The sequence below is a fragment of the Streptomyces sp. NPDC050997 genome (genome assembly GCF_040660135.1).
In the GTDB taxonomy this organism is placed as follows: Bacteria; Actinomycetota; Actinomycetes; order Streptomycetales; family Streptomycetaceae; genus Streptomyces.
Genome location: NZ_JBFAGK010000015.1, coordinates 169,604 through 216,242, shown reverse-complemented (window position 1 = coordinate 216,242; position 46,639 = coordinate 169,604). Strand labels below are relative to the sequence as shown.

At 72.1% G+C, this 46,639-nt stretch carries 41 protein-coding genes, 1 tRNA gene and 3 pseudogenes (1 of these 45 only partly in view); 17 read left to right on the top strand and 28 right to left on the bottom strand.

Annotated elements, in window-relative coordinates:
* From AB0H86_RS30185 to AB0H86_RS30170, 4 genes and pseudogenes are all read left to right on the top strand, one after another.
* Positions 1–756 (top strand): annotated as a pseudogene (locus AB0H86_RS30185) (glucose-6-phosphate isomerase); the annotation flags it as partial.
* 1 nt (position 757) lies between these two features.
* Complete coding sequence (gnd, locus tag AB0H86_RS30180; RefSeq protein WP_362445619.1) at positions 758–1,648, top strand: phosphogluconate dehydrogenase (NAD(+)-dependent, decarboxylating); 891 nt, start codon at positions 758–760, stop codon at positions 1,646–1,648.
* 7 nt (positions 1,649–1,655) lie between these two features.
* Positions 1,656–2,243, top strand: coding sequence for a histidine phosphatase family protein (locus AB0H86_RS30175; protein WP_362445616.1), 588 nt, complete (start codon positions 1,656–1,658; stop codon positions 2,241–2,243).
* Between the two features lie 158 nt (positions 2,244–2,401).
* The gene (locus AB0H86_RS30170) at positions 2,402–3,865 is read left to right on the top strand and encodes a membrane-associated oxidoreductase (protein ID WP_362445613.1); all 1,464 of its coding nucleotides are present in this window, start codon (positions 2,402–2,404) and stop codon (positions 3,863–3,865) included.
* Here AB0H86_RS30170 and AB0H86_RS30165 read toward each other — a convergent pair.
* Positions 3,852–5,657: a TIM barrel protein gene (locus AB0H86_RS30165; RefSeq protein ID WP_362445610.1), complete on the bottom strand. Its 1,806-nt coding sequence runs from the start codon at positions 5,655–5,657 to the stop codon at positions 3,852–3,854. The two genes, AB0H86_RS30170 and AB0H86_RS30165, sit on opposite strands and share 14 nt — an antisense overlap.
* Before the next feature lie 26 nt (positions 5,658–5,683).
* Positions 5,684–6,568, bottom strand: a complete 885-nt coding sequence (locus tag AB0H86_RS30160; RefSeq protein WP_362445607.1) for a shikimate dehydrogenase — start codon at positions 6,566–6,568, stop codon at positions 5,684–5,686.
* A 162-nt stretch (positions 6,569–6,730) separates the two neighbouring features.
* Between AB0H86_RS30160 and AB0H86_RS30155 the strand changes: the two genes are divergently transcribed.
* Complete coding sequence (locus AB0H86_RS30155; protein WP_362445604.1) at positions 6,731–7,396, top strand: TetR/AcrR family transcriptional regulator; 666 nt, start codon at positions 6,731–6,733, stop codon at positions 7,394–7,396.
* Positions 7,397–7,549: 153 nt separating this feature from the next.
* A complete protein-coding gene (locus AB0H86_RS30150) occupies positions 7,550–8,899 on the top strand; it encodes an MFS transporter (RefSeq protein ID WP_362445601.1) in 1,350 nt (449 codons plus the stop codon).
* Between the two features lie 95 nt (positions 8,900–8,994).
* Here AB0H86_RS30150 and AB0H86_RS30145 read toward each other — a convergent pair whose 3' ends face one another.
* On the bottom strand, positions 8,995–10,062 hold the full coding sequence (locus AB0H86_RS30145) for an N-acetylmuramoyl-L-alanine amidase (RefSeq protein WP_362445598.1): 1,068 nt from the start codon (positions 10,060–10,062) through the stop codon (positions 8,995–8,997).
* 137 nt (positions 10,063–10,199) lie between these two features.
* The gene (locus tag AB0H86_RS30140) at positions 10,200–10,646 is read right to left on the bottom strand and encodes a PPOX class F420-dependent oxidoreductase (RefSeq protein WP_362445595.1); all 447 of its coding nucleotides are present in this window, start codon (positions 10,644–10,646) and stop codon (positions 10,200–10,202) included.
* An 80-nt stretch (positions 10,647–10,726) separates the two neighbouring features.
* On the opposite strand from AB0H86_RS30140, the gene AB0H86_RS30135 reads away from it, so the two are divergent.
* The 3 genes from AB0H86_RS30135 to AB0H86_RS30125 all read left to right on the top strand — a co-directional run bounded on the left by AB0H86_RS30135 (position 10,727) and on the right by AB0H86_RS30125 (position 14,047).
* Positions 10,727–11,314: a TetR/AcrR family transcriptional regulator gene (locus AB0H86_RS30135; protein ID WP_362445593.1), complete on the top strand. Its 588-nt coding sequence runs from the start codon at positions 10,727–10,729 to the stop codon at positions 11,312–11,314.
* The gene (locus AB0H86_RS30130; RefSeq protein ID WP_362445590.1) at positions 11,311–12,753 is read left to right on the top strand and encodes an MFS transporter; all 1,443 of its coding nucleotides are present in this window, start codon (positions 11,311–11,313) and stop codon (positions 12,751–12,753) included. Before AB0H86_RS30135 ends, AB0H86_RS30130 begins: the two co-directional genes overlap by 4 nt.
* 64 nt (positions 12,754–12,817) lie before the next feature.
* Positions 12,818–14,047 (top strand): serine hydrolase domain-containing protein, encoded by a 1,230-nt coding sequence (locus tag AB0H86_RS30125; RefSeq protein ID WP_362445587.1) that lies wholly within the window; start codon positions 12,818–12,820, stop codon positions 14,045–14,047.
* 50 nt (positions 14,048–14,097) lie between these two features.
* Here the strand turns inward: AB0H86_RS30125 and AB0H86_RS30120 are convergent, their stop codons facing one another.
* From AB0H86_RS30120 to ribA, 5 genes and pseudogenes are all read right to left on the bottom strand, one after another.
* Positions 14,098–15,252, bottom strand: a complete 1,155-nt coding sequence (locus AB0H86_RS30120) for a saccharopine dehydrogenase family protein (RefSeq protein ID WP_362445584.1) — start codon at positions 15,250–15,252, stop codon at positions 14,098–14,100.
* A gap of 13 nt (positions 15,253–15,265) precedes the next feature.
* Positions 15,266–16,306, bottom strand: coding sequence for a saccharopine dehydrogenase (locus AB0H86_RS30115; RefSeq protein ID WP_362445581.1), 1,041 nt, complete (start codon positions 16,304–16,306; stop codon positions 15,266–15,268).
* Positions 16,303–17,449 (bottom strand): annotated as a pseudogene (locus tag AB0H86_RS30110) (FAD-binding oxidoreductase). Before AB0H86_RS30110 ends, AB0H86_RS30115 begins: the two are co-directional and overlap by 4 nt.
* Positions 17,446–18,426: an ornithine cyclodeaminase family protein gene (locus AB0H86_RS30105; protein ID WP_362445578.1), complete on the bottom strand. Its 981-nt coding sequence runs from the start codon at positions 18,424–18,426 to the stop codon at positions 17,446–17,448. The pseudogene AB0H86_RS30110 and the gene AB0H86_RS30105 overlap by 4 nt, the downstream one beginning before the upstream one ends.
* Positions 18,427–18,589: 163 nt before the next feature.
* Positions 18,590–19,249, bottom strand: a complete 660-nt coding sequence (gene ribA, locus AB0H86_RS30100; RefSeq protein WP_362445575.1) for a GTP cyclohydrolase II — start codon at positions 19,247–19,249, stop codon at positions 18,590–18,592.
* 38 nt (positions 19,250–19,287) lie between these two features.
* On the opposite strand from ribA, the gene AB0H86_RS30095 reads away from it, so the two are divergent.
* A complete protein-coding gene (locus AB0H86_RS30095) occupies positions 19,288–20,076 on the top strand; it encodes a creatininase family protein (RefSeq protein WP_362445572.1) in 789 nt (262 codons plus the stop codon).
* A 149-nt stretch (positions 20,077–20,225) separates the two neighbouring features.
* Here AB0H86_RS30095 and AB0H86_RS30090 read toward each other — a convergent pair.
* From AB0H86_RS30090 to AB0H86_RS30070, 5 genes and pseudogenes are all read right to left on the bottom strand, one after another.
* Positions 20,226–21,596 (bottom strand): annotated as a pseudogene (locus AB0H86_RS30090) (lysylphosphatidylglycerol synthase transmembrane domain-containing protein); the annotation flags it as partial.
* Positions 21,593–22,606, bottom strand: a complete 1,014-nt coding sequence (locus AB0H86_RS30085) for a class I SAM-dependent methyltransferase (protein ID WP_362445569.1) — start codon at positions 22,604–22,606, stop codon at positions 21,593–21,595. The pseudogene AB0H86_RS30090 and the gene AB0H86_RS30085, both read right to left, overlap by 4 nt.
* A complete protein-coding gene (locus AB0H86_RS30080; RefSeq protein ID WP_362445566.1) occupies positions 22,603–23,787 on the bottom strand; it encodes a glycosyltransferase family 4 protein in 1,185 nt (394 codons plus the stop codon). The genes AB0H86_RS30085 and AB0H86_RS30080 overlap by 4 nt, the downstream gene beginning before the upstream one ends.
* The gene (locus AB0H86_RS30075) at positions 23,784–24,182 is read right to left on the bottom strand and encodes a 6-carboxytetrahydropterin synthase (RefSeq protein ID WP_362445563.1); all 399 of its coding nucleotides are present in this window, start codon (positions 24,180–24,182) and stop codon (positions 23,784–23,786) included. The genes AB0H86_RS30080 and AB0H86_RS30075 overlap by 4 nt, the downstream gene beginning before the upstream one ends.
* A gap of 153 nt (positions 24,183–24,335) precedes the next feature.
* Positions 24,336–25,319 (bottom strand): zinc-binding alcohol dehydrogenase, encoded by a 984-nt coding sequence (locus AB0H86_RS30070; RefSeq protein WP_362445560.1) that lies wholly within the window; start codon positions 25,317–25,319, stop codon positions 24,336–24,338.
* Positions 25,320–25,427: 108 nt separating this feature from the next.
* Between AB0H86_RS30070 and AB0H86_RS30065 the strand changes: the two genes are divergently transcribed.
* Positions 25,428–26,210 (top strand): CDP-alcohol phosphatidyltransferase family protein, encoded by a 783-nt coding sequence (locus tag AB0H86_RS30065; RefSeq protein ID WP_362445556.1) that lies wholly within the window; start codon positions 25,428–25,430, stop codon positions 26,208–26,210.
* Positions 26,211–26,293: 83 nt separating this feature from the next.
* Here AB0H86_RS30065 and AB0H86_RS30060 read toward each other — a convergent pair whose 3' ends face one another.
* The 5 genes from AB0H86_RS30060 to AB0H86_RS30040 are packed head-to-tail and all read right to left on the bottom strand — an operon-like array spanning position 26,294 to position 31,603.
* Entirely contained in the window at positions 26,294–26,506 is a 213-nt protein-coding gene (locus tag AB0H86_RS30060; RefSeq protein WP_362445553.1) for a hypothetical protein, read from the bottom strand.
* Between the two features lie 32 nt (positions 26,507–26,538).
* Positions 26,539–27,777 (bottom strand): MFS transporter, encoded by a 1,239-nt coding sequence (locus tag AB0H86_RS30055; RefSeq protein WP_362445652.1) that lies wholly within the window; start codon positions 27,775–27,777, stop codon positions 26,539–26,541.
* Between the two features lie 5 nt (positions 27,778–27,782).
* Positions 27,783–29,576 (bottom strand): ABC transporter permease subunit, encoded by a 1,794-nt coding sequence (locus tag AB0H86_RS30050; RefSeq protein ID WP_362445550.1) that lies wholly within the window; start codon positions 29,574–29,576, stop codon positions 27,783–27,785.
* 3 nt (positions 29,577–29,579) lie between these two features.
* Positions 29,580–31,073: an ABC transporter substrate-binding protein gene (locus AB0H86_RS30045; RefSeq protein WP_362445547.1), complete on the bottom strand. Its 1,494-nt coding sequence runs from the start codon at positions 31,071–31,073 to the stop codon at positions 29,580–29,582.
* On the bottom strand, positions 31,070–31,603 hold the full coding sequence (locus AB0H86_RS30040) for a GNAT family N-acetyltransferase (protein ID WP_362445544.1): 534 nt from the start codon (positions 31,601–31,603) through the stop codon (positions 31,070–31,072). The genes AB0H86_RS30045 and AB0H86_RS30040 overlap by 4 nt, the downstream gene beginning before the upstream one ends.
* Before the next feature lie 157 nt (positions 31,604–31,760).
* Here AB0H86_RS30040 and AB0H86_RS30035 point away from each other — a divergent pair, with 157 nt between their 5' ends.
* On the top strand, positions 31,761–32,720 hold the full coding sequence (locus tag AB0H86_RS30035) for an ATP-binding protein (RefSeq protein WP_362445541.1): 960 nt from the start codon (positions 31,761–31,763) through the stop codon (positions 32,718–32,720).
* A gap of 58 nt (positions 32,721–32,778) precedes the next feature.
* Complete coding sequence (locus AB0H86_RS30030) at positions 32,779–33,171, top strand: SCO5389 family protein (protein ID WP_362445538.1); 393 nt, start codon at positions 32,779–32,781, stop codon at positions 33,169–33,171.
* A gap of 111 nt (positions 33,172–33,282) precedes the next feature.
* Here AB0H86_RS30030 and fusA read toward each other — a convergent pair whose 3' ends face one another.
* Positions 33,283–35,331 (bottom strand): elongation factor G, encoded by a 2,049-nt coding sequence (gene fusA, locus AB0H86_RS30025; protein WP_362445535.1) that lies wholly within the window; start codon positions 35,329–35,331, stop codon positions 33,283–33,285.
* A 402-nt stretch (positions 35,332–35,733) separates the two neighbouring features.
* Positions 35,734–36,360, bottom strand: coding sequence for an AAA family ATPase (locus AB0H86_RS30020; RefSeq protein WP_362445532.1), 627 nt, complete (start codon positions 36,358–36,360; stop codon positions 35,734–35,736).
* Between the two features lie 112 nt (positions 36,361–36,472).
* Between AB0H86_RS30020 and AB0H86_RS30015 the strand changes: the two genes are divergently transcribed.
* Positions 36,473–37,426, top strand: a complete 954-nt coding sequence (locus AB0H86_RS30015; protein ID WP_362445530.1) for a virginiamycin B lyase — start codon at positions 36,473–36,475, stop codon at positions 37,424–37,426.
* Between the two features lie 16 nt (positions 37,427–37,442).
* On the opposite strand, the gene AB0H86_RS30010 is transcribed toward AB0H86_RS30015, so the two are convergent.
* The 3 genes from AB0H86_RS30010 to AB0H86_RS30000 all read right to left on the bottom strand — a co-directional run bounded on the left by AB0H86_RS30010 (position 37,443) and on the right by AB0H86_RS30000 (position 39,463).
* Positions 37,443–38,552 (bottom strand): serine hydrolase domain-containing protein, encoded by a 1,110-nt coding sequence (locus tag AB0H86_RS30010; RefSeq protein ID WP_362445527.1) that lies wholly within the window; start codon positions 38,550–38,552, stop codon positions 37,443–37,445.
* 103 nt (positions 38,553–38,655) lie between these two features.
* Entirely contained in the window at positions 38,656–39,045 is a 390-nt protein-coding gene (locus AB0H86_RS30005) for a signal peptidase I (RefSeq protein WP_362445524.1), read from the bottom strand.
* A gap of 34 nt (positions 39,046–39,079) precedes the next feature.
* Entirely contained in the window at positions 39,080–39,463 is a 384-nt protein-coding gene (locus AB0H86_RS30000; protein WP_362445521.1) for a hypothetical protein, read from the bottom strand.
* A 383-nt stretch (positions 39,464–39,846) separates the two neighbouring features.
* Between AB0H86_RS30000 and AB0H86_RS29995 the strand changes: the two genes are divergently transcribed.
* A complete protein-coding gene (locus AB0H86_RS29995; protein WP_362445517.1) occupies positions 39,847–40,329 on the top strand; it encodes a helix-turn-helix transcriptional regulator in 483 nt (160 codons plus the stop codon).
* Between the two features lie 22 nt (positions 40,330–40,351).
* Here AB0H86_RS29995 and AB0H86_RS29990 read toward each other — a convergent pair.
* Positions 40,352–40,436, bottom strand: a tRNA-Leu gene (locus AB0H86_RS29990).
* Positions 40,437–40,578: 142 nt separating this feature from the next.
* Between AB0H86_RS29990 and AB0H86_RS29985 the strand changes: the two genes are divergently transcribed.
* Complete coding sequence (locus AB0H86_RS29985; RefSeq protein ID WP_362445514.1) at positions 40,579–41,907, top strand: DUF2254 domain-containing protein; 1,329 nt, start codon at positions 40,579–40,581, stop codon at positions 41,905–41,907.
* Between the two features lie 188 nt (positions 41,908–42,095).
* Here AB0H86_RS29985 and AB0H86_RS29980 read toward each other — a convergent pair whose 3' ends face one another.
* From AB0H86_RS29980 to sucC, 3 genes are all read right to left on the bottom strand, one after another.
* Positions 42,096–43,676 carry an aldehyde dehydrogenase family protein gene (locus AB0H86_RS29980; RefSeq protein ID WP_362445511.1) on the bottom strand — a complete coding sequence of 527 codons (1,581 nt, stop codon included), beginning with the start codon at positions 43,674–43,676 and terminating at the stop codon, positions 42,096–42,098.
* Positions 43,677–43,838: 162 nt separating this feature from the next.
* Positions 43,839–44,738, bottom strand: coding sequence for a succinate--CoA ligase subunit alpha (gene sucD, locus AB0H86_RS29975; RefSeq protein WP_362445508.1), 900 nt, complete (start codon positions 44,736–44,738; stop codon positions 43,839–43,841).
* Positions 44,739–44,749: 11 nt separating this feature from the next.
* On the bottom strand, positions 44,750–45,880 hold the full coding sequence (gene sucC / locus AB0H86_RS29970) for an ADP-forming succinate--CoA ligase subunit beta (protein ID WP_362445505.1): 1,131 nt from the start codon (positions 45,878–45,880) through the stop codon (positions 44,750–44,752).
* 144 nt (positions 45,881–46,024) lie between these two features.
* On the opposite strand from sucC, the gene AB0H86_RS29965 reads away from it, so the two are divergent.
* A protein-coding gene (locus tag AB0H86_RS29965; RefSeq protein ID WP_362445502.1) for a thiamine pyrophosphate-binding protein crosses the window boundary here: on the top strand, positions 46,025–46,639 show its beginning. Its footprint extends 1,083 nt past the window's final position; the window shows 615 of its 1,698 coding nt (coding positions 1–615); its start codon is at positions 46,025–46,027; the stop codon falls past the right edge of the window.

The following is a 46,639-nucleotide window of genomic DNA, read 5'->3' as shown; positions in this document are numbered from 1 at the left end:
TTCCGGATCGTCGACGAGCACTTCCGTAACGCGCCCGCCGAGTCCAACGTGCCGCTGCTGCTGGGTCTGCTGGGTATCTGGTACGGCAACTTCCACGACGCGCAGTCGCATGCGGTGCTGCCCTACAGCCATTATCTGTCGAAGTTCACGGCGTATCTGCAGCAGCTGGACATGGAGTCCAACGGCAAGTCGGTGGACCGGCAGGGCCGCCCGGTCCAGTGGCAGACCGGGCCGGTGGTGTGGGGTACACCAGGAACCAACGGGCAGCACGCCTACTACCAGCTGATCCACCAGGGGACCAAGCTGATCCCGGCGGACTTCATCGGTTTCGCCCGCCCGGTCGAGGAGCTGAGCGAGGGGCTGCGGGCGCAGCACGATCTGCTGATGGCCAACTTCTTCGCGCAGACGCAGGCGCTGGCCTTCGGTAAGACCCCCGACGAGGTACGCGCGGAGGGCGTGGCCGAGGAGCTGGTGGCGCACCGGACGTTCCAGGGCAACCACCCCACCACCACGATCCTGGCCAGGGAACTGACCCCGTCGGTGCTGGGCCAGCTGATCGCGCTGTACGAGCACAAGGTGTTCGTCCAGGGCGCCGTCTGGAACATCGACTCCTTCGACCAGTGGGGCGTCGAACTCGGCAAGGTCCTCGCCAAGCGCGTCGAACCCGCCCTCACCCAAGGCACCGACGTACCCGGTCTCGACTCCTCCACCGCCGCTCTCGTCGCCGCCTACCGCGGCCTCAAGGAAGTGAACTGACATGGCAGCGAAGCAACTTGGCCTCATCGGCCTCGGCAAGATGGGCGGCAACATGCGCGAGCGGGTCCGCCGCGCCGGCCACACCGTCATCGGCTACGACCGCAATCCCGAAGTCTCCGACGTGAGCGACCTGGCCGAACTGGTCGACAAGCTCGAAGCCCCGCGCATCGTATGGGTGATGGTGCCGGCCGGCGCGGCCACCCAGTCCGTGGTCGACGAACTCGGCGACCTGCTGTCCGCCGGCGACACCGTGGTCGACGGCGGCAACTCCCGCTGGACCGACGACGAGAAGCACGCCGAGGAGCTCGGCGCCAAGGGCATCGGCTTCGTCGACGCCGGCGTCTCCGGCGGTGTGTGGGGCCTCAAGAACGGCTACGCCCTGATGGTCGGCGGCGAGAAGGAGCACGTCGACCGGCTCCAGCCGATCCTCGAGGCGCTGAAGCCGGAGGGTCCGTACGGGTATGTCCACGCGGGCAAGGTCGGCGCCGGGCACTTCTCCAAGATGGTTCACAACGGCATCGAGTACGCCATGATGCAGGCGTACGCCGAGGGTTGGGAGCTCCTGGAGTCGGTGGACTCGGTCACCGACGTGCGCGAGGTCTTCCGCTCCTGGCAGCAGGGCACGGTCATCCGTTCCTGGCTGCTCGACCTGGCCGTCGACGCCCTCGACGAGGACGAGCACCTGCAGAACCTGAAGGGCTTCGCGCAGGACTCCGGCGAGGGCCGCTGGACCGTCGAGGCCGCCATCGACAACGCGGTGCCGCTCCCGGCGATCACGGCCTCCCTCTTCGCGCGGTTCGCGTCCCGTCAGGACGACTCGCCGCAGATGAAGATGATCGCGGCGCTGCGCAACCAGTTCGGCGGCCACGCCGTCGAATCGGCGAAGAAGTAGGCGCGCCGTGGGGGACCTTCTGCTGGTCCGCCACGGTGAGACGGAGTGGAGCAGATCGGGACAGCACACCAGCTGGACCGACCTGCCCCTCACCGAGCGCGGCGAGGAACAGGCCAAGTCCCTCGCTCCGCTCCTCTCGTCGCGGACCTTCGCCCGCGCGCTGGCCAGCCCGCTGGACCGCGCGATACGCACCGCCGAACTGGCGGGCGTCACCGGGGCCGTAACCGACCCCGACCTGCAGGAATGGGACTACGGCGGCTATGAGGGCATCACCACCGTCGAGATCCACCGCACCCGCCCCGACTGGTATCTGTGGACCGACGGCGTGCCGCCGGGCCCGGAGGGCCGCCCCGGGGAGTCGCCCGAGGAAGTGGGCCGGCGCGCCGACCGGGTGCTCGCCCGGGTGGACGAGGCCCTCCCCGACGGCGACGTGATCCTGGTGGCCCACGGTCACTTCCTGCGGGTCGTGACGGCCCGTCGGCTGGGTCTGCCTCCGGCCGACGGACGACTGTTCCAGCTCGCCACCGGCACCGTCAGCCGGTTGTCGAGGGAGCACGACCGGCCGGTCATCGCGGAGTGGAACACCCGCCCGTAGGAACACGGCCGTGGTGACGCGGCCGTGGGACCCCGGCCCCGTAGGACGAACGGGCCCATCACCCGGACGGCTCACCCTGAGCGGCGAGCGGGTCGGAGTGGTGGGCCCGTTCGTCTGCCGGTTGACAGAGCGGGTGGGGCGCGTCAGAGTCCCCGCTGATGGAGATCGACGACCTGACCCCGGCCGAACTGCGGGTGTGGCGTGCCTTTCCGCGCGGCGAGTCCGTGAACTTCCGCGAGGCGGACGACGAGAACACCGCGCACGGCCACGCATGGGGTCCCGAACGGACCGTCCGGGCGGCCGTGTTGCGGGCCCTGCTGCTCAACGGGCCGCGGGAGGACGGGGAGATACCCGCCCTGAAACTGGCGGGCGCCCGGATCACCGGCGTACTCGCCCTGCACTACGGGACGTTCGATCATGCCATCCGCTTGAGCCACTGCTACTTCGAGGACGTCCCCCTGCTCTACGGCGCCCGGCTGCGGCAGCTGAACCTGAGCGACTCCGTCCTGCCGGGGCTGACCGCCGCCACCCTGAAGGTGGAGGGTGTGCTGCGGATGACGGACTGCCGGTTCCTCGGGCCGGTGCGCCTCGGCGGGGCGCAGATCTCCGGGGCGCTGTTCCTGGACCGGGCCGCGTGCGGCGCGCCGGACGCCGAGGAGCCGGCACTCCAGCTCAACCACATGTCCATCGGCGACGACCTGTGGGCGCCCGGACTGGGAGCGGAGGGCGAGGTGCGTCTGACCGGCGCCTCGGTCGCCGGGGCGGTCAACCTCAACGAGGCCCGGCTCGTGCATCCCGGCCGGCCCGCCCTCGACGCCGAGACCCTCACCGTGGAGGGTGACGTCCTCATGCGGCACGCGCGTGTGCGGGGCTGGATCGGTTTGCGGGGCGCCCGGATCGCCGGCCGCCTGGACCTGTCGTACGCGCACCTGGTGAACCCCGGCGACGCGGCGCTGCGGGCGAGCAGCTGCACGATCGGGGAACTGTGGCTGCGCAAAGGCACACCCATGGAGGGCACCCTCAACCTGCGCCGCACCCAGACGGAGGTCCTCTTCCTGGAACCGGAGGTCGTGCCGCACGAGGTTCTGCTCAGCAACCTCGGCTACACGACCCTCACGCCGCACGAGCCCGCCGAGCGTCGCCTGCCGATGCTGGAGCGGGACGGCGACGGCTATGTCCCGCACGCCTACGAGCAGTTGACCGCTTCCTATCTGCGCATCGGGGACGACCGCGCGGCCCGGGTGGTCCAGCTCGCGAAGCAGCGCCGCCATCGCAGGACGCTGCCCTGGTACGGCCGGCTGTGGGGCCATGTCCAGGACGCCACCGTCGGCTACGGCTTCCGTCCGCTGCGCGCCTGCGGCTGGCTGCTGTCGCTGCTCGCGGTCGGCTCGCTCGCGTACGCCCTGCACCACCCGCGTGCGCTCAAGCCGTCCGAGGCACCTCACTTCGACGCGGTGTTCTACACCCTCGACCTGCTGCTCCCGGTCATCTCCTTCGGTCAGGAGGGCGCGTTCGCCCCGGAAGGCTGGTACCAGACGCTGTCGTACGCCCTCGTCATCGCCGGCTGGATCCTGGCCACGACGGTCTTCGCCGGCGTGACCCGGACCGTCAGCCGCCAGTGAGCCGCTTGACCGCGTGCTGGGCGGCCAGTCGTACGGGGGCGTTCTGGGCGCCGTAGCCCCGGTGGCCGTCGTCGCGCTGGACGAGTTCGAAGAAGACCCGGCCGACGGTGCGGGTGTAGCAGTGGCGGAACTCGCCGTGCGCGTCCCGGTCGTAGAGGATGCCGAGTTCGCGGTACGTCTCCAGCTCCCCGTCGGTGAACTCGTACCGGGCCGCCAGGTCGTCGTAGTAGTTCGCGGGGATCGGCAGCAGTCGGCCACCGGCGTCGACGAAGCGGCGGGCCGCGGCGATCACGTCGTCGGTGGCGAGCGCGATGTGCTGGGCATGGACGGTGTCGTCGGTGGGTGCCGCGCCGACCGACAGGGCGATGCGCACGCTGCCGTCGGGGGTGGTGACGGCGCGGCTGCGCAGCAGCCCGTAGGGGTCGGCGACATCGACGCTCTCCTGGGGCCGGAGCCCGAGCACGCTGCGGTGGAAGAGAGCCGCCTCGTCGAAGTGGTGCCAGGGCTGGGTGAGGGCGAGGTGGTCGACGCCTGACACGTCCGTGGCGGCTTGTGGGTGCTCGAGGCTCTCGAAGTCGGCCCGCCAGTCGGGGAGTTCGGGGCGGCCGGTGGCGCAGAAGAACAGTTCCGTGCCGTCGGGCGCGGCCACCGCGTCGAGCGGGGCGTCCGCGGGGACGCGACGGCGGGGCAGCACGGGGGCGAGCAGTGCCTCGGCGCGGCGGGCGGCGGCCGCGGGGTCCGGTGACTCCAGTCCGATCGCGGCGAGGTGGGTGCCGTCACGGCGTACGGCCGTGCCGGTGTTGACCAGGACGCGGGCCTCGCCCTGCCGCCACAGGTCGACGGGTTTGCTGCGATGCCGTGCGGTGCGGGCGAAGCCGAGCGCGCCCAGCAGGGCGGACACGGGTTCGGCGTCCGGGGTGACCAGTTCGACGAAGGCCACTCCCGTGGGCACGACCGGGGCGGGCGGTGCGGCGACGCCCACCGTCTCCTGGAGGACCAGCAGCGAGCGCCGGGCGTCCACGGCCGTGGGGCCGGCCTCGGCCTGCCGGAAGACGTCGTTGAAGATCTCCAGGGAGAGCGGGCCGTCGTAGCCGGTGCGCAGGACGTGGCGCATGAGCCCGGCGACGTCGAAGCCGCCCTGGCCGGGGAAACAGCGGTAGTGGCGGCTCCACTGGAGGACGTCCATCGCGAGCAGCGGGGCGTCCGCGAGCTGGAGGAAGAAGATCTTCTCCCCGGGGATGTCCGCGATGCCTTCGAGGTCCTTGGGTTCGGAGCATCGGGACAGGATGTGGAAGCTGTCCAGACAGGTGCCGAGCGCCGGGTGGCCGGCGGTGTCGACGATGTCCCAGGCGTGGTCGTAGGTGCTGACGTGCCGTCCCCAGGCCAGCGCCTCGTAGGCGACCCGGATGCCGAAGTCCTGTGCCAGGTCCGCCAGTTCGCTCAGCTGCCCGGCGGCGAGCGCGTCGTCGTCCACGGCGAGCGGGGAGACGCTGGAACAGACCAGGACGGTGTCGGCGCCGAGGCGGCCCATCAGCTCGAACTTGTGCCGGGCGCGCCGCAGGTTACGGGCGAACTCGTCCCGGGGCACGGCCTCGATGTCGCGCATCGGCTGGTAGAGGTCGACGGTGAGGCCGAGGTCGGCGCAGCGGGCGCGGATCTCCTCCGGGGTGAGGGGGCTGGCGAGCAGGTCGTTCTCGAAGATCTCGACGCCGTCGAAGCCGGCCCGGGAGGCCGCGGTGAGCTTCTCTGTGAGGGATCCGCTCAGCGAGACGGTGGCGATGGATGTACGCACCTCGGTACCTCTCTCTCCTCGGGTCTCTACTTGGGTGTCTTCACGGCCCCGGCCAGCTCGGCGAACGCGGCGAGCATCCGCGCGCTGTCGGGTTCCCGTCCGGCGAACAGACGGAACGCGTCGACGGCCTGGAAGACGGCCATGCCGCCGCCGTCGAGGGTGGCGCAGCCCAGCGCGCGGGCGGTGCGCAGCAGCTCCGTCTCGAGTGGGCGGTAGACCACCTCGGCGACCCACAGCCGGGGGTGCAGCAGCTCGGCGGACAGGGGCAGCCCGGGGTGGGCGGCCATTCCGGTGGGGGTCGCGTTGATGAGGCCGCCGATGCCGTCGGCGTCGGCGAGCAGGCCGGGCAGGTGGTCGAGGCCCGCGGCGGCCGCCCGGCCGTCCCCGAAGCTCCTGCTCAGGGACGCGGCGAGGGCGGCGGCCCGCTCGGGCAGCGCGTCGACGACGGTGACCCGCTCGGCGCCGAGGGTGAGTGTGGCGTGCGCGACGGCCGCGCCCGCGCCGCCGGCGCCCAGCTGCACGACCCGCTCCAGCGGAACGTCGGGCAGGCCGCGCGCGAAGGAGGCGGCGAAGCCGGTGACGTCGGTGTTGTGACCGACCGCGCGGCCGCCGTCGAAGACCACGGTGTTGACCGCGCCGAGCGCCTCGGCCTGCGGGGAGAGGGCGTCGAGGTGCGGGATGACCAGCTGCTTGCAGGGGTGGGTGATGTTCAGCCCGTCGAAGCCCAGGTCCCGGGCGGCCCGCACCAGGTCGCCCACCGCCTCGGGCGAAACGCCCAGGGTGTCGATGTCGATCAGCCGGTAGAGGTAGCGCAGGCCCTGGTGGTCGGCCTCCCGCTGATGCAGCGCCGGGCTCAGCGAGGGGCCGATTCCGGCACCGATCAGCCCCACGAGATACGAGTCCTTGGGCACGTGGCCTCCCGAGCCGCTCAGCAATGTACTAACTAGTGAGTTAGTCATAGCAGCAGGCACCGGCCTCTGGGAAGCCCCCGCCGGGCAACGAACGCGCCCGGACGTCCGTACGCCCGGGCTTCTACAATCACGGGCACAGGCCCTACCGCCCGAAGGAACCCGATGACCAGCGTCGACGAACCGGCAGCACCGAACGGGCGCATCCGTGACGCCGCACGCACCCAGGCCGAGATCCTCGACGTGGCCACGCAGGAGTTCGCCCGGGCCGGCTACGACGGGGCCCGCGTGGACGAGATCGCCGCCCGCACCCGCACCACCAAGCGGATGATCTACTACTACTTCGGCGGCAAGGAACAGCTGTTCACGACCGTCCTGGAGCGGGCGTACGGCGTGATCCGCGAGGCCGAGCAGCAACTCGACGTCGAACACCTCGACCCTGTCGCGGCCATCCGGCACCTGGCCGAGCTCACCTTCGACCACCACGAGCGGCACCCCGACTTCATCCGCCTGGTCAGCATCGAGAACATCCACGGCGCGGAGCACATCGCGGCCTCCGAGAAGCTCGGCAGGATCGGCTCACCCGCCCTTGAGGTGATCCGCCGGATCCTGGCGACGGGTCAGGAGTCCGGCCTGTTCACGGCCGATGTCGACGCCGTCGACCTGCACGCGATGATCAGCTCGTTCTGCTTCTTCCGGGTGGCCAACCGGCACACCTTCCGGGTGCTGTTCGACCGCGACCTGGTGGACCCGGCCGAGCGTGAGCGCTACCGCACCATGCTGGGCGACATGGTGATCGCGTACCTGACGGCGGAGCGCGCGGCGCAGTAGGCGCCCTGCGCGCGACCCCTTGACACCCGGGGAAACATCGGCGCAACATCCCACCCACCGCGACTAACTACCCAGTGGGTTAATTAGCCGAGATCCGGCCCTCCACCCCTCCGCTCACTCCGCCTGTGGCGGAGCCCCCTGAAGGAGCACGCCGTGTCCGTCCCCGCCGCCTCCCCACCCACGGGCCAGCCGAAGAAGGCCGCCACTGCGGCCTGGATCGGCAGCGCCCTGGAGTACTACGACTTCTTCATCTACGGCAGTGCCGCCGCGCTGATCTTCCCCGAGGTCTTCTTCGACGAGTCCGACCCGGCGACCGCCACCCTGCTGTCGCTGGCCACCTTCGGTGTCGCGTACGCCGCCCGCCCCGTCGGCGCCCTGTTCCTCGGGCACTTCGGCGACCGGGTCGGCCGTAAGAAGATCATGGTCTTCACGCTGATCCTCATGGGCCTGTCGACGTTCCTCATCGGCTGCCTCCCCTCCCGTGCCCAGGTCGGCGGCCTCGCTCCCGTCCTGCTGGTCCTGTGCCGTGTGCTTCAGGGCATCTCGGCGGCGGGCGAGCAGGCCAGCGCCAACTCGATGACCCTGGAACACGCGCCACCGCACCGGCGCGGCTTCTTCACCAGCTTCACCCTCAGCGGCACCCAGGGCGGGCAGCTCCTCGCCACGCTGGTCTTCATCCCGGTCGCCGCGCTTCCCGACGACCAACTGCTGTCCTGGGGCTGGCGGATCCCGTTCTTCCTGAGCGTCGGGGTCGCGGTCGTGGGCTACGTCATCCGGCGCAAGCTGGAGGAGACGCCGGTCTTCGCCCAGCAGCAGGCCTCGGGGGAGGGCGTCGCCAAGCTTCCGCTGGCGGTGCTGCTGCGCGAGCACTGGGCGGATGTGCTGCGGGTGATCGCGGGCGCGCTCGTCGCCTCGGTCAGCACGATCTTCACGGTGTGGGCGCTGGCGTACGCGACGAGCGACTCCGTCGGGATGAGCCGCTCCTCGATGCTGTGGGTGGGCGCGCTGGCCAACCTGGTGGCGCTGGCCGCGATCCCGCTGTGGGCCACGCTGTCGGACCGTGTCGGCCGCCGCCCGGTGTACCTGATCGGCGCCGCGGGCAGCGCGGTGGCGATGTTCGCCTACCTCTGGGCGATCTCCACGGGCTCCTACCCCCTGACCCTCGTCCTCGGCGTCGTCGCCTTCGGTGTCCTCTACAGCGCCGCGAACGGCGTGTGGCCCTCCTTCTACGGCGAGATGTTCCCGACCCGCGTCCGCCTGTCCGGCATGGCCGTCGGGACGCAGATCGGCTTCGCCGTCGCCGGCTTCGCGGTCACCTTCGCCGCGCAGATCGCCGGCCCGGACGGCGCCGACTGGTCGGCGGTGGCCCTGTTCACCGCGGCCCTGTGCGTCCCGCCGGTCGTCGCCGCCCTGACGGCCCGCGAGACCGCGAAGGTGCCGACGGAGGAACTCGGCGAGCGGTCGCGACGGGAGGCGTCCCAGCCGGAGACGGTGACGGCCTGACGGCCGGCCGTGCGGCGCCGGGGGCTGCGCCCCGCCCCCGGCCCGGCCCTACGGTCGGAGCAACCCCGGCCCCGCTCCCGGCTCGGCCCGATGCGTCAACTCTCCTTCCACACCAGCACCTTCAGCACAGCACTGGTGATCCGCACCGGCGTCGTCTCGAAGGACTTCAGCCGGATGCGCATCTGGCGGCCGGATCCGATGCGGCCCGTGAGGGGTAACTTGCCGAACGTGTCGCCGGAGGTGCCGATGAGTTCACCGATGGGGTGGTCGGTGACGTAGGCGCCGGTGGAGTCGACCTCGGACTGGCGGATCTGGAGGGCGTGGCCCGTGGGGAGGCCGGAGACGCGCAGGCTGAGTTCGCCGGTGAAGCGGGCCGGGCCACGCACGAAGACGGAGCCGTCATTGGCGTGGCCACCGGGCTCGTCGGCCCACTCGGCGGTGAACTCGATGGCGTCCCAGTCTCCGCCGGGCCTGAGCGCGAAGGGCGCGTCGATGCCGAGGTTGACGTAAAGGGGCATGGGGTCCTCTTTCTCCCAGTGGCCCGCCGGCAGCGCCAGGCAGTCGGCCAGATCACCGCGGAAGTCCTTCATGTCGAAGCCGCGCGGATCGGGCTTCCAGTCGCTCCACTCCAGGTGGCCGATCGCGCTCTTGCGGCTCCAGCCGTGGGCGCGGCAGATCGCGGCGTTGGCCTTGACCATCGCCACGTACTGGACAAGCGGCCACGGGTCCTTGCCGGTGCCGAGGTTCTCGCACTCGAAGCCGTAGAAGTGGGTGTTGCCGTCGACCGCGCCGGCGGAGCCCTCGTGCTGATGGGTGGCGGGCGGGCGGTCGCCGTACGACTCGTCGCGCACGGCGGCGAGTACGTTCCCGTCGCCGCCGCCGGCGTGGTTGGCGCGGCCGTTGCCGACGAGGTGGACGACGCCGTCCTTGGTGATGCAGCCGGTGGCGAGCGGGCCGGGCAGGTCGCTGCGTCCGTCGTAGATGAGGTCGACGACGTCGGCTCCGGATCCGGTCGCGGTGTGGTGGTTCATCACGCCGTACACCGGGCCCCAGGCGCCCACACCGTTGCGGTTGTGGGTCCGCCAGCTGCGGACCTCGCGAACGGTGCAGCCTTCGGCGCGCAGAGCGGCGAGCAGTTTGGCAGCGGTGAGCGGTGTGGCCATCTGGCCTCCGTTTTCCTCTCGTTGTCCCCGTCGTCCCCGTCGTCTCGCCGTACGCAGCGTAGATCGTCCGGGCGGGAGCCGCTGGAGGAATCCAAGCCATCGCATGAATTCACAGGAACCGCTTGCCCCGCTGTCACTCAGGCCTGGGCGCCCTTGGGGATGCCGTACGCCCGTTCCACGCGCAGCCGCACCACCAGGCGGCGGTCCCTGACCATGGCGGCCCGGTAGTCGTCCCAGTCGGGGTGCTCGCCGATGACGTCGCGGTAGAGGCGGATCAGTTCCTCGACGGTCTCGTCGTACGGATCCTCGGCGACGGGCGAGAGCTCGGCCATGCCCTCGACGACCGTGTAGGCGCGATGGTCCGAAGAGGTCACGTGGTACGAGGCTCTCGGATCCCGGCGCAGGTTGCGGGTCTTGGCACGGTCGTCGGTGACCGAGATCCGGATGACCCCCTCCTGCGGGTAGTAGTGGTGGCTCACGTTCGAGAGTTGGGGGCGGCCGTCGCGTTTGAGGGTGATCAGCACCCCGCCGCGGCCGTCGGAGAGCAGCGCGAGCAGTGCGTTCTGATGCGCGTCCTGAGTCATATCCGCGACAACCCGTGCCGCCGACGTGCGCATTCCCCTTGACGGTAGACACTGTCTACGACCACTGGTAGACAGTGTCTATGACCTCATCCGAGACAGGACCGGATCTGCGCTCCCGCCTCATCGACGTAGGTGTGGACCTGGTGACCCGCGAAGGCGCCCACGCACTGACCTTGCGGGAGATCGCCCGGCGGGCCGGTGTCTCGCACGGCGCGCCCCGCCGGTACTTCCCCACCCATCTGGAACTGCTGTCGGCCATCGCGCGCCGCGGCTTCGCCGACCTGGGCGACCGGGCCGTGGCGGCGATCGGCGACGGTACGGCGAGCCCCCGAGCGCAGCTGGCGACGCTGGGTCGGGTGTACCTGGAGTTCGCGCTGGGCAACCCCGGGATGTATGAACTGATGTTCCGTCACGACCTGCTGGAAAGCGGCCACTTGGGGCTACGGGACACCAGTCTTCCGCTCTTCGGTGTGCTGGTGGAGCTGGTCGGGCGGGCCCGCCCCGACGCGGACGCCCGGACCGTCGCGGGCGCGTTGTGGGCGAACCTGCACGGCGTCGCCCAGCTGTGGGGCTGGGGCAGCCTCCAACTCGCCACCGGCGCCGACGACTTCGGCCCGTTGCTGCGCACCGTTCTGGACGCCCACCTCGGTCCGGCGGCGGCCCGATGACCGTCCACCGTCGTCTCGCGGCGACGGGCAGCGTGGTCGGGGCGGTGATCGTCGCCCTGGACGGTACGGTCCTCACCGTCGCGCGGCCCACCCTGCAACGCGATCTGGGCGCGTCGTTCACGCAGGCGCAGTGGACCAGCACCGGCTATCTGATCGCGGTGGCGAGCCTGTTGGTGTTCGCGGGCCGGCTCGGCGACCGGTACGGGCACCAGCGGCTCTTCGCGATCGGGATGCTCGGCTTCGGCGCCGCGTCGGCGGGAATCGGCCTCGCGTCCGGAATCGGCTGGATGATCGCACTGCGGGTCGTACAGGGCGTGTTCGGGGCGTTGTTGCAGCCCGCGACGCTCGGGATGCTGCGTGCCGCCTACCCGCCCGACCGGCTGCGGACGCCGATCGCCGTACGGACCGCCGCCATCGGGGTGGCGGCCGCCGTCGGTCCGGTGGTCGGCGGTGCGCTGGTGGCGGGCCCGGGCTGGCGGGTGGTGTTCTTCCTCAACGTGGCGCCCGCCGTCGTCCTCGGCGGGCTCGCCCTGGCCGGGCCGGGGTCCCGGCGGGCTCCGGCCGGACAAGGGGCGCGTCAACTCCCGGCCGGGCAGGCACCGAAGCAGGCCCTTGCCGCCGGCCTCGACGTGCCCGGCGCGCTGCTGCTCGCGGTGACCCTGGCGGGCCTCGTCCACACCCTCGTCGCGCTGCCGGACGCCGGCTGGACGACGGCGGGCGAGGCCGGTGCCGTGCTGGTCGCGGCCGCAGCGTTCGTCCGGCACGAGCGGCGGACCGCGAGCCCGCTGATCCCGCCGGACGTGGTCGGTTCGGCGGCCGTCGGCTCGGCGCTCGGCGTTCTCGTCGCCGCCTCCGCGGCCCTCCAGGGCACACTGTTCGTCGGCGCGTACGTCCTGCAGTACACCCTCGGCCTCGACCCCTTCCAGAGCGCGCTGCGGAGCCTGCCGCTGGCGGCCATGATGGTGGCCGCCGCGCCATGCGGAGCTGTCCTGCTGCGCCGCGCCGGCGCCCGTCGTACGAGCGTGACGGCGATGGTCGTCCTCGCCCTCGGGATCCTGCTGCTGACCCGGGCCTCGGGCACCCTCGCGCTGTGTGTCGGCTTCGGGCTGCTGGGGGCCGGGTTCGGCGCGGTGATGGTGGCGGCGTCCCATGTCGTCGTAGCGCACAGTGCAGTCGAGTCGGCCGGAGTGGCGGGCGGGGCGAAGCAGACCGCGATGAACGTGGGACCGACGCTCGGGGTGGCCGCCGCGACCGTGCTCATGGGGTCCGGCGGCGGGCGCGCACTGCCGCTCGTGGTCCTGGCCTCGGTGGCCGTGGCCGGTGCGGTGGGGGGCGGCCCGCTGCCGGGACGTGCCGCCGCGGAGGCCGACGATCATTGTGACACTGCTGACGATCATGGGGGTGCGGGGGCCCGTTCATCTGTTCCTGCGCGACGATGAGGTCTGAGGCCGTTCCGGCGGGGTATTCCGGATCGCACCTCGACGAACGCGACGGAGGAGAACGATGGCACAGCTGCGGCAAGAGGCGGACCCGCACGAGGTCGGGCTGGACGCGAAGGCACTGGACCGCCTCGACCAGCAGGTCGCCCACTACGTGGACGAGGGACGCCTGCCCGGCTTCCTCGTGGCCGTCGCCCGCGGCGGCCGTGTCGCCCACCTCACGACGCACGGCCACCGGGACATCGCGGCCGGTCTGCCGGTCGAGCCGGACACGCTCTGGCGGATCTACTCCATGACCAAGCCGGTCACCGCGGTCGCCGCGCTGCTCCTGGTCGAGGAGGGTCGGCTGTCGCTGGACGACCCGGTCGAGCGGCATCTTCCGGCCTTCGCCGAGCCCCGGGTGTACGTGAGCGGCTCCGGCGCCGACATGGTGACCCGCCCGGCCGACGGGCCGATACGGGTACGGCATCTGATGACCCACACCGCGGGCCTGACCTTCGCCTTCTACCACTCCCACCCGGTCGACGCCCTCTACCGCCAGGCAGGCCTGGAGTCGTCGGTGGTGCCGGGCTCGAACCTGGCTCAGACGGTCGACGTGTACGCGAGTCTGCCGCTGCAGTACGAGCCGGGCACTCAGTGGAACTACTCCGTCGCCTCCAACGTGCTGGGCCGGATCATCGAGGTGGTGTCCGGACAGCCGCTCGACACGTTCTTCGCCGAGCGGGTCCTCGGCCCGCTCGGGATGACCGATGCCGGCTTCCACGTCGCCCCCGAACAGGCCGGCCGACTGGCCGAGTTGTACGGGGACGCCGACGGCGGCGGCATCGAGCCGATCCCCGGACTCCCGCTGCGCGGCCGGCCCCGCTTCCTGTCCGGCAGCGGCGGCCTGGCGGCCTCCGCGCACGACGTGCACCGCTTCATGGAGCTGCTGCGTCGCCGCGGCGAACTCGACGGCGTCCGTCTCCTGGCCCCCGAGACGGTCGACCTGATGACCTCCAACCACCTTCCGGGCGGCGCCGACCTGCGCGCCGTCGGCAGCAAACCCGCGCACGACGAACCCGGCAACGACGGCGTCGGCTTCGGCCTGGGCGTCTCCGTGGTCACCGACCCGTCCCGCACCGTGGCGCCCACCGGCCTGGGCACGTTCGGCTGGAGCGGTGTGGCGACGACGACGTTCTGGGTGGACCCGAGCCGCGACCTGACCGTGCAGTTCATGACGCAGCTACGGCCAAAGAAGTCCCTCGCGCTCTTCCCGGACCTCAAACGCCTGGTGCACGAGGCGGTCATCGACTAGAGGCCGGCGCCTCCTCCCCACCGTCCGGGCCGGGCCGGGTCCGCGTCGGCCTACTGGTCGATCCGGAGGGTGAAGTGGACGCCGTCGCGGGCGAGTTCGTCCAGCAACTGTTCGGATCGTTCGGCCGTCTCGGCCGCCCGGTGGAGACCCGGCGGCAGAGAGCCGTCCAGGACGTGACCGACGCCCAGGGCGAGGGTGCGGGAGACACAGCGGGCCATCGCGCTCTCCTCCGCGTCCCCCACCAGGTCCAGCAGACAGGTGCCCGACCAGGTCTGTCCTGCCTCGCCGCGCACATCCAGCGATACGGCGAGGACGACCCGGTCGCGGTCGGCGTCGGTGGTGGGGTAGGTCGCCGCCAACTCCCGGGCGAGGGCGGCGATACGGGCGTCATCACCGGCCCGGAGTTCGGCGAAGACGCCGTCCCAGGCGTTCAGCCAGCCCTCCAGGCGGAGGGTGCCTCGCACGAAGGTGCGCGGTGTCCAGGCGGACGGCAGGCCGTACTGCTCGACGAAGGGCACACTGTCGCGGTTGGGGTAGACCTCGAAGGTCTCCCCGTCGACGATGTGCCGCCGGGTCGCCTCCCAGGGCCGTTCGGCGATGGTCTCGGCGCCGTCCTCGATGTAACGGGCGGGCGAGCGCAGGGCGTTGAGAACTCCGGCGGGGGCCCAGCTGAAGCGGTACCGGAATGCGTTCGGCTCGGCGGGGACCCCGCCGCAGTAGGAGGTGAGTCGGTACGAGGCCGTCGTACCGTCGCCGATCGCGCGACGGGCCCGGCCGATGAGGCTGTGCGCGAAGAGGTGGTCGATGCCGGGGTCCAGGCCGGCCTCGGTGAGGACGACGATCCCGGACCGCACGGCCTGAGGCACCTGTTCCAGCACCGCGTCGGACACATAGCTGGAGCAGGCGAAGTGGGCCCGCTCCCGGACGCACAGGGCGAGCAGTTCGGGGTGTTCCGGCGCGGGCAGCATCGACACGACCACGTCGCCGGGCGCCAGTTCGGCCGTGAGCGCGTCCAGGGTGAAGGCGCCCGGTTCGGCGCGGCCGGTGAGACCCAGCCGGTCGAGGGCCTCGGCCGCGCGTTCCTCGGTGCGGTGCCACAGCCGCACTCGCCCGGCCGTCTCGCACAGCGCGGCGAGTCCGCTGCCGGTGGACAGCCCGGCCCCGATCCAGTGGACGGTACCGCTCGCGGGAACGATCTCAGACATCACCGAACTCCCTTCATAGGAGGCCCAGTTCGCGGCAGGCCTGATGGAATCGGTCCAGGCAGCGCCCCCACGCCCCGCTCACCTCGAAGTCGAGCAGCTGGGGCAGCAGAGCGGCCGAGAAGTCGGTGCTGGCCTCCTTCGGCAGGAGGGACGGCAGGTTGCCGATGGCGATGAGATCCAGCGGGGGCTCCTCACACAGCCGCCGTGCGGGCTCCTGCCAGTCGGTGGTGCGGTCGTAGACCGGCAGGACGTTCAGGGGTGAGCCGACGTCGCAGGTGACGTCGCACAGGGTGCGCAGACGGCGGGCCGGGGCATCGAGGTCCGCGTCGCGGAGGAAGGGCGGGACGGGGGTGGTGGCGAGGACCGCGTTCACCATCACGTCGTGGGCGAGCAGGGCCGGCCGGTCCAGGTCGCGGGTCTCTTCCAGGTCCCAGCAGGTGGGTTCGACCCCGGCCTCGCGAAGGGCCACCCGCGCGCCCCGTCCGCTGCGGCCGAGCGCGCCGATCACCAGGGCGGTGAACTCCTCGTCCCCGGCGACCGGACGCAGTGTCCGGTCCAGCGCGTCCTTGTCGGTGGGCGTCAGGGGTGCGACGAGACGGCCCCGGTGCTGGAGCACGGCGAGGGCGGCGCCCAGGTAACCGGCCCAGAAGCCGAAGGCGGCGAGCCGCCGGCCGGTGTCGTCCACCAGGTATTCGAGGTCGAGCAGCGCCCCTTTTCCGGCGGTGAACCGGCCGAGCAGGTCGGCGGCTGACGGCTGCCGTTTGTAGGCGTGCCCGAAGAAGATGTGCCGGTGCCTCAACTCCGTTGGCTCGTCGGGGAGTTCCTTCAGCCCGAGGACGACGGCGTCGGTCGGCGCCGACGTCCACGACCCGGCCGGGACGACCCGACCGCCGACCGCCTCGTACCGCTCGACGGAAAAAATCCGCTGCGGGGACTCCTCGACGGTGAGCGTCACTCCGTTCTCGACCAGCCGGCGGGCGTCGGACGGCACGATCGGCGTGCGCCGCTCGGTGGTGCGGACCTCGTGGCGCAGCCACAGATGGAGCTCGGTCATACCAGGTTGGCCTCCGGACGAGGTGCGTCGGCCGCGAACCGGTCGGCGCTGAGCGGGCTGACGTCCACGAAGGGTACGCGGCCCAGGTACAGGTCGCGGACGACCTCGCCGACGGCTGGCCCCTGCAGGAAGCCGTGGCCGGAGAACCCGGTGGCGTACAGGAAACGGGAGACCGAAGTGGCCTCGCCGATCAGCGCGTTGTGGTCCGGGGTGATCTCGTACAGGCCGGCCCAGCCGCCGGTGCGACGCAGGTCGAGCAGGGCGGGGCGCCCGGTGTTCCATGGCCGCGCACAGGCCGGGGATCCAGCGGTCGTGGGTGTCGGTGGCGAAGCCGGGCCGCTCGTCGGGGTCGGACATGCCCACGAGGAGGCCGGGGCCCTCGGCGTGGAAGTAGAGGCTGGTGTGGAAGTCGATGGTCATGGGCAGGTCCGGCGGCAGTCCCCCGAGCGGCTCGGTGACCGCGATCTGCCGGCGCAGCGGCTCCACGGGCAGGTCCACGCCGGCCATCGCGCCGACCGCCTTCGACCAGGCGCCGGCCGCGCAGACCACCGTGTCGGTGGCGAGCGGGCCCCTGGTCGTCAGCACCCCCGTGATGGTGTCGCCGCGCGTTTCGATGCCGGTGACCTCGGTGTGCCGCAGGATCCGGGCGCCGTGCCGGCGGGCGGCGGCCGCGTAGCCGTGGACGACGGACTCGGGCGTGCAGTGGCCGTCGTCGGGCGAGAACGCGGCGGCGAGCAGCCCGTCGGTGCTGATCAGCGGGGAGACTGCCTGGGCCTCGGCCGGGTCGATCATGCGGCTGGGCACGCCGAGGGAGTTCTGGAGCCGTACGCCCGCCTCGAACGCGGCGACCTCCTCGGGTGTGGAGAGCAGGAACAGGTAGCCGACCCGGTGCAGCCCGATGTCGTACCCCGTGTCCTGCTCGAAGCGGGCGAAGGCCTCCAGGCTGCGCGCCCCGAGCCGGACGTTGAGCTCGTCGGAGAACTGCGCCCGTACCCCGCCCGCCGCCTTCGAGGTGGACCCGGACGCCAGTTCGTCCCGCTCGACCAGCACCACGTCCGGTACGCCCGCACGGGCCAGGTGGCAGGCGATGCTGGTGCCCATCACCCCGCCGCCGATCACCACGACACCGGCGCGCGAGGTCACCGGCGATCCTCCCGTGCCGCCTCGACGACGGCCCAGGCCGCGGCGGCGTCCTGGATGCCGAGGCCGACGCTGTTGTAGTAGACGATGTCCTCGGGGCCGGTGCGGGCGGTGCGCCGTCCGGTGAGCACCGCGCCCAGGGGAACCAGGTTCTCGGGGGTCAGCAGGCCCTCCCGTAGGGCCTCCACTACCGGTCCCGCGTGCTCGGCCGCGGTCGCCGGCTCGTCCACGACGACGGCACCGCCCGCCAGGGCCCGTCGTACCACCTCCGCGTCCACCTCGCGGCGGGTGGGCTCGAAGGACCCCACGCTGACGACCGTGCACCCGGGGGCCAGCCACTCGCCGCGCACCACGGGTGTGGTGCTGAGCGTGCAGGCCGCGACCAGCGACGCCCCGGTCACGGCCGTCTCGGCGGTGTCGACCGGCTCGACGGGGAGGTCCAGTTCGGCGGCGAGCGTGTCGGCGGCGCGGGCGCGATGTCGTGGGGTGGGGCTCCACAGCCGTACCGACTTCAGGTCCCGCACCCGGGCGATCGCCCGGGTGTGCGCGAGGGCCTGGGTGCCCGAACCGAGAACGGCCAGGTCGGCCGCGTCGAGGCCGGCCAGGACGTCGAAGGCTACGGCGCTCGCCGCGGCCGTACGCAGGGTCGTCACCGTGGTGCCGTCCATGACGGCGGTGAGGCGGCCCGTCACCGGGTCGAGCACGGTGACGACGGCGTGCACGGTCGGCAGTCCGGCAGCCGCGTTGCCCGGGTTGACGCTGCCGAACTTCGCGACGGCCCCGGAGTCCGCGGACAGGCGGGAGACGTACGAGAAGACCACGCTGTCGTCGAAGCGGCTCGGGTGCATGATCTTGCCGGGCAGGTCGGCGACGCCGTCGCCGAGCGCGGTGAACGCGGCCCGCTGGGACCGGATCGCCGTGTCGGGATCCAGCAGTTCGGCGACCCGCTCGGCTGCGAGGAAGTGGATGTCGTCGCTCACAGCGTGTTCCCTTCGTCGCCGCCGCGTGTGCTCCGCTCCCTCATGCTTCCCGCAAGGACCGTCGCTCGCACCCGCTCGGCGGCCCGGGCCCGGTGCGACGCGCACCGCGGGCGCGGCGGGCGGCGCCGGAGTGGCACCGGCCGGCCGCCGCCGGGCCCGCGGTTCAGGAGGAGCTGACGACCGCGTCCAGATGGGGCAGGTGGTGGTCCAGGCGCTCCCGCTTCGTCCGCAGATAGGTGATGTTGTTCTCGCACGGCGGTATCAGCAGCGGCACCGTCTCGGCGACGTGGATGCCGTGCCGCAGCAGCGCCTCGCGCTTGCGCGGGTTGTTGGACATCAGACGGACCGAGTTCACGCCCAGGTCGTGCAGGATGCCGGCGGCGACGCCGTAGTCGCGGGCGTCCACCGGCAGGCCGAGTGCCAGGTTCGCCTCCACGGTGTCCAGGCCCTCCGCCTGCAGCGCCATCGCCCGCAGCTTGGCGAGCAGGCCGATGCCCCGGCCCTCGTGCCCCCTGAGGTAGACGACGATGCCGCGGCCCTCCGCGGCGACCGCGCGCAGCGCGGAGGCCAACTGGTCGCCGCACTCGCAGTGCTGGGAACCGAAGGCGTCACCGGTCAGGCATTCGGAATGCAGCCGGGTGAGGACATCGTCTGTGCCGATCTCGCCGTAGACCAGGGCCACTTGTTCCTCGCCACGATCGTGATCGAGGTAGCCGACCGCCTGGAATTTCCCGTAGACGGTGGGCAGCGGGGCATTCACGACGCGTTCCACACCCGTGCGCTGCGGCGACTTCTTGCCGAGCACGCCAATTTTATCTGTCATGATCTGGTTCCTAAGCAGAGACGAAAGGCCGTGAAAAGATGAGCGGTTCGGGAATACGGTCGGCGGCGTACGGTCTGGTGCCGACGGACACTACGGAAGACGTACGGACGCGAGGCGCCAACGTCTCAACCCAGGTGGCCGTCCTTCCCGTCGGTAGCTTCGAACAGCACGGTGCGTACCTTCCGTTGGCGACCGACACGCTCGTCGCCTGCGCCATAGCCCGGGAGATCGCCACCGTGTACCCGGTGCACCTTCTCCCGCCGGTGACCATCGGCTGTTCGCACGAGCACGCGGCCTGGCCGGGAACCGTCAGCATCTCCTCGGTGACCCTTCACGCGGTGGTACGGGACATCGCGGCGTCGCTGCGCCGCTCGGGCGTCGAGGCCCTGGTGCTGGTCAACGGGCACGGTGGGAACTACGTCCTGGGCAATGTCGTCCAGGAGTCCTCCGCGCGCGGTGAGCGGATGGCCCTCTTCCCGGCCCCGGAGGACTGGGAGGCGGCCAGGGAGCGGGCCGGGGTGGCGACCTCGCTGCTCACCGACATGCACGCGGGGGAAATCGAGACCTCCATCCTGCTGCACGCCCATCCTGAAATGGTCCGACCCGGTTACGAGTCCGCCGATTTCGTCGCGGACGACCGCCGTCATCTGCTCACCGTCGGAATGTCCGCCTATACCGATTCGGGCGTCATAGGCCGTCCTTCCCTTGGTTCCGCGGAAAAGGGGAAGGAACTGCTGGCGGGCTTCGCCGATTCCTTCGGGACGTATTTCTCGCTGCTCACGTCCGCGGACGGCACCACGAGGGCCGCCGTGGACGAGCGCGGGTAGTCGCCGTCCGGCGAGCGGCGGGGCTCCGGAATCACCACGACCGCCCCGACCGCCGCGGCTGGTTCCCGCGCGACGTCCGCGGTTCCGGCGTCCGCACCGCGCAGGCCGGTGTACCACCGGGCGACCAGGACGAGGGCGCCCGGCAGAGCGGCCACGAAGCTGAGCACCCCGTACACCACCGCGACCGCCAGCCCGCTGCTCGCACCGAGGCCGGCCGCGCCGAACGCCCAGGCGGTGACGCCCTCGCGGGGGCCGAAGCCGCCGATGTTCAGCGGCAGCCCCATCGCGAGCAGGGCGAGGACCGCGAGGGGCAGCAGTACGGCGACGGAGGCGCCGGACCCGGCGACGCGGGCGGCGACGACGAACATCGCGAGGTGGCCCGAGAGCACCACGGCCGAGGACAGTGCGACGCCGGGCCAGTTACGGCGGGACAGCAGTCCCTCGCGGGCCTCGGCCAGGCCGGCGCGCAGGGCGCGTCCGCGACGGGAGGGGGCGCGGTTCATGCGCAGGGCCACGACGACCGCCAGGGCGCCGAGTGCGGCGAGGCCGGCCAGCGGGGCGACGTGCCGGGCGTCGGCCAGCACGGGCGACGGCATGGTCAGCAGCACGGCGCCGCCCACGACGGTCAGCACGGCCTGTCCGGCGGCCCGTTCGAGGACGACCGCGCGAACCCCGCGGCCGAGGTCACCGGTGCTCTGCCCGTGCCGGACCGCCCGGTGGACGTCCCCGAGGACACCGCCGGGCAGGGCCGCGTTCAGGAACAGCGCGCGGTAGTAGTCGGCCACGGCCGGTACCAGCGGCAGCCTGATTCCGAGGCCACGGGCCACCAGGGCCCAGCGCCAGGCACTGAACACGGTGGTGAGCAGCCCGATGCCGACGGCCACCAGCAGGGTCGGCCCGTCGATGCGGCGCAGTCCGTCCAGGAAGACGCCGGTGCCCATGCGCCACAGGAGGGCGGCGAGGATGACGACGCCGGCGACGGTGCCGAAGTGGGTGCGGACGGCAGGGGAGTTGAGGCGGCCCAGCGTGCCGCGCAGGGCGGTCCGCCAGCGGGGCGCGCCCGGAGCGCCTGCTTCGGGCCTGGCACTGGCCACGATCACGCCGATCCGGGTCCCGGAGACGGCAGGGCCCGAGCGCACGGCCTGGGGCCCACCGGCGGAGGCGAGCGCCTCCGTCCGGGCCGCGAGCAGCTCGTCGCGGGCGGCGAGGGCCTCGGTGCGGGCGGCGAGGGCCTTGGTCCGGGCGGCGAGGTCCTCGGGCGAGAGCCCGCGCGGGACAGCGGGGAGCGCGAAGACCTCGACCGAGCCCCCGTGCCGCTGGGCCGACGGCCCCTGCCGCTCGGTCCGCTCGGCGTCCGACCCGCCCGGTGTGGTGTCCCGCTCGCACGACGAGACGTTTCCCTCGCGCGGTTCGGCGGCGCCTTCGCGCCGATCGGCGGTCCCTACGCACGGCTCGGCGCTCTTCGCACGCGGCCCGACAGTGAGCCGGGCCGCCCGCGCCCCCACCGTCTCCACGCTCATGACTCCGAGCCGGTCGTCGGCCGGGACAGCGCCAGCAGGTCGCTGTGGTGCACGACGACCCGCAACTCCCCTGCCTCACAAGCCGCGAGACGTTCGCGCAGATACCGTTCCGCGCGCGGTGCCAACTCGGGCCGTTCCTCGACGGCCGCGCCGACCCAGCCGCGCAGCCATTGCGCGGTCAGCGCGGACTCGGAGGGGCCGAGCCGCCAGGGGCTCGGGTGCAGCCGTACCGTGGCGCCGCGTTCCGAGAACGCCTCGCACGCCGCGTTGATCGCGTCCGGTCCGAGCAGGCCGTCGCGGCGCTGGTGGGCGTTGAACGCCTCGGCGATCTCCGCGTCCAGCGGGTCGGACGGGGTGAGGTCGACCCGGCCGGCCACCGACAGGGTCAGCAGGGCCGGGCAGCCGGCGCCGGTGCAGGCGGCGGCGAGGGCTTCGACCTCCTCGCGGGTGAGGACGTCGAGCAGCGCGGAGGCCGTCACCAGGGACGCGCCGGCGAGGACGTCCGTGGTCAGCCGGGCGACGTCGCCGCGCCGTGTCTCCACGGTGACCCGGCTGCCGTCGGCGGCGGACCGCGGGGAGGCGACGGCGGCGAAGTGCAGGAGGTAGGGGTCGCGGTCGTGCAGGATCCAGTGCTGGGCGCCGTCCAGGCGGGGGGCCAGCCAGCGGCCCATCGAGCCCGTGCCGCAGCCCAGGTCGTGGATGACCAGACCGGCCTTCCCGGGCAGGTTCGCGAGCCGGATCCGCAGCGGGTCGAGCAGGTCGTTCGACCGTCCGACGGCGTCGGCCCCCTCCCGCAGCTCCAGCCACTCGGGGGCGTAGCGCGGCGGATCGTCGGGGCCGGCGTCCCGCAGCCGCACGGTGGGCCGCTCACCGGGGCCGAGGGTGGGGCCCGCACCGGCGATCACGGTGTTCGCCGCCTCGGCCGCTCCTCCGGCGCCCCCGACCGCCTCCCGGGAGGCGTGCGGTGTCGGAATCGTCCCCGCCTGCTTGGTCATAGCCGTCTCCGTCATGCCGCCCTCCTGGGTGCGTTCGGCAGTCGGCCCAGTACTCCGGCCAGGCTGCGAGCCGTGGTCGCCCAACCGCCCAGGGCGGCCCGTCGGCCCCGGGCAGCGGCCTTCAGGCGACGTCGTACGTCCGCCTCGCCGAACCAGCCGCGCAGTTCGGCGGCGAGAGCGGCGGGGTCCTCCGGCGGGACGAGGATGCCGGGCACTCCTCCGTCGGGTGCCCGCCCGACGGCCTCCGCGAGCCCGCCGACGTCCGTCGCCAGCACCGGGATGCCGCGGGCGAGCGCCTCGGTCACCGCCATGCCGTAGGTCTCGGCGTAGGAGGCGAGGACCATGAGGTCGGCGGAGGCGTAGCTGGCGTCGAGTACGGCACCGGACTGGGGGCCCGCGAGGCGCAGGCGGTCCTGGAGTCCGTGCTCGCTGATCAGGGCCCGCAGTCCGGCGACGTACTCCGGGTCGTGCCCGAGTCCGCCGACGAAGACGCAGCTCCACGGCAGGTCGGTCACCGTGGCCAGTGCCTCCACCAGCCGGTGCTGTCCCTTGCGCGGGGTCACGGCGGCCACGCACAGCAGCCGGGAGACGCCGTCGGTGCCGGAGGCGAGGGGGGCGATGTCGGCGCCGGGGGCGGCGACATGGACCCGCTCGGGGGCGAGGCCGTGGTGCGAGACGAGTCTGCGTACGGCCCAGTCGCTGGTGGCGATGACGGCCGGGACGGCCCGCAGCACCTCGCGTTCCCTGGCGTCGAGGTCCGCCGCCACCGCCGGGTCCAGTCCCGTCTCGTCGCCGAGCGGGAGATGGACCAGGACGGCCAGGCGCAGCCGTTCCGCCTCGGGGACGACGATCTCGGGCACCCCGCAGGCGACCAGCCCGTCCAGCAGGACGACCGTGTCGTCCGGCAGCTCCCGCAGCACCCGGGCGAGTTCCGTGCGGGCGGCCGCTCCCGGACTGGGCCAGCTGCCGTCCACGGCGTGCTTGTGGACCTGCCAGCCGAAGCCGGCCAGGTCAAGGCTGACCCGCCGGTCGTAGGCGTTGCCGCCGCTGGGCGCGGCCGGGTCGTCCACGCCGCCCGGCAGGACGAAGTGCACGGAGCGCAGGGACATCGGGATGATCTCGGCGTTCTTGAGTGCGGAGTTCTGCACGGGCACGTAGCCCAGCGTGGTGGTCCGCTCCATGGTCGTGTCGGTCACAGCGCACGCTCGTAACTCGCCCAGGCGACATGCGACTCGTGCAGCGTGATGGTGAGGCCCGCCAGGCCCCTGGCGCCCTCGCCGAGCGCGCCCTTGTGGACGCGTTCGGCGAGCCGGTCGGCGACGACCTTCGCCAGGTACTCCGTGGAGGTGTTGATGCCGGCGAAGTCGGGCTCGTTGTCGAGGTTGCGGTAGTTCAGCTCGCTGACTACGGCCCCGAGTTCCTGAGTGGCAAGTCCGATGTCGACGACGATGTTGTCGTCGTCCAGCTGCTCGCGCCGGAACGTGGCGTCCACCAGGAACGTCGCTCCGTGCAGGCGCTGCGCGGGTCCGAAGACCTCGCCGCGGAAGCTGTGGGCGATCATGATGTGATCGCGGACGGTGATGCTGAACAACGGACGACCCTCCAGGTGCGGCGCGTCTGGTCCCCCCGCTGAATCCCTGCCGGGGGATGCCGTGTAGTACGGCTCTTGGCTTCCCCTTGTTCAGCCGTCTCTCACTCTTTTCTCAGGTCAGGCGCCGTTGTCGTACGGAATTGAACCTGTGTGTCACGTGAGCTCGTCGTAACGGACCCGGTGGCAGAGCGCCGGGATCTCGCCGGAGGCCAGTCGCGGCAGCACGTCCGGCAGTTGCTCGAACCCGCATTCACCGGTGACGAGGGCGTCCAGGGCCGGGTCGGCGAGCAGGTCGAGAGCGAGGGCGAGCCGGTCGGCGTAACTGCGGCTGGAACGGCGGGCCGGGGAGACCGAGCCGACCTGGCTGCTGCGGATGACCAGGCGCCGTGAGTGGAAGGCCTCGCCGAGCGGGAGGCTGACCTGCCGGTCGCCGTACCAGCTCAGTTCGAGGACGGTGCCTTCGGTGGTCAGCAGTTCCAGGGCGCGGGTCAGGCCCTGTTCGGTGGCGCTGGCGTGGACGACGAGGTCGCAGTCGCCGAGCGCCTCACCGGGGGTCGCGAAGTCGACGCCGAGGGCCTCGGCGGTCTTCGCCCGGGCGGGGTCGGCGTCCACCAACTGGACCCGTGTCCCGGGGAAACGGGCCAGCAGGGCGGCCACCGAGCTGCCGACCATGCCGCCGCCGACGACCGCGATCCGGTCGCCGAGCAGGGGGGCCGCGTCCCACAGGGCGTTCACGGCGGTCTCGACGGTCCCGGCGAGAACGGCCCGTTCGGCGGGGACGTTCGCCGGTACGACCGTCACCGCGTCCACCGGGACGACGTACCGCGTCTGGTGCGGGTAGAGGCAGAAGACGGTCCGGCCGACCAGGGCCTCGGGCCCCTCCTCCACCAGGCCGACACTGAGGTAGCCGTACTTCACCGGTGCCGGGAAGTCGCCTTCCTGGAACGGTGCCCGCATGGCCGCGTACTGGCTCTCCGGCACGCCGCCGCGGAACACCAGGGTCTCCGTGCCCCGGCTGACTCCGGAGTACAGGGAGCGGACGACCACCTCGCCCGCGGACGGGTCCGGCAGGGTCACGTCGCATATCTCGCCGTGGCCGGGTGAGCTGAGCCAGAAAGCACGCGCGGTGCGCTTCATCGGCATCCTCCTGAACGATCGGGAAGCGGTTCACGTACCGAGGTGTGCACAGGTCGCGCACAGTACGCGGCCTTGATCGACTCTGTCACCTGGCCGGAGGAATGTGCGGTGGCCCTGAACAACACTTACGAAGCAAGGCTGGTCCAGCAGGAGACCGCGGTGGGAGCGGGCCTGCAGATCCTTTTGCTGGCCCTGCTCGGTACGGCGATCGGCATGGGGCCGGCGGGCTGGCTGACCGGCCTCGCCTTCGCCGTCGCCACCTGGGCGGTGCTTTCCCGGGCCCTGCACCGCACGCGGCCGCGCTCCTTCGGCCCGGCGAACCGGGTGACCCTCGGCCGGGCGACACTGGTCGGCGGTGTCACGGCACTGGTCGCGGACTCCTTCGAGAGTTCACCGCCGGTCACGCTGTTCGTCGGACTGACGGCGGTGGCCCTGATACTCGACGGGGTCGACGGTCAGGTCGCCCGCCGCACGGGCACGTCGACCCCGCTGGGCGCGCGTTTCGACATGGAGGTCGACGCGTTCCTGATCCTGGTGCTCAGCGTCTACCTCTCGATGTCCCTGGGCCCCTGGGTCCTCCTCATAGGCACCATGCGGTACGCCTTCGTCGCCGCGGCCCGCGCCCTTCCCTGGCTCAACGCGGCCCTTCCCCCGAGCATGGCCCGCAAGACGGTGGCCGCCCTCCAGGGCGTCTTCCTCCTCCTGGCCGCCTCGAACCTCCTGCCCTACCCGGCGACCTTCGGGATCGTCGCGGTGGCACTGGTCCTGCTGATCTGGTCGTTCGGCCGGGACATCCTGTGGCTGTGGCGGACGTACCGGTCCCAGAAGGCCGCGGTGACGCAGATGCTGGAGCTGGAACTGGTGCCGGAGCGCGAGCCGGTGGCGTCCTGAACGGACGGTCGTACGGCGGGCATCCGGTCGTCGGCTCCTGAACCGGCGGCCGTACGGCGGGCATCCGGTCGGCTCCCGGACCGTCAGCCCCGCAGCGGCACCCGGTACCCGGTGGCCTGCCTGGGCCAAAACCCCAGCCGCTCGCACAGCCGGTTCTCCGCGGCCCGGTCGGGTCGCGAGGTGAGGTCGAGGGTCCGCGCCCCCCGCCTCCCGGGCCGGTCGCAGGGCCCGAAGGCGTGGACGAGTTGCTGATCCGCTGCCCGGGCGATCTCCACCCGGACGTCCTGGGTCTCCATGCCGTGGACATGCCTTAGACGTGCCGTGGGCCCTATCGGCGGGGCCCGTTCGTCCGTCGGCCGGGCAGCAGCGCGATCGCCGCGGCCGGCACGGCCGCCAGTACCAGCCACGGCACCGTGCCCGGCAGCCCGCTGTCCAGCAGGGTGCCCGTCGCCGCGCTGCCGGCCAGGACGATCAGGCCGGAGACCGAGGACAGCGCCCCCGTGTACAGGCCGAGGCGGCCCTCCTCGGCGAGGTCGGGAACCCAGGCGCGGGCGACGGGGGCGACCAGCATCTGGCCGAGGGTGAGCAGCACGACGAAGCCCGCGGCGGGCAGCAGCCCCGCGGTGCCGGTCCACTCGGCGGGCCGGGCGGCGGCCACGACGACGAACCCGGCCGCGACCAGCAGCAGACCGGTCACCATGGACCGGCGGAGCGTCAGACGGCTCCCCGCCCAGCGGGTGACGGGCAGTTGGGCGGTCACCACCAGCAGCGACGACAGGGCGAACAGCCAGGCCAGCGGCGCCTGCGAACCCGTCGCGCGTTCCACTTCGGCGGGCAGGGCGAGGTAGAGCTGGTTGTAGGCGAGCAGGTAGGCGCCGTATCCGCAGCACAGCGCCAGGAATTGCCGGTTGCGCAGCAACAGCCCCATGCCGCCCCGGACCTCGACGCGGGCCCGTCCCGGGATCCGCTGCGGCAGCAGCCACGCGTGCCCGGCGAGGACGAGCACGAAGATCCCGGCTCCGGCCAGGCACACGGTACGGAAATCCACCGACAGCAGCAGCGCGCCGAGCAGCGGGCCGACGAACGCCCCGGCCTGTCCGGCGACGGTGAACAGCGCCAGGACCCGGGTACGGGGGCCGCCGCCCGTCTCCTCCCACTCCACCGCCTGCCGGGCGACCTCGGACTCCACGGCCGGCGAGAACAGCGCGGCGGCGAACCCGATCAGCAGGACGGCGCCGATGACCGTCCAGGTCCGTTCGGCGAAGCCGAGCCAGGCGAACCCGGCGATCCTGAGCGCGCACCCGGCGAGGACCACCGGCCGGATCCCGTACCGGTCCGCCAGCGCCCCGCCCACCACGAACAGCCCCTGCTGACTGAAGGTCCGCAGCCCGAGCACCAGCCCGACCAGCCAGCCCGCCATGCCCACGGCCCGCCCCAGGTGTTCGGACAGGAACGGCAGCACGGCGAAAAAGCCGATGTTGAAGGCGAGTTGAGTGAGGATCAGCAGCCGCAGCAGGGGCGAGAGGTGAGTGCGCTCCCTGGCCGCCCGGCCCGGACCGACCGAGATCGACGTCACCGCGTCCCCACCAACTCCCTTGCGGCTGACGGTTGTTCGACTGCGATCGAGGGTGTACGGGATCCCGCTCGCCGGCGTGACATCCGCACCCCGCCCGCCGCGCTCACCGCGAACGCCCCGAGCAGGGCGAGGACGGCGGCGGGGGCGAGGACCGACCAGGGGGCGCGTTCGGCGTAGGGCTGGTTCTCGGCGAGGAGCAGCCCCCATTCCGGAGAGGGCGGCTGCGCGCCCAGACCGAGGAAGGCGAGCGAGGCCAGGGCTAGCGCGATGCCGGGCAGGCGGAGCAGGGCGTGCCGGGTGACCGGTGGGAGGACGGCGGGCAGCAGTTCGTGGCGCAGGAGGTACCAGCGGCCCGCGCCGAGGCCCCGGGTGGCGGTCACATGGAGGGCGGCTCGTTCCTGACACAGCAGCGCGGAGGCGTGCGCCGCGAGGGGCGCCCAGGCGACGGCGCCCACGGCGAGCGCGGGGGTGGCGGGTCCGCTGCCGACGACGGCGGTGACCAGCAGGGCGAGGAGGACGGGCGGTACGGCGTTGACGGTGTCGACGAGGGGTCCGGACAGCCTGGGCAGCAGTCCGAGCAGGACGCCGGCGAGCAGGGTGGCGGCGCCGATCGCCAGGGCGAGCAGAAGGGTGTCGAGGGCTCCGTGCGCGACCCGGGCGAGCATGTCCCGGCCGAGCGCGTCGGTGCCGAACGGGTGGGCCCCGGAGGGAGGTTGGAGGCGTTCGCCGGTGTCGAGGGCGAGCGGGTCGCGAGGCAGACCGAGCGCGACGACGGCGACGAGGAGCCCCCCGTGGACGTACGGCAGGACCCGGCGGGCCGGTGGTGTGGGCCGGTGGAGCGAGGGCAGCGCGCCGTCGCGCAGCGCGGGACCGGCGAGGAGCCGGGTGGCGAGGGCGCCGAGCCCCGCCACCGCCGCGGCCAGCAGGACCATGACCAGCGTGCCGGCCTGGAGGACGGGCAGGTCCTGGGCGAGGGCGGCCTGGAGTGTGGTGCGGCCGATGCCGGGGATGTCGAAGATCTGCTCCACCGCGACCGCCCCGCCGGTCAGGCCGACCACGAACAGGCCGAGGTTCGGCAGCAGTCCGGGCAGACAGCGGCGTACCGCCTGGCGGGCGATGCGCCGACCGGGCAGTCCGCGTGCGGTGGCGGCCAGCGCCCAGGGTTCGGTGAGAGCGCCGGGCAGCAGGTCGTCGAGGAGTCGCCCGATGACGGCGCCGGCGGGCAGGCCGAGCGCGAGGGCGGGCAGCACCGTCCACTGGGGGCCGTACCAGCCGAGGGCGGGCAGCCAGCCCAGTTGGACGCCGACGACGGTGGCGAGGACGGACGCGGTGAGGAACTCGGGCAGTGCGGCGAGGACCGCCGAGCCGGTGCCTCCCGCGCGCCGCCCGTCGAGGCGCCGGTGCGCGCCGAGCCACAGGGTGCGGGCGCAGATCAGCGCGGCGGTGACGGCGGCGACCGCGAAGGCCACCGCCATCAGCAGCAGGGACACCCCGAGGGACTGGAGGACGGCGGGCGTGACCTCGTCGCCGGACAGCCACGACCGGCCGGCGTCCCCGTGCCACAGTCCGCCGAGCCACTGTCCGAGGAGGGAGAACGGGCCCCGGTCCAGGCCGAGTTGGGCGCGGATGTCGGCCAGCACCTCGGGGGTGGGGTCGCGGTCGGCCGAGCGTGCCTTGAGGACGGTGAGCGCCGGGTCGGTCCGGGTCAGCCAGGGCAGCAGGCCGATGCCGCACACCAGGGCGACCGCGAGCGCGGCCCGCCACACGGGCGTGACCAGGTGCTGTCGCATGGATCAGCGTCGCGTTCCGGTGCCGACGAGGGTGCGCTCGTACGGGTCGAGGAGCACGCCGCTGACCGAGCTGCCGACGCCGGTGATGATGCGCTGGTGGACCAGCGGGACCACGGCGTCGGTGCCGAGGATCGCGGCCTCGGCGGTCATGGCCGCGTCCTGCCGTTCGGCGATGTCGGCGATGCCCTCGGCCTTCGCCACGGCCCGGTCGACGTCCTGGTCGCAGAGCTGGGCGATGCCGTAGCCGCCGTCGCAGGTGTAGTCGCCGGCGAGGACGGCGAGGGGGTCGCCGGTGTCGACGAGGGTGTTGCGGGCGAGGACGACGGCGTCGAACTTCCCGTCCAGGGCGTCGCTCTCCAGCCGCGAGTACTCGCGCACCTCCAGCGTGACGCGGAACCCGGCCTTCTCCAGCTGCTGCTTCAACACCTGGGCGACCTCGGGGAGTTCGGGCCGGTTGTCGTAGGTGGCGAGGGTGATCCTGGTGCCGTCGGGGGTCGCGGGCTTCGCCCTCCCGACCGGCTGCCGCCGCTTGTCCTCGGCCCAGGTCACCGCGGGTCCGTAGATGCCGGCGCCGGGGTCGGCGTGTCCCTCGTAGACGCCCTCGGCGAGTGCGGAGGTGTCGACGGCCCGGCGGGCGGCGGCGCGCACCTTCGGGTCCTTGAACGGGCCTGACCTCGCGTTGAGCAGCAGGCTGGTGGTGCGGGTGGTGGCCGTCTCCTTGCGGGTGGCCTTGTCGAGGGTGGCGGCCTGCGCGACGGGGATCGACTCGGCGAGGTCGATCTCGCCGGTGCGCAGTGCGCTCGCGCGGGCGGTGCCGTCGGCGATGAAGCGGACGTCGACGCCGGAGGCCTGGGCGCGGCCGCCCCAGTAGTCGTCGTGGCGGTCGAGTGCGGCGGACGTGGATCCGCTGACCTTCGTCAGTTCGAAGGGTCCGGTGGCGGTGCCGACCGGGTCGACGCGCCCCTTGCCGTACGCCTTCGAGGAGAGGACGGCGAGGCTGGGGCTGGACAGACGCAGGGGCAGTACGGGGTCGGGGACGCCCGTGGTGATCCGCACCCCGGTGCCGCCGTCGGCCTTGGCGGTGAGGGTGACGCCGGACAGGGCGGCGGGCGCGGGCTCGGCGTCGGTGGCGTGGGTGAGGGCGGTGGCGACCGCCCCCGGGGTGACGTCCGAGCCGTCCTGGAACGTCGCCTCGCGCAGGGTGAACAGCCAGGTGCGGTCGTTCTCCCGGCGCCAGGAGGCGGCGAGCGCGGGGGCGGCGGCGCCGTTGGCGTCCAGCGCGGTCAGGCCCTCGGTGACGCCGAGGCGACTGAGGACGGTGGCGTCGGCCCCGTACGGCGAGAGGTTCTCGGCGGGCGGGAACGCGAGCGCGACCCGCAGCCGGGAGCCGTCCTTCGGGTCGCCCGACGAGTCGCCGCCGGAGGAGGCGAAGCAGGCGGTGAGGAGCGGGGAGAGCAGCAGGGAACCGAGTATGTGGCGGCGTCGCACGCCGGTCACCGTCCTATCGGGATCTCGAAGTGGACGACCCCGTTGCCGCGGGGGTCAGCGCGCTCGTCGTACACGGCCTTTCCGAGCGACCGCCAGAAGGGCTCGGCGCCCGGGACCGCCGGGTCGGTGTGCAGATAGACGGCGCGGTAGCCGCCGTCCGCGGCGGCGAAGGCGAGCAGTCCGTCGACCAGGCGCCGGGCGAGGCCGCGCCGGCGATGCTCGGGGCGGACGTACACCCGGCGCAGCTGCGCCGTCTCGCCGGAGGGGTAACGCTCGGCGATGTGGCGCGGGTTGGGCGGATGGGCGGGGCCGCGGGAGTCGAGGGCGGCGGTGGCCACGACGGTCCGCTCGTCCGGGTCTAGGGCGACGAGGAGGGTGTGGCGGGCCGGGGTGAGGTAGGCGGCGGCCGGATCGATGATGTCGCCGTGCCAGCGGGGCACGTATCCGGTACCGAAGTCGCGGTAGACGGTGTCGAGCATCACGGCTCGCGCACCTTCGAGGTCGTCCGGGCTCGCCGCCCTGATGCAGTAGTCACGCACTTGCCAATCATATGCATTAAGCCCTTCGGGTGATCACGGGGCGGGTGATGGCGCGGCCAACTCCCGGGCGACTTGACACCCGTTGCCGGACACCCCTACAACCTACCGACATGACATCCATTTTCAAAAAGCTCATCTTCGAAAAGACGGAGCGGTAGTGCGGATCGCGTTCGTCGGCAAGGGCGGCAGCGGCAAGACCACCCTGTCCGCACTCTTCTCCCGGCACCTGGCACGCTCCGGCGCACCGGTCCTCGCCATCGACGGCGACATCAACCAGCACCTGGACGAAGCACTCGGCCACGACGACGGCCCCTTGGACGCCCCACCCCTGGGCACCCACCTGGACCACATCAAGGACTATCTGCGGGGCACCAACCCCCGCATCGCCTCCCGCGAGGCGATGATCAAGACCACCCCGCCCGGACGCGGATCGCGTCTGCTGAGGTTGCTCGGAGACGACGAGTTGCACACGCGGCACGTCCGGCGCGCGGGCGAGGTGCCGCTGATGGTGACCGGCGCGTTCGACGAGAGCGACCTGGGAGTGGCCTGCTACCACTCCAAGCTCGGCGGGGTGGAGCTCTACCTCAACCACCTGGTGGACGGTCCCGGCGAGTACGTCGTCGTCGACATGACGGCGGGCGCCGACGCGTTCGCCTCCGGCCTGTTCACCCGCTTCGACCTGACCTTCCTGGTCGCGGAGCCGACCCGCAAGGGCGTCTCGGTCTACCGCCAGTACCGGGACCACGCCCGGGAGTTCGGCATCCGGATCGCCGTGGTCGGCAACAAGGTCACCGGCGAGGACGACCTGCTCTTCCTCAAGGAACAGGTCGGCGACGACCTCCTCACCCACCTCGTCCACTCCCCCTGGGTGCGCTCGGCCGAACAGGGCCGGGCGGAGGGCGGCCTGGACACCCTGGAGCCGTCCAACCGGCACGCCCTGAACACCCTCCGGGAGACCGTGGACTCCCACCCCCGCGACTGGACGGCCCTGCACGGCCACGCCGTCGAGTTCCACCTGCGCAACGCGCGGGCCTGGGCGGACGCGACCACCGGCCTCGACCTCGCCGCCCAGGTGGACCCGGACTTCGTACCGGGCCCCGCCGCGCTCGTCGTCTGACCTCTCACCTCCCCGGCGCCTCACCTCACCTCACAACAACCGGACAGGACCCCCAGCCATGTCGCTCGCCGTCTCCCCCCAACTCCTCGCCGAAGCCGAGCACGGTGACCTCCGCGAGGAGGACTTCGTGGCCACCGTCCGCGCCTCCCTCCCCTACGCCTACGACCTGATCGCCTCCCTCGCCGCCCAACTCCGCGCCGGCGAGGCCGAGTTCACCGACAACCAGACCCCGCCTCCGTCCGAGCGGGAACGCGGCCAACTCCTTCGGGCGTTGGCCAGCGACGCCATCCGCGGCAGTCTGGAACGCCACTTCGGCATCGCCCTCGCCTTCCAGAACTGCCACCGGGTGGCGGCGTTCCGACCGGAGTCACGGGACGGCGAGTCGTACGGACGGTTCACGTCGGCGCGGTCGCAGGTGCTGAACCAGTCGCCGGAGTTCAGGGACTGCTGACGCCCGGCTGCCGCGAGTCGCTCAGCAGTCCCGCGGTGACGGCGGCGGCCCGGGCGCCAGGTGGTCTGGCGCTCCAGGCCGCCTTCGTACGGGCCCCGCCGTCCGACGCCGTTATCGCGTCGGTGTCGCCGCCGGTGCCGGGGCGTAGCCGGTGGGGCGGGCCGTGAAGGTGCCGCGGCCCTGGGTGCGGCTGCGCAACCGGGTCGCGTAGCCGAAGAGTTCGGCCAGCGGCACGGTGGCGGTGACCACCGCGGCGCCCGCCCGGGTGGCCGAGCCGGAGACGCGGCCACGGCGGGCGGCCAGGTCGCCGAGGACGGTGCCGACGGCGTCCTCGGGGACGGTGACCGTGACCTCGACGACCGGTTCCAGCAGGGTCATCGCCGAGGCGCGCAGCGCTTCCCTCAGGGCGAAGCGGCCCGCGGTGCGGAACGCCATGTCCGAGGAGTCCTTCACATGGGTCGCCCCGTCGGTGAGGGTGACCCGCAGCCCGGTCACCGGGTGCCCGCCGAGCGGCCCCTCGGTGAGGGCGTCCCGGCAGCCGGCCTCGACCGCGCGGACGTACTCCTGCGGCACCCGCCCGCCGACGACCGTCGAGCGGAACTCGAAGCCCATGATCTCCTCCAGCGGCTCCACATCGATGACTACCTGCGCGAACTGCCCTGCTCCGCCGTCCTGTTTGACGTGCCGGTGGACCAGCCCGGACACCCCTCGGGCGACCGTCTCCCGGTAGGACACGCCCGGACGGCCGACGGCGACCGCAAGCCCGTGGTCGCGCCGCACCTTCTCCACCGCGACCTCCAGATGCAGTTCACCCATGCCGGACAGCACCGTCTGCCCGGTCTCCGGGTCGGTGCGGACCACCAGCGACGGGTCCTCCTCGACCAGCCGCGCCAGCGCCGACGCCAGCCGGTCCGTGTCGGCCGGCCCGCGGGCCTCGACCGCCACCGAGACGACCGGGTCGGCCACGCTCGGCGGTTCCAGGACGAGCGGAGCGCCAGGCGCGCACAGGGTCGAGCCGGCCCGGGCCGACTTCAGTCCGACCACGGCGACGATGTCTCCGGCCAGCGCCCGGTCCACCTGGGCGTGCCGGTCGGCCCGCACCCGCAGGATCCGTCCGATCCGCTCGGTCCGCCCCGCGCCCGCGTCCAGCACCGTGTCCCCCTTTCCGATCGTTCCCGAGTACACCCGTAGATAGGTCAGCCGTCCCGTCGCGGTGGCGTGCACCTTGAACGCCAGTGCCGCGAACGGCGCGTGCGGATCCGCGGCCCGCTCCTGCTCGGATCCGTCGTGCGTGCCGCGTACGGCGGGCACGTCGAGCGGGGACGGCAGGTACGCCACGACGGCGTCGAGCAGCGGTTCGATCCCCCGGTTGCGGTAGGCCGAGCCGCACAGCACGACCACGCCGTCGCCGCTGCGCGTGAGGTCGCGCAGCGCGGCGGTGAGGCTCGCGGCGGAGAGCGTCTCCCGGTCGCAGAACTCCTCCAGCGCGGCCGGGTGACGTTCGGCCACGGCCTCCTCCAGGAGCCGGCGCCGCCGTAGCGCCTCGTCGTACAGGGCGTCCGGAACCGGTCCCTCGGTGGCCGTGTCACCGTCTTCGCCCCAGGTCAGCGCCCGCATCCGGAGCAGGTCGACGACGCCGGTGAACCCGTCCTCCGCTCCGATGGGCAACTGCACGACGAGCGGGGCCGGGTGCAGCCGCTCCCGGATCGAGGCGACGGCCGTGTCGAGGTCGGCGCCCGCCCGGTCCAGCTTGTTGACGAAGGCGATCCTCGGTACGCCGTACCGGTCGGCCTGCCGCCACACCGACTCGCTCTGCGGCTCCACGCCCGCGACGGCGTCGAAGACCGCGACCGCGCCGTCGAGGACCCGCAGCGAACGCTCCACCTCGTCGGCGAAGTCGACGTGACCCGGGGTGTCGATCAGGTTGATCCGATGACCGTCCCAGGCGCAGCTCACGGCCGCGGCGAAGATCGTGATGCCCCGATCGCGCTCCTGCGGGTCGAAGTCGGTGACGGTCGTGCCGTCGTGGACCTCGCCGCGCCGGTGGGTGGTGCCGGTGGCGTACAGGATCCGCTCGGTGACGGTGGTCTTGCCGGCGTCGACGTGGGCGAGGATGCCGAGGTTGCGGACGACGGTGAGGGCGTTGAGGTTGGTGCGCACGGCCCAGGGCCTTTCGGATGAGATGTGACGGGGCGGCGCGATTCCCGGGCGGACTTGACGGCACGTCAACAGGCGTGGTTCTGCGGTTCCGTGGTTCTACGGTTCCGCAGTTCCGCGAGGAGTTGACGGCGCGCTGATCAGAGGGTCGGCTCGGGCATCCGGTACCGGCCGCGCAGCGGGCACCGGACGGACGGAGACACGAGGATCACCTCGTGCAGCGACCGGGGAACGACAACAGCGGTGCGGTAGCACACGGCCGGTCTCCCCTCGCTGGTCTGCCTCATCCGCGCACACGGGCCCGGTGTGGTGGGCGGTGCGTGATCCGTGGAGAGTGTAGGGAACGGGGGCGGGGTGGGTCACGGGATTTTCCCGGCCCTGGATCCCCCGCGTTCTGGACCCCTTCTAGGCCCCTCGCGGTGTCCGCTGCTCACCGACGGCCGCGAGCACCGCGTCGGCCACCTCCGTCACCGACCGTCCGTCGCCCCCGTCGACGCGGCACAGGCCCAGACGGTCGACGGCCCTGACCATGAGGGACTGGTAACGCTCCGTCCGGGCAAGGAACTTGTCCATCAGATGCCGATCCTCGTCCGTCGCGATCGCGTAGTGGCCGGACTGGTGCACGCGGTGGCGTACGACGGTGTGGTCGGCGGTGAGCCAGACGGCCGCGGTTCGCGGGGCCGTCGACTCCGCGACGCGGACGGGCCAGAGAGCCGAGCCTTCCAGAACCAGGCCCGTCCCGGCGCCGCCCTCGATGGCGTGGGCCGTGATCAGCTCCTCGATCCGGGGCCACAGCCGTTCGTAGTGGTCGAGGACCGAGGCGATCAACTCGTCGACGGGGAGGGAGCGGTAGTGCTCGGCGACATGATCCGGCACCTCCCGCTCCGGCGTCCGCCAGGGCCGCCCCGGATGTCGCGCCAGCAAGTCCGTCGACCGGTGCGCGAACCCGAGCCGTTCCGCCACCACCTGGGCGACAGTCGACTTGCCGACGTTCGACGTCCCGCCGATCAGCACCACCCGCACGTCGTCCATGCCGACGACCCTACTGATCCCAGCAGTGGTCCCCCGAGTTATGCGGTTGCGCCCGCGCTTCCTCCCGGGCAAGGTGCGACGACGCCCGCCGAGAACGCCGAAAGGACCCGCCGTGCAGCATTTCGAGGCCCCGGCCATCACGGAGATCCACGTGGCGGGCGAGGAGGACGGCCCTTACGGCATCACGACCGGCCCCGACGGCGCCCTGTGGCTCACTCTCGTCCACAGCGGTCGCATCGCGCGTCTCGCGCCGGACGGCGAACTGACGGAGTATCCGCTGGACTCGCCCGGGTGCCGGCCGACGGTCATCGCACCCGGGCCCGACGGGGCACTGTGGTTCACCCGGTCCCAGGACCATCGGATCGGCCGTGTCACCGTCGAGGGAGACGTGAGGTCCTTCGCCGTACCGACGCCCGACAGCGGGCCCTTCGGGATCGTCGCCGGTCCGGACGGCGCGATGTGGTTCACGCAGATGAACACCGACCGGGTCGGCCGTGTCACCGTCGAAGGGGAGATCACCGAGTTCGTCCTGCCAGTGGAGGGCGGCTTCCCGTCCGCGATCACCGCGGGACCCGACGGGGCCCTGTGGTTCACGCTCCACCAGGCGAACGCGATCGGCCGTATCACCGTCGACGGCGACACCACCGTGCACCCCCTGCCCACTCCCGGCGCCGGACCGGTGGGCATCACCAGTGACGGTGCCGCCCTGTGGTTCGTCGAGATCGCGGCGGGGCAGGTCGGCAGGATCTCGGTGGACGGCCGCATCGAGGAGTTCCCACTGCCCGACCGCACGGCCAGGCCGCACGCCGTCGTGGCGGCCGCGACCGGAGACTGCTGGTTCACCGAGTGGGGCGCCAACCGGGTCGGCCGCGTCACCGTGACCGGGGAGGCGGAGGAGACAACGGAGACGGGGAGCGTCCGCATCGCCGAGTACGACCTCCCGTCCCCGTCGTCCGAGCCGCACGGCCTCACCTTGGGCCCCGACGGCGCGGTCTGGGTGGCTCTGGAGACGGGCGGGGTGGCACGGGTGGAGCGGGTGAAGCGGGGGCCTCGGGTATCACCGTAGGTTCCCGACGGCGAGGTCAGGCGCGCAGTCCCTGGAGCCCGTCGTAGGCAGCCATTACCAGCTCCAGTCCACGCGTGTCGCTCTCCGGTTCGCGCATCTGGTTCGTCACGTACGCCACCGCCATGCGCGCCTCAGGCTCGATCATGACCAGCGAACCGCCCCAGCCGCCCCAGCCGAAGGTGGTCCCGAACAGGCCGTACCCCAGGCCGTAGCGCATCGAGGTGCCCAGGAGGCGGTCCTCGCCCGCGAACTGCTCCTGCCAGGCGCGCTCGCAGCCCTTCGGGGACAGCAGCCGCACCCCGTGTACCGCTCCCCCGCACGCCATCACCGACTGTGCGAGCGCGACCGAGCGCGCGTTGCCGAAACCGCTCGCCGCGGGGATCTCCGCGCGGCGCCAGGCCACGCTGTTGCCGTCGCGGACCCGGACGCCCTTCCCCGTCTCGGGGGCCGTGCTGCCGGGCGCGCTCGCGGTGTAGTCCTCGTCCCGTGAGTGCGGCGGAACCGTGGGCGCGACCCGCTGGTCGTGCTCGGCGGGCAGTCCGATGTGGAAGTCCGCGCCCAGCGGCCCGGTGACTTCGTCGGCGAGGAACTTGCCCACGCCTCGGCCGGTGATCCGGCGTACGACCTCGTCCACCAGGAATCCCTGGGTCAACGAGTGGTATCCGGCCGCCGTGCCGGGCTCCCAGCGGGGTGTCTGCGCGGCGAGGCGCGCCGTGACCGCCGGCCGGTCGTAAAGATCGGCCGCGGACACCGGTTCGTCCCAGTCGGGCAGGCCCGCGGTGTGCGAGAGCACATGCCGCACGAGCACCTTCTCCTTGCCCGCCGCGGCGAACTCCGGCCAGTACCGGGCGACCGGCGCTTCCGGGTCGAGCTCACCACGGTCCGCCAGGATCAGGGCACACAGGGCCGTCATCGTCTTGGTGACGGACCAGACGTTGGTGATCGTGTCCCGCCGCCACGGGTCCGTACGGTCCGCGTCCGCGAATCCGCCCCAGACGTCCACCACCGGCTCGCCGTCCACGAAGACCGCGACCGAACCGCCGACGTCCCCGGCGTCCAGCAGCACGGACAGCGCGCCGGGCACGGCGCTGAACAGATCGTCGTACGAACCCTGGATGTCGGCCATGTGCGGTATTCAGCCCGCACCGCATCGCCCCGGTCAACCGAATTTGCGGCGAGGTGTGCTGGTCTCTGCCATCAACGAGTGGCTTTGACCAGCACTTAGGCGGTCAAGATTGCAGCTGCGCTCGATCCTGCTGTGCCACCGCATAGCCGGGTACGGACGGCCACCGAACCGTCAGTACTACCGACTCCTCCTCCGCGAACCAGGAGTGGTCGACTCCGCGGCCCCACACGACGTAATCACCCTGCTGTTCCAGGAGAACACTGCGGCCGGGGAGTTCGACGCGGAAGCGACCGCTGATGAGCAGCAGGAGAGCCGTTCGCTCCTCGCCTCTCACCCATTGCCTTCGCTCGTCACCACGCGGATGGACGCCCCATTTGATCTCAACAGACTCGCTGTGGCGCGGATCGTCAGCGTTCTTGAAGTGTCCGAGGAGCCATCCCCGGTCCAGTGCCGCATCCTTGCCCGCGCTGCCCACATACACGCTGTCGTTCATGATCCGGACGCTAGCAGCCGAGACAGCCCCGCCCTCAGACGACGGTCTCGCAGTACCCCCGCGAGTTGATGCCGACGTACATACAGACGGTGTCACCCACGACGAGCGGCTGGAACGGCCGGAACTCGCCCCGCAGCAGCGTCGGAGTCGAGGTGTAGGAGAGCGATCCGGACGCCGCCAAACCGTTGACCGTGAAGGAGAGGCTCAGGTTCAGCGGCGGGGGCTTGAGGGTGAATCCGAACCCGTAGCCCTGGGTGGCGTTGCCCGTGATGCCGTAGCAGACCGGGGCCTCCGGGATGCACACCACCGCCGCGCCGGACGGCGAGCGCGGCGCCGCCTCGGCGGTACCCGCCGCGGCGCCCAGCATGGTGAGCGCGGCGGCCGCGGACAGGCTCGCTATCAGACGTCTCGATCTCATGGAGACCCTCTCCCTCGTCGACTCTTCATTCGGAACTCCTCGTTCAGGACGCTTCGTTCAGGACTTCGTTCAGCGCCTCCGGACGGACGCTCCGGACGGACTTCCCCGCCAACCTGTGCCCGGCGGCGCATTGTCCGGAAGACCGCCCGGCACCTCCCGGACAACCGGTCAATCCCCTCGGTCGCCTGTCCTGGCGAATCGGGTGATAGGGGATTGTCCGAAAGTGCGGATGGCAGCAGAGGGGACGGCCCGGGAGCCTGGGAGGGACAGGTGACCGCTGGAGAGCGGTGGAAGCGAGGCATGTTGTGACGGGGGACGAGAACGGGCGCCGCACGCGCCGTGCGGGAAGACCGGAACGTCCGCTGGATCCGGACACCGGACCGGTGGCACGGTTCGCCTGGGAGCTACGGCAGTTACGCGCGCGGGCGGGCACCCCGAGCTACCGGGATCTCGCCGCGCAAGCCCACTACGCGCCGAGCACACTGGCCGACGCGACCCGGGGACACCGGCTGCCGACCTGCGAGGTGGCCGTCGCGCTGGCCGGCGCCTGTGGTGGGGACCTGGGCGAGTGGACGCGACGCTGGCACGCGGCGGCGGCATCGGCCCGCCCGGACGGCTCGACCGACACGGGCGCCGACCCGCAGCAGGGTTCCGCGCAGCCCCGTCGGACAGTCCCGGGCGCGCTCGCGGTCGCATCGGAGAAGCCCGTCGCCCTGCGCCACCGACGGGTGACGCGACTACTGATCGGCGCCGGAGCCGGAACCGCCCTCGCTCTCCTGGCCGCGGTGGCTGCGGTTCAGGGGCGGCGCCGGAAAACAGATCGTGCGGGCCGAGACGGTGCTCGACCCGCACAAGGTGCGATGTGATCTGTGACTGTTGTCTGATCTGTGTCCGAGGGGGGACTTGAACCCCCACGCCCGATAAAGGGCACTAGCACCTCAAGCTAGCGCGTCTGCCATTCCGCCACCCGGACCAGGTGTCTGCCGCCTGGACGGGAGTGCTCCCCGCGGCGACGTGGACAACAATACCAAGCTTTCGGAGTGCCTTTCACCTGCGTTTCCGTCGTGTGAGCGCCGCTCCCGGACCGGCGGCGCCGGTGACCCTAAGGTCTCACCATGAGCGACTGGATGGTTACGCGCGGCCCGGCCACGGGGCGCCGCCCCCGGGCGTTGTCGCCGCTCAGGGAACACCTGCGGGACACGTTCTGGTTCGCGCCCGCCGCGGGCATGGTGTGCGTCCTCCTGGTGTGGGCGGTGGCTTCGGAGATCGACACCCGGATCGTCGCGGCACTCCAGGACGAACACGACTACGACACGGTCGAGGAGCTGCTGCGGTTCGCGGACGACGCCAGGACCGTGGTGACCACCGTGAGCTCGGCGATGATGACCTTCATCGGCGTCGTCTTCAGCATCTCGCTGGTCGCCGTGCAGATGGCGAGCGGCCAGTTCAGCCCGCGGGTGGTGCGGATCTTCGTGCGGAGCAGGATCACCAAGGCCACGTTCGCCGTGTTTCTGGCGACGTTCGTGCTGACACTGCTGGTACTGACCTCGTACGACAGCGATCAGGATCCCCGTCTGGTCACCTCGGTCCCGCTGGTGCAGTCCGTCGTCACACTCGCCATGGTCGGACTGAGTCTGCTGCTGTTCGTGATGTACGTGAACTCGACGCTGCGGCTGATGCGGATCAGTCATGTCATCGACCGGATCGTCGGCGAGGCCTTCCGGGTCGCCGCGATAATGCCGGCGGGCGCGCCTGAGGACGAGGGCGCGCTGGGGCCGGTGGCCGCGTGGATCGCTCACGACGGGCGGGCCGGTGTACTGCGGGACGTCGATATCGCGCGGCTGGTGCGTGTGGCACGGCAGCATGACGTCGTCCTGCGGCTGGTCCCGCGGATCGGGGACTTCGTCGTCCCCGGGACGCCCGTCCTGGCGGTCCACGGCCGCACGGCACCACCCCGGCGTGCCCTGCGCTACACCGCGTCCGTGGGCGTGGAACGCACCTTCCACCAGGACCTCGGTTTCGGGCTGCGCCAGCTGTCCGACATCGCGCTGAAGGCTCTCTCCCCCGCGATCAACGATCCGACGACCGCCGTACAGGCCCTGGACCGGATCGTTCAGTTCCTCGCCGCGGTGTCCCGGCGCCCGCTGGACGCGTCGGTGCACCGGGACCGACGGGGCGCGGTACGGCTTGTGCAGCCGGTGCCGGGATGGACCGATCTGGTGGATCTGGGGTTCACCGAGATCCGTGGCTGTGCGGTGGGAAACCCACAGGTCACACGGCGTCTGCTGGCCGGGCTCGACGATCTGGCGCTCCTCGCCCCCGAGGAGCGGCGGCAACCGCTGCTGCGTCATCGGGCGCTGCTCGCACAGGCAGTCGAGCGTCACATCCCGGCGCCCGCGGACCGCGCGTTCGCCCTCCGGCCGGACCGGCAGGGCATCGGCTGACGCGGGGCATCGGCTGACGCGGGGCGTCGGCGAAGTGTCGTGCCACATCGGCGGGTTGTCGCGCCCCGTCGGCGAATTTGCGCGCCGCGCCGACGAGTTCCCGCGGGTGAGTCCCGCCCGCCGGTGCTCCGGAACGGATCGTCAGCCATGCCGACACACGAAATCGGTACGGCTGACGATCGTGTTCCTCACGGCATGAGGTGGTAGTCCGGGAAGTTGCCCGGGAGCCGCTCCCCGGCCGGGCCCCGCGTCACGGCACGCACGAGGAGCTCGCCGCCGACGAACGCGCCGCGCCAGGACGCGCCGAAGCCGCCAAACAGTTCGTCGCGGTCGCCCCGCGAGCGGGGCTTGCCGTGGCCCACCTTGAACGCGCGGATCTGCGGAGCCAGCCGGTCGAAGGTCGCCCGGTCGTCCGTGGACAGGGTGGCCACCAGCGCGCCGTTGGAGGCGTTCATCGCGGCCAGCAGCTCCGCCTCCGTGTCGACCAGGACGATGGTGTCGACCGGGCCGAACGGTTCCGCGTGGTGCAGTGGTGAGGACGGCGGCGGGTTCAGGAGCGTGACCGGCTGGACGTACGCGGAGGTGTCCTGACCGGGCAGGAACCGGGCGTCGGGCTGTCGGCCCCGGTGCAGTGGGACGGCACCGCGCTCGACGGCCTCGGCGACCTGGTCGCGCAGTTCCTTGGCCTTGGCCGCGTTGATCACCGGTCCGAAGTCCAGCTCCGGGTACGGGTCGTCAGGCCTCTCGACAGCCAGCGGGTGCCCGACGCGCAGGGTGCGGACCGCCGGGAGGTAGGCGGTCAGGAACGCGTCGAACAGTTGCCGCTGGACGACGAAGCGCGGGTACGCCGTGCACCGTTGCTTGCCGTAGTCGAAGAGCTTGGGAACGATCGCCGTGAGTGCGTCCCAGTCCGTGTGGTTCCAGATGCCCCAGGTGTTGAGTCCCTCCTGTTCGAGTATGTGCCGCTTGCCCAGGTCCGCGACGGCCGTGGCCACCGCGGCGCCGGTGTCGCGGCCGCCGACGAAGGAGACGCAGCCGATCTCCGGTGCGCGCACCAGCGCCTTGGACAGCTCGCCGCCGCTGCCGCTGACCAGGGTGACGGGAATCCCCTCGCGGGCGGCGAGCGCACAGGCCAGCGTCAGACAGGCGACACCGCCGTCGGTCGGGGTCTTGGCGATGACCGCGTTGCCTGCCAATGCCTGTACCAACACTGCGTGAACGAGCACGCTCATCGGGTAGTTCCAGCTGGCGATGTTGGACACCGGGCCGTCCAGCGGGACCCGGCCCGCCAGCATGGGGTCGATGCCGTCGACGTACCAGCGCACACCGTCGATGGCCCGGTCGACGTCCGCCTGAGCCAGCCGCCAGGGCTTGCCGATCTCCCAGACGAGCAGCAGCGCGAGCAGTTCGCGGTGTTCGGTGAGGGCGTCGAGGGTGGCGGCGACGCGGGCGCGGCGCTCGTCGAGGGGGATGTGGCGCCAGGCGCGGTGCTGGTCGAGGGAGGCGCGGACGGCCTGTCGGGCGGTGGCCTCGTCCAGTCGCGGCGGGCCGGCGATCGGACTGCCGTCGATCGGACTGGTGGCAGGCAGGATACGGCCCTCGGCTCGCCAGGCGGAGCCCCAGAGGTTGAGGACACGGTCGTCCCGGAAGGCCTCGGGGGCGACGGCGAGGCAGCGTCGCCAGGCGTCGGCCCAGGACGTGCCGGACTTGAGGGTGAGGACGGGGACTTGGGTTTCGGCGTGGGAGTTCGGGGCGAGAGTGGGTGCCATCGTTCTGCTCCGCTCACGGTGCACGGTCGGGGGCGAGGGTGCCTGGCTCGTCGCGCGCACGGGTCACTCGGGCGGGCGCGGACGACGGGTCGCTCGGGCGGGCGCGGACCATCGTAGGGAGGAAGGTAGTGACGTCGGCTGGCGCGGGACAGCCACCCCACGTCAACTCTCGGTGGTGTCACGCTCCGTGTTCAGTCGGGCGAGCACCAGTCGGGCCGTCTCCGTCGGTGTGCCGCCCACCTGGACGCCGGCCGCTTCCAGGGCCTCCTGCTTGGCCCGCGCGGTGCCGGACGAGCCGGACACGATCGCGCCCGCGTGCCCCATGGTCTTGCCCTCGGGCGCGGTGAAGCCGGCGATGTAGCCGACCACGGGCTTGGTGACGTGCGCGCGGACGTACGCGGCGGCGCGTTCCTCCGCGTCGCCGCCGATCTCCCCGATGAGGACGATCAGTTCGGTGTCGGGGTCGTCCTGGAAGGCGGCGAGGCAGTCGAGGTGGCTGGTGCCGACGACCGGGTCACCGCCGATGCCCACACACGTCGAGAAGCCGATGTCGCGGAGTTCGTACATGAGTTGGTAGGTGAGCGTGCCGGACTTGGACACCAGTCCGATACGGCCCGGCTTGGTGATGTCGGCGGGGATGATGCCCGCGTTGGACTGCCCAGGGGTGATCAGGCCCGGGCAGTTGGGGCCGACGATCCGGGTGCCCTTCCGCTTGGCGTACGCCGTGAAGTCGACGGAGTCGTGGACCGGGATGCCCTCGGTGATGACGACGGCGAGTCCGATTCCCGCGTCGGCGGCCTCCACGACGGCGGCCTTGGCGAAGGCGGGCGGCACGAAGACGACGGTGACGTCCGCTCCGGTCGCCCGCATGCCGTCGGTGACGGACCCGAAGACGGGCACCGCACGGTCGTCGACGTCGACGGTGCGTCCCGCCTTGCGCGGGTTGACGCCGCCGACGACGTTCGTGCCGGCCGCGAGCATGCGGCGGGTGTGCTTCATGCCCTCGGCGCCGGTCATGCCCTGGACGAGGACCTTGCTCTCCTTGGTCAGGTAGATCGCCATGTCCCGTCTCCTCAGGCTGTGGTGGCGAGTTGGGCGGCCCGGCGGGCGGCGCCGTCCATGGTGGTGGCCTGCTGGATCAGCGGGTGGGCGCGCTCGTCGAGGACGGCGCGGCCGCGCACCGCGTTGTTGCCGTCCAGGCGTACGACGAGCGGTTTGGTCAACCGCACGCTCTCCAGGGCCTGGACGATGCCGTCGGCGACCGCGTCGCAGGCGGTGATCCCGCCGAAGACATTGACGAAGACGGACTTCACGGCCGGGTCGGAGAGGATGACCGACAGCCCGTCGGCCATGATCTGGGCGGAGGCGCCGCCGCCGATGTCCAGGAAGTTGGCGGGGCGGGCCCCGCAGCCGGCGACCACGTCGAGGGTCGACATGACCAGGCCGGCGCCGTTGCCGATGATGCCGACCTCGCCGTCGAGCTTGACGTAGTTGAGGCCCTTCGCGGCGGCCGCGGCCTCCAGCGGGTCGTCGTACGCCGCGCCCTCGGCGCCCCAACGCTCCTGGCGGAAGCGGGCGTTGTCGTCGAGGGTGACCTTGCCGTCCAGGGCGAGGATCCGGCCCTGTTTCGTGCGCACGAGCGGGTTGACCTCGACGAGGACCGCGTCCTCGCGGACCAGCACCTCCCACAGCCGTACCATGACGTCGACGGTCTGCGGCGGGAATCCGGCCGCCTCGGCGATCTCACTCGCCTTCGCCGACGTCACGCCCTCGGCGGGGTCGATGTGCACACGAGCGACGGCTTCGGGCCGGCTTGCGGCTACCTCCTCGATCTCCATGCCTCCCTCGGCGGAGGCGATGGCGACAAAGCGACCCGCCGCGCGGTCGAGGACGTAAGAGACATAGAACTCCGTCTCGATGTCCACGGGTTGGGCCAGCATCACCCTGCCGACCGTGTGCCCCTTGATGTCCATGCCCAGGATCTGGCGGGCCGTGAGCTCCGCGGCGGCCGGGTCCGCGGCGAGCTTCACCCCGCCCGCCTTGCCCCGGCCACCGGTCTTCACCTGGGCTTTCACCACCACCCGCCCACCCAGGGCGCGGGCGATCTCGCGTGCCTCCTTGGGCGAGTCGGTCACCTCGGCCCTAGGCACCAAGATGCCGTGTTCTTCGAAGAGTTCCCTTGCCTGGTGTTCGTACAGGTCCATCTCGGCTCCTGTCTAAGAAGTGCCGCACGCCCCCTGGACACCACCCACCGGATGCGGGATAACAAGCTTCATACAGTATTCGTCGACTGTATGCAATGTACCGCGAGAGTGCTCCAACCCCCTACGAAGGGACAGGACTTCGCCATGCCCGACGACACCCAGGACGTGATTTCCGGTGGTCATCTCGTTGCCAAAGCCCTGAAGGCCGAGGGGGTCGATCGCATCTACACCCTGTGCGGCGGCCACATCATCGACATCTACGACGGCTGCGTAGACGAGGGCATAGAAGTAGTCGACGTCCGTCACGAACAGGTCGCCGCCCACGCGGCCGACGGCTACGCGCGCATCACCGGCAAGCCCGGCTGCGCGGTCGTCACCGCGGGCCCCGGTACGACCGACGCCGTCACCGGCGTCGCCAACGCCTTCCGCGCGGAGTCCCCGATGCTGCTGATCGGCGGCCAGGGGGCGCTTACCCAGCACAAGATGGGGTCCCTGCAGGACCTGCCGCATGTCGACATGATGACCCCGATCACCAAGTTCGCGGCGGCCGTGCCGGACACGGCCCGGGCGGCGGACATGGTGTCGATGGCGTTCCGCGAGTGCTACCACGGCGCGCCCGGTCCCTCCTTCCTGGAGATCCCGCGCGACGTCCTCGACGCCAGGGTGCCGGTGGCCAAGGCGCGCGTGCCGGAGCCGGGCGCCTACCGCGCCTCGACCCGCTCGGCCGGCGACCCCGAGGCGATCGAGAAGCTCGCCGAC

Bases quoted from the DNA above. Each gene is read 5' to 3' on its own strand.
- AB0H86_RS30005 (WP_362445524.1), bottom strand. From the start codon at position 39,045: ATGAACGACAGCGTGTATGTGGGCAGCGCGGGCAAGGATGCGGCACTG.
- AB0H86_RS30095 (WP_362445572.1), top strand. From the start codon at position 19,288: ATGAGCGGTTCGGGAATACGGTCGGCGGCGTACGGTCTGGTGCCGACG.
- AB0H86_RS30060 (WP_362445553.1), bottom strand. From the start codon at position 26,506: ATGGAGACCCAGGACGTCCGGGTGGAGATCGCCCGGGCAGCGGATCAG.
- AB0H86_RS30030 (WP_362445538.1), top strand. From the start codon at position 32,779: ATGTCGCTCGCCGTCTCCCCCCAACTCCTCGCCGAAGCCGAGCACGGT.
- sucC (WP_362445505.1), bottom strand. From the start codon at position 45,880: ATGGACCTGTACGAACACCAGGCAAGGGAACTCTTCGAAGAACACGGC.
- AB0H86_RS30145 (WP_362445598.1), bottom strand. From the start codon at position 10,062: ATGGCCACACCGCTCACCGCTGCCAAACTGCTCGCCGCTCTGCGCGCC.
- AB0H86_RS30010 (WP_362445527.1), bottom strand. From the start codon at position 38,552: ATGGCCGACATCCAGGGTTCGTACGACGATCTGTTCAGCGCCGTGCCC.
- gnd (WP_362445619.1), top strand. From the start codon at position 758: ATGGCAGCGAAGCAACTTGGCCTCATCGGCCTCGGCAAGATGGGCGGC.
- AB0H86_RS30020 (WP_362445532.1), bottom strand. From the start codon at position 36,360: ATGGACGACGTGCGGGTGGTGCTGATCGGCGGGACGTCGAACGTCGGC.
- AB0H86_RS29980 (WP_362445511.1), bottom strand. From the start codon at position 43,676: ATGGCACCCACTCTCGCCCCGAACTCCCACGCCGAAACCCAAGTCCCC.
- AB0H86_RS30070 (WP_362445560.1), bottom strand. From the start codon at position 25,319: ATGAAGCGCACCGCGCGTGCTTTCTGGCTCAGCTCACCCGGCCACGGC.
- AB0H86_RS30120 (WP_362445584.1), bottom strand. From the start codon at position 15,252: ATGTCTGAGATCGTTCCCGCGAGCGGTACCGTCCACTGGATCGGGGCC.
- AB0H86_RS30050 (WP_362445550.1), bottom strand. From the start codon at position 29,576: ATGCGACAGCACCTGGTCACGCCCGTGTGGCGGGCCGCGCTCGCGGTC.
- AB0H86_RS29985 (WP_362445514.1), top strand. From the start codon at position 40,579: ATGAGCGACTGGATGGTTACGCGCGGCCCGGCCACGGGGCGCCGCCCC.
- sucD (WP_362445508.1), bottom strand. From the start codon at position 44,738: ATGGCGATCTACCTGACCAAGGAGAGCAAGGTCCTCGTCCAGGGCATG.
- ribA (WP_362445575.1), bottom strand. From the start codon at position 19,249: ATGACAGATAAAATTGGCGTGCTCGGCAAGAAGTCGCCGCAGCGCACG.
- AB0H86_RS30125 (WP_362445587.1), top strand. From the start codon at position 12,818: ATGGCACAGCTGCGGCAAGAGGCGGACCCGCACGAGGTCGGGCTGGAC.
- AB0H86_RS30130 (WP_362445590.1), top strand. From the start codon at position 11,311: ATGACCGTCCACCGTCGTCTCGCGGCGACGGGCAGCGTGGTCGGGGCG.
- AB0H86_RS30140 (WP_362445595.1), bottom strand. From the start codon at position 10,646: ATGACTCAGGACGCGCATCAGAACGCACTGCTCGCGCTGCTCTCCGAC.
- AB0H86_RS30115 (WP_362445581.1), bottom strand. From the start codon at position 16,306: ATGACCGAGCTCCATCTGTGGCTGCGCCACGAGGTCCGCACCACCGAG.
- AB0H86_RS30085 (WP_362445569.1), bottom strand. From the start codon at position 22,606: ATGACGGAGACGGCTATGACCAAGCAGGCGGGGACGATTCCGACACCG.
- AB0H86_RS30135 (WP_362445593.1), top strand. From the start codon at position 10,727: ATGACCTCATCCGAGACAGGACCGGATCTGCGCTCCCGCCTCATCGAC.
- AB0H86_RS30170 (WP_362445613.1), top strand. From the start codon at position 2,402: ATGGAGATCGACGACCTGACCCCGGCCGAACTGCGGGTGTGGCGTGCC.
- AB0H86_RS30155 (WP_362445604.1), top strand. From the start codon at position 6,731: ATGACCAGCGTCGACGAACCGGCAGCACCGAACGGGCGCATCCGTGAC.
- AB0H86_RS30000 (WP_362445521.1), bottom strand. From the start codon at position 39,463: ATGAGATCGAGACGTCTGATAGCGAGCCTGTCCGCGGCCGCCGCGCTC.